The sequence below is a fragment of the Pseudomonas sp. genome (assembly GCF_049653025.1).
In the GTDB taxonomy this organism is placed as follows: Bacteria; Pseudomonadota; Gammaproteobacteria; order Pseudomonadales; family Pseudomonadaceae; genus Aquipseudomonas.
Genome location: NZ_JBASFM010000018.1, coordinates 1 through 57,128 on the forward strand (window position 1 = coordinate 1; position 57,128 = coordinate 57,128).

Annotated in this window: 50 protein-coding genes and 1 tRNA gene (1 of these 51 running past the window's edge); 27 read left to right on the forward strand and 24 right to left on the reverse strand. The window is 63.3% G+C overall.

Going from position 1 to position 57,128, the window contains the following annotated elements; translation table 11 throughout:
* Window positions 1–127, forward strand: a 127-nt coding sequence (locus WBK23_RS15230) for an OprD family outer membrane porin (protein ID WP_424482075.1), incomplete at its 5' end; no start/stop codon positions are given.
* A gap of 172 nt (window positions 128–299) precedes the next feature.
* On the opposite strand, the gene WBK23_RS15235 is transcribed toward WBK23_RS15230, so the two are convergent.
* From WBK23_RS15235 to WBK23_RS15250, 4 genes are all read right to left on the reverse strand, one after another.
* Window positions 300–1,004: a lipopolysaccharide kinase InaA family protein gene (locus WBK23_RS15235; protein WP_424484782.1), complete on the reverse strand. Its 705-nt coding sequence runs from the start codon at window positions 1,002–1,004 to the stop codon at window positions 300–302.
* 2 nt (window positions 1,005–1,006) lie between these two features.
* The gene (locus tag WBK23_RS15240; protein WP_424484783.1) at window positions 1,007–1,690 is read right to left on the reverse strand and encodes a class I SAM-dependent methyltransferase; all 684 of its coding nucleotides are present in this window, start codon (window positions 1,688–1,690) and stop codon (window positions 1,007–1,009) included.
* Between the two features lie 82 nt (window positions 1,691–1,772).
* Window positions 1,773–3,044 (reverse strand): sensor histidine kinase, encoded by a 1,272-nt coding sequence (locus tag WBK23_RS15245; RefSeq protein ID WP_424484784.1) that lies wholly within the window; start codon window positions 3,042–3,044, stop codon window positions 1,773–1,775.
* Window positions 3,034–3,717, reverse strand: a complete 684-nt coding sequence (locus WBK23_RS15250) for a response regulator transcription factor (protein ID WP_394235506.1) — start codon at window positions 3,715–3,717, stop codon at window positions 3,034–3,036. The genes WBK23_RS15245 and WBK23_RS15250 overlap by 11 nt, the downstream gene beginning before the upstream one ends.
* 107 nt (window positions 3,718–3,824) lie before the next feature.
* On the opposite strand from WBK23_RS15250, the gene WBK23_RS15255 reads away from it, so the two are divergent.
* From WBK23_RS15255 to WBK23_RS15265, 3 genes are all read left to right on the forward strand, one after another.
* Entirely contained in the window at window positions 3,825–5,783 is a 1,959-nt protein-coding gene (locus WBK23_RS15255) for an LTA synthase family protein (protein WP_424484785.1), read from the forward strand.
* Window positions 5,784–5,824: 41 nt separating this feature from the next.
* Window positions 5,825–6,583 (forward strand): phosphatase PAP2 family protein, encoded by a 759-nt coding sequence (locus tag WBK23_RS15260; RefSeq protein WP_424484786.1) that lies wholly within the window; start codon window positions 5,825–5,827, stop codon window positions 6,581–6,583.
* 77 nt (window positions 6,584–6,660) lie between these two features.
* Complete coding sequence (locus tag WBK23_RS15265) at window positions 6,661–6,990, forward strand: hypothetical protein (RefSeq protein WP_424484901.1); 330 nt, start codon at window positions 6,661–6,663, stop codon at window positions 6,988–6,990.
* A gap of 168 nt (window positions 6,991–7,158) precedes the next feature.
* On the opposite strand, the gene WBK23_RS15270 is transcribed toward WBK23_RS15265, so the two are convergent.
* Complete coding sequence (locus WBK23_RS15270; RefSeq protein ID WP_424484787.1) at window positions 7,159–8,484, reverse strand: OprD family porin; 1,326 nt, start codon at window positions 8,482–8,484, stop codon at window positions 7,159–7,161.
* A 68-nt stretch (window positions 8,485–8,552) separates the two neighbouring features.
* The gene (locus tag WBK23_RS15275) at window positions 8,553–9,725 is read right to left on the reverse strand and encodes an aromatic ring-hydroxylating oxygenase subunit alpha (RefSeq protein ID WP_424484788.1); all 1,173 of its coding nucleotides are present in this window, start codon (window positions 9,723–9,725) and stop codon (window positions 8,553–8,555) included.
* Window positions 9,726–10,202: 477 nt separating this feature from the next.
* On the opposite strand from WBK23_RS15275, the gene WBK23_RS15280 reads away from it, so the two are divergent.
* From WBK23_RS15280 to WBK23_RS15315, 8 genes are all read left to right on the forward strand, one after another.
* A complete protein-coding gene (locus tag WBK23_RS15280; protein ID WP_424484789.1) occupies window positions 10,203–11,372 on the forward strand; it encodes an acyl-CoA dehydrogenase family protein in 1,170 nt (389 codons plus the stop codon).
* A 96-nt stretch (window positions 11,373–11,468) separates the two neighbouring features.
* Window positions 11,469–12,596 (forward strand): ABC transporter ATP-binding protein, encoded by a 1,128-nt coding sequence (locus tag WBK23_RS15285; protein ID WP_424484790.1) that lies wholly within the window; start codon window positions 11,469–11,471, stop codon window positions 12,594–12,596.
* Window positions 12,593–13,510 (forward strand): ABC transporter permease subunit, encoded by a 918-nt coding sequence (locus WBK23_RS15290; protein ID WP_424484791.1) that lies wholly within the window; start codon window positions 12,593–12,595, stop codon window positions 13,508–13,510. The genes WBK23_RS15285 and WBK23_RS15290 overlap by 4 nt, the downstream gene beginning before the upstream one ends.
* A complete protein-coding gene (locus WBK23_RS15295; RefSeq protein ID WP_424484792.1) occupies window positions 13,507–14,430 on the forward strand; it encodes an ABC transporter permease subunit in 924 nt (307 codons plus the stop codon). Before WBK23_RS15290 ends, WBK23_RS15295 begins: the two co-directional genes overlap by 4 nt.
* Entirely contained in the window at window positions 14,427–15,884 is a 1,458-nt protein-coding gene (locus WBK23_RS15300; RefSeq protein WP_424484793.1) for an aminotransferase, read from the forward strand. The genes WBK23_RS15295 and WBK23_RS15300 overlap by 4 nt, the downstream gene beginning before the upstream one ends.
* On the forward strand, window positions 15,881–17,371 hold the full coding sequence (locus WBK23_RS15305) for an aldehyde dehydrogenase (RefSeq protein ID WP_424484794.1): 1,491 nt from the start codon (window positions 15,881–15,883) through the stop codon (window positions 17,369–17,371). The genes WBK23_RS15300 and WBK23_RS15305 overlap by 4 nt, the downstream gene beginning before the upstream one ends.
* A gap of 26 nt (window positions 17,372–17,397) precedes the next feature.
* A complete protein-coding gene (locus tag WBK23_RS15310) occupies window positions 17,398–19,464 on the forward strand; it encodes an acetate--CoA ligase family protein (RefSeq protein WP_424484795.1) in 2,067 nt (688 codons plus the stop codon).
* A gap of 80 nt (window positions 19,465–19,544) precedes the next feature.
* Window positions 19,545–20,429: a DMT family transporter gene (locus tag WBK23_RS15315; RefSeq protein WP_424484796.1), complete on the forward strand. Its 885-nt coding sequence runs from the start codon at window positions 19,545–19,547 to the stop codon at window positions 20,427–20,429.
* Window positions 20,430–20,433: 4 nt separating this feature from the next.
* Here the strand turns inward: WBK23_RS15315 and WBK23_RS15320 are convergent, their stop codons facing one another.
* Window positions 20,434–21,063 (reverse strand): TetR family transcriptional regulator C-terminal domain-containing protein, encoded by a 630-nt coding sequence (locus WBK23_RS15320; RefSeq protein WP_424484797.1) that lies wholly within the window; start codon window positions 21,061–21,063, stop codon window positions 20,434–20,436.
* A gap of 162 nt (window positions 21,064–21,225) precedes the next feature.
* Complete coding sequence (locus tag WBK23_RS15325) at window positions 21,226–22,320, reverse strand: extracellular solute-binding protein (protein WP_424484798.1); 1,095 nt, start codon at window positions 22,318–22,320, stop codon at window positions 21,226–21,228.
* A 596-nt stretch (window positions 22,321–22,916) separates the two neighbouring features.
* Between WBK23_RS15325 and WBK23_RS15330 the strand changes: the two genes are divergently transcribed.
* From WBK23_RS15330 to WBK23_RS15340, 3 genes are read left to right on the forward strand one after another with little or no spacing between them, the layout of a single operon-like run.
* The gene (locus WBK23_RS15330; RefSeq protein ID WP_424484799.1) at window positions 22,917–24,977 is read left to right on the forward strand and encodes an FAD-dependent oxidoreductase; all 2,061 of its coding nucleotides are present in this window, start codon (window positions 22,917–22,919) and stop codon (window positions 24,975–24,977) included.
* Window positions 24,978–24,993: 16 nt separating this feature from the next.
* On the forward strand, window positions 24,994–25,395 hold the full coding sequence (locus tag WBK23_RS15335) for a cupin domain-containing protein (protein WP_424484800.1): 402 nt from the start codon (window positions 24,994–24,996) through the stop codon (window positions 25,393–25,395).
* A 30-nt stretch (window positions 25,396–25,425) separates the two neighbouring features.
* The gene (locus tag WBK23_RS15340) at window positions 25,426–26,520 is read left to right on the forward strand and encodes a polyamine ABC transporter substrate-binding protein (protein WP_424484801.1); all 1,095 of its coding nucleotides are present in this window, start codon (window positions 25,426–25,428) and stop codon (window positions 26,518–26,520) included.
* A 149-nt stretch (window positions 26,521–26,669) separates the two neighbouring features.
* Here the strand turns inward: WBK23_RS15340 and WBK23_RS15345 are convergent, their stop codons facing one another.
* The 10 genes from WBK23_RS15345 to WBK23_RS15390 form a co-directional block, all read right to left on the reverse strand.
* A complete protein-coding gene (locus WBK23_RS15345; RefSeq protein ID WP_424484802.1) occupies window positions 26,670–27,638 on the reverse strand; it encodes a PAS domain-containing protein in 969 nt (322 codons plus the stop codon).
* A gap of 99 nt (window positions 27,639–27,737) precedes the next feature.
* Entirely contained in the window at window positions 27,738–28,709 is a 972-nt protein-coding gene (locus WBK23_RS15350; RefSeq protein ID WP_424484803.1) for a PDR/VanB family oxidoreductase, read from the reverse strand.
* A gap of 70 nt (window positions 28,710–28,779) precedes the next feature.
* Window positions 28,780–30,225: an NAD-dependent succinate-semialdehyde dehydrogenase gene (locus WBK23_RS15355; RefSeq protein WP_424484804.1), complete on the reverse strand. Its 1,446-nt coding sequence runs from the start codon at window positions 30,223–30,225 to the stop codon at window positions 28,780–28,782.
* Between the two features lies 1 nt (window position 30,226).
* Window positions 30,227–31,348, reverse strand: coding sequence for an aromatic ring-hydroxylating oxygenase subunit alpha (locus WBK23_RS15360; RefSeq protein WP_424484805.1), 1,122 nt, complete (start codon window positions 31,346–31,348; stop codon window positions 30,227–30,229).
* A 380-nt stretch (window positions 31,349–31,728) separates the two neighbouring features.
* A complete protein-coding gene (locus WBK23_RS15365) occupies window positions 31,729–33,684 on the reverse strand; it encodes a PhoX family protein (RefSeq protein WP_424484806.1) in 1,956 nt (651 codons plus the stop codon).
* Between the two features lie 79 nt (window positions 33,685–33,763).
* The gene (locus tag WBK23_RS15370; protein ID WP_424484807.1) at window positions 33,764–34,555 is read right to left on the reverse strand and encodes an energy transducer TonB; all 792 of its coding nucleotides are present in this window, start codon (window positions 34,553–34,555) and stop codon (window positions 33,764–33,766) included.
* The gene (gene tolR / locus WBK23_RS15375) at window positions 34,552–34,995 is read right to left on the reverse strand and encodes a protein TolR (protein ID WP_424484808.1); all 444 of its coding nucleotides are present in this window, start codon (window positions 34,993–34,995) and stop codon (window positions 34,552–34,554) included. The genes WBK23_RS15370 and tolR overlap by 4 nt, the downstream gene beginning before the upstream one ends.
* Window positions 34,996–35,005: 10 nt before the next feature.
* On the reverse strand, window positions 35,006–35,716 hold the full coding sequence (gene tolQ / locus WBK23_RS15380) for a protein TolQ (protein ID WP_424484809.1): 711 nt from the start codon (window positions 35,714–35,716) through the stop codon (window positions 35,006–35,008).
* A gap of 85 nt (window positions 35,717–35,801) precedes the next feature.
* Window positions 35,802–37,727, reverse strand: a complete 1,926-nt coding sequence (locus WBK23_RS15385) for a phytase (protein ID WP_424484810.1) — start codon at window positions 37,725–37,727, stop codon at window positions 35,802–35,804.
* A 77-nt stretch (window positions 37,728–37,804) separates the two neighbouring features.
* Entirely contained in the window at window positions 37,805–40,312 is a 2,508-nt protein-coding gene (locus tag WBK23_RS15390; RefSeq protein WP_424484811.1) for a TonB-dependent receptor, read from the reverse strand.
* Between the two features lie 378 nt (window positions 40,313–40,690).
* Here WBK23_RS15390 and WBK23_RS15395 point away from each other — a divergent pair, with 378 nt between their 5' ends.
* Both WBK23_RS15395 and WBK23_RS15400 read left to right on the forward strand, forming a co-directional pair.
* The gene (locus tag WBK23_RS15395) at window positions 40,691–41,608 is read left to right on the forward strand and encodes a GGDEF domain-containing protein (RefSeq protein WP_424484812.1); all 918 of its coding nucleotides are present in this window, start codon (window positions 40,691–40,693) and stop codon (window positions 41,606–41,608) included.
* A 10-nt stretch (window positions 41,609–41,618) separates the two neighbouring features.
* Window positions 41,619–42,656, forward strand: a complete 1,038-nt coding sequence (locus WBK23_RS15400; RefSeq protein WP_424484813.1) for an AraC family transcriptional regulator ligand-binding domain-containing protein — start codon at window positions 41,619–41,621, stop codon at window positions 42,654–42,656.
* 11 nt (window positions 42,657–42,667) lie between these two features.
* On the opposite strand, the gene WBK23_RS15405 is transcribed toward WBK23_RS15400, so the two are convergent.
* On the reverse strand, window positions 42,668–43,438 hold the full coding sequence (locus tag WBK23_RS15405) for a helix-turn-helix domain-containing protein (RefSeq protein ID WP_424484814.1): 771 nt from the start codon (window positions 43,436–43,438) through the stop codon (window positions 42,668–42,670).
* Window positions 43,439–43,548: 110 nt separating this feature from the next.
* Between WBK23_RS15405 and WBK23_RS15410 the strand changes: the two genes are divergently transcribed.
* The 7 genes from WBK23_RS15410 to tcyN all read left to right on the forward strand — a co-directional run bounded on the left by WBK23_RS15410 (window position 43,549) and on the right by tcyN (window position 50,442).
* Entirely contained in the window at window positions 43,549–44,664 is a 1,116-nt protein-coding gene (locus WBK23_RS15410; protein ID WP_424484815.1) for a polyamine ABC transporter substrate-binding protein, read from the forward strand.
* A gap of 198 nt (window positions 44,665–44,862) precedes the next feature.
* Window positions 44,863–45,981 (forward strand): P1 family peptidase, encoded by a 1,119-nt coding sequence (locus tag WBK23_RS15415; protein ID WP_424484816.1) that lies wholly within the window; start codon window positions 44,863–44,865, stop codon window positions 45,979–45,981.
* Window positions 45,982–46,047: 66 nt separating this feature from the next.
* Entirely contained in the window at window positions 46,048–46,863 is an 816-nt protein-coding gene (locus WBK23_RS15420; RefSeq protein WP_424484817.1) for a carbon-nitrogen hydrolase family protein, read from the forward strand.
* Window positions 46,864–47,099: 236 nt separating this feature from the next.
* Window positions 47,100–48,101 (forward strand): D-cysteine desulfhydrase, encoded by a 1,002-nt coding sequence (locus WBK23_RS15425; protein WP_424484818.1) that lies wholly within the window; start codon window positions 47,100–47,102, stop codon window positions 48,099–48,101.
* A 111-nt stretch (window positions 48,102–48,212) separates the two neighbouring features.
* Entirely contained in the window at window positions 48,213–49,013 is an 801-nt protein-coding gene (gene tcyJ, locus WBK23_RS15430; RefSeq protein WP_424484819.1) for a cystine ABC transporter substrate-binding protein, read from the forward strand.
* On the forward strand, window positions 49,010–49,681 hold the full coding sequence (gene tcyL, locus WBK23_RS15435) for a cystine ABC transporter permease (protein WP_424484820.1): 672 nt from the start codon (window positions 49,010–49,012) through the stop codon (window positions 49,679–49,681). Before tcyJ ends, tcyL begins: the two co-directional genes overlap by 4 nt.
* Complete coding sequence (tcyN, locus tag WBK23_RS15440) at window positions 49,678–50,442, forward strand: L-cystine ABC transporter ATP-binding protein TcyN (protein WP_424484821.1); 765 nt, start codon at window positions 49,678–49,680, stop codon at window positions 50,440–50,442. Before tcyL ends, tcyN begins: the two co-directional genes overlap by 4 nt.
* Window positions 50,443–51,139: 697 nt before the next feature.
* On the opposite strand, the gene WBK23_RS15445 is transcribed toward tcyN, so the two are convergent.
* From WBK23_RS15445 to dapA, 4 genes are all read right to left on the reverse strand, one after another.
* Window positions 51,140–51,229: transfer RNA gene (locus WBK23_RS15445), tRNA-Ser, on the reverse strand.
* Window positions 51,230–51,411: 182 nt separating this feature from the next.
* A complete protein-coding gene (locus tag WBK23_RS15450) occupies window positions 51,412–52,281 on the reverse strand; it encodes a phosphoribosylaminoimidazolesuccinocarboxamide synthase (RefSeq protein WP_424484822.1) in 870 nt (289 codons plus the stop codon).
* 87 nt (window positions 52,282–52,368) lie between these two features.
* Window positions 52,369–53,487 (reverse strand): outer membrane protein assembly factor BamC, encoded by a 1,119-nt coding sequence (bamC, locus tag WBK23_RS15455; protein WP_424484823.1) that lies wholly within the window; start codon window positions 53,485–53,487, stop codon window positions 52,369–52,371.
* A 17-nt stretch (window positions 53,488–53,504) separates the two neighbouring features.
* The gene (dapA, locus tag WBK23_RS15460) at window positions 53,505–54,383 is read right to left on the reverse strand and encodes a 4-hydroxy-tetrahydrodipicolinate synthase (protein WP_424484824.1); all 879 of its coding nucleotides are present in this window, start codon (window positions 54,381–54,383) and stop codon (window positions 53,505–53,507) included.
* Between the two features lie 226 nt (window positions 54,384–54,609).
* On the opposite strand from dapA, the gene WBK23_RS15465 reads away from it, so the two are divergent.
* Entirely contained in the window at window positions 54,610–55,167 is a 558-nt protein-coding gene (locus tag WBK23_RS15465) for a glycine cleavage system protein R (protein WP_424484825.1), read from the forward strand.
* Window positions 55,168–55,177: 10 nt separating this feature from the next.
* Complete coding sequence (locus WBK23_RS15470; protein WP_424484826.1) at window positions 55,178–55,651, forward strand: peroxiredoxin; 474 nt, start codon at window positions 55,178–55,180, stop codon at window positions 55,649–55,651.
* 64 nt (window positions 55,652–55,715) lie between these two features.
* Here the strand turns inward: WBK23_RS15470 and WBK23_RS15475 are convergent, their stop codons facing one another.
* Entirely contained in the window at window positions 55,716–55,958 is a 243-nt protein-coding gene (locus WBK23_RS15475; protein WP_424484902.1) for a sulfurtransferase TusA family protein, read from the reverse strand.
* 114 nt (window positions 55,959–56,072) lie between these two features.
* Between WBK23_RS15475 and WBK23_RS15480 the strand changes: the two genes are divergently transcribed.
* Window positions 56,073–57,128, forward strand: the 5' portion of a protein-coding gene (locus tag WBK23_RS15480) for a M48 family metalloprotease (RefSeq protein WP_424484827.1). Its footprint extends 378 nt past the window's final position; the window shows 1,056 of its 1,434 coding nt (coding positions 1–1,056); it begins with the start codon at window positions 56,073–56,075; its stop codon lies off the right edge, out of view.

The window sequence follows — 57,128 nt, forward strand, 5'->3', positions numbered from 1 at the left end:
CCTGCCGAGCGGCGCGTTCAAGGGCCTGGGCGTCTCCTGGCGTAACGCTGCCTTCCGCAGCAACACCACAGCGGCGGACCAGGACGAAAACCGCCTGATCCTCAGCTACAGCCTGCCACTGCTGTAACGCCTGGATGGCAACCGGCCTGAGCACAGGCCGGTTCTAACCCATGCACAGGCATACCGCGCGGCACGGCACTGGGATGCTCAGGCGGCTGCTTTTGACCCAAAGCAACCGGTGGCGACAGTCAGAAACCGGCCAAAATCCGCCCCACGATGTTCTATGGACCAGAGGCTACTTACTCCATAGATCCTGACAGCATTTTCTGGTGGACTTGGTTAACAAACAGTACATCAGCCTCTGGAATCGCTCCCCGGTGACGCATTAACTGCCGCAGGTCGTGTCTGGAGGCATCCTTGGCGCGCAATCGATGCCGACTTTTCTCTAAGTCGAGTAAGGCAATCTCTATGCCTGCTTTGCTCGCGATACCCGACTGAAGCTTCACAAAGATGTGCTTGGGGTAGCAGCAACCATGTTGAAAGCCGGCCTGGTGCATGCGTGCCAGTGTGACGGCTACCTGCCGCAGCACGCGCTGATTGAGCACCGGGGAATCACTCTCCTCGTACCATTGAGTGAGGCTCACAAAGCCGTGCAGTGACTCGGTCACCAGAAGGGACTGCCACTGCTGGTCTTGTCGGCGAGTGGCGCAGTAGACGATGTTTGGCGTCTTGATGCCCAAACGCGCGAGTGTCCGATATGCATCGCACTCACGTAGCACGGTGGGACGACCGAAAGGGTAGCGGATAGAACGATAGAGATGCCCGACTTGTCGCTTGCAATACAAAGGCAGCTGACTGGCATCGCTGCGGGTTAGTAGCTGCACACCGCTCTCCCCACCACGGCGCTGATTGACCGGTTCGACCCAAGCCCCTGCGCTGTTCCACCAGCGATCAAAATGCGTGATGTAGGGCTGTGCAGATGCACCACTGGTAAGCGCGACCATTTCTAGTCCTCCTTACGCAACACGTAAGTGCGCCACATGGCGTAGCCCGGCAGAAAATCCTGTTGGCCGATGATCTTGAACCCAGCTTGGCGGAATTCGTTTTCGATGACGTCGCGAGCGACGACAAAGCGATTCTGGTTCTGCTCGGCGCGTCCCTCGGCCGCGCGGCGTTGCTCAAGACGTTTGCGTTTCCAGGCCTTGTAGTTGCCGTCGACCCAGAGCGAGAGAATCACCGTGTCGCGACTGACACGGTGGAATTCGCGCAGGATCGCCAGGCGGTGTTCGGGTTGTTCGATGTGGTGCAGCAGGCGGATGCAGAAGATGCAGTCGACGGCATTGGCAGTCAGATCGATGGCGAACGCCGAAGTGCGGAAGGTTTCGACCTGCATCAGCACCTCCATTGGCTGTGAGGCTTCGGCGATGTCGAGCATGTCGGCAGAGTTGTCTGCTGCAAAGATCAATCGATTGGGGTTTTCAGCCAACAGCGGCCAGAAGCGCCCGGCTCCACACGGTAGATCCAGCACCAGGCCAGGATCGCCAGCCAGTTTCAGCGCATGACGGGCCATCTGCTCATCGCGCCAATGCGAGAGGCGTCGGGACAGGCCGTCCTGGTGCTTGTGCAGGTATTCGTAAGCGTGTGCGCGGTCGTACTTGCGTGAGAACTCGAGTTCAATGGGGCTAGGCATGGCGAGGCGTCCGTAGATAGGTACGCTCGCCACACTAGAGAGCCGTGCATCAAGGCTCTGTCAAAAGGATGTGAAAAATTCGTTATTTGCCGCTATTGAATGCCACGGTGAAACAGCTACCGCCATCGGCCAGGTTGTGCACCGAGATCGTCCAGCCCTGTTTGCTGCAGATCCGCTTCACCAGCGAGAGGCCCAGCCCCAAGCCTTCGCCGCGCGCTTCTGAGCCACGCACGAAGGGCTGAAAGATCTGCTCATGCTGCTCTGGCGCAATGCCCATGCCGCTGTCTTCTACGCGAAACCCATCCGTGACAAGCACCAGGCGGACAAAACCACGCTCGGTGTAATGCAGCGCATTGCGCAGCAAATTGGCCATCACCGTATTGAGCAGTACCGGGTTGTAAAGACCATGATCAGGCCCTTCCTGGCTGCGCTGGAAGTCCAGGCCCTTCTCGTGGAGCAGTGGCTCCCAGCGGCTGGTTTGTTCGGCGGCCACTTGCGCCAGGCTACTGCTGCCAACCAAGGCGCTCTCGTTGGCTTTATCCCGCGCCAGTTGCAGGAACGTCTGCACCAAGTCGCGCATTTCCTCACTGGCGCGGCCGATGCGCTCAATCTGCTCGCGCTCGCGTGGCTGTAAATTGCCTTCGGCCAACAGCTCGCACGACGTTGCAATAACCATCAGCGGGGTGCGCAATTCATGGCTGACATCACTGGTAAATAAGCGCTCGCGCTCCAGTGACTGGCGAACTTGGCCCAGGGTGCTGTCGAAGGCTGCAGCCAGTTGGCCCACTTCATCGTCGGGGTATTCGGGAGCCTGTGGTGGAGCCAGAGGATGCAACTGGTCGCGATGGCGTACCTGCTGCGCCAGGCGGCTGACCGGGGCCATGACCTTTCTGGCCATGATCAGTCCCAGTCCCCAGGCACCCACTACGGTGAGCAGAAAGCCCGCCAGCACCACATCGAACAGTGCCTGTTCGTGCGCCTCGAACTCATGCTGTTCCTGTGCCAGCAGATAGGTCTGATCATTGTTTTTGCGGCTGTAAACATAGAACGCGTTCTTACCGTCAACTACTTCGGTAAAGCCTTCTGGTAACCCGGAAAACAGTTTGGGAATCGCGTACTGCGGCTGTTCCGAGCTAAAGAACCGGGTCATGGAATCGAGCCTGGGTGGCCGACCTTGCTGGATGTCCTCCTCCAGCACTTTACTCAACTCACGGCCCAGTTCCTCGGAAACCAGGTTCTCTTCGATGAAATGCACCACCGCCACGATGCTCAACGAGAACAGACCGCTGACCAGCGTGGTCATCAGCACGAAGGCAATCAGAATGCGCCGCGCAAAGGGCTGCTTAGACACCATCGGTCTGCTCCGCCAGTCGGTAGCCGACGCCATGTAGGGTGTGCAGCAACGGGTATGCGAAGGGCTTGTCGAGTACTTGGCGTAGCTGGTGAATATGGCTGCGTAGGCTGTCGCTGTCTGGGCAGTCGTCGCCCCACAGCGCTTCCTCCAAGGCTTCACGGCGCACCACGGCCGGGCTTTTCTGCATCAGCACCGCCAGCAGCTTGAGGCCCAGCGGGTTGAGTTTGAGCGGCTGGCCTGCGCGGCTGACATGCAGGGTGTCGAGGTCATAGCTCAGGTCGGCGACTTTCAGCTGGCGTTTCCGGCTGCCCTGGCTGCGGCGCAGGATCGCTTCGATCCGCGCCACCAGTTCAGACAGCGCAAACGGCTTGATCAGGTAATCGTCGGCCCCTGCCTGCAAGCCTTGCAGGCGATCATCCAGGGCATCGCGGGCGGTGAGCATCAGGATCGGCACCTCATTACGGCCGTCTTCGCGCAGGCGCTTGCACACCTGATAGCCATCGATGCCAGGCAGCATGATGTCCAGCACGATCAGGTCGTAATGCCCAGTGCTGGCCAGATGAAGACCGGTCAGACCATCCTGCGCACAATCGACGCTGAAGCCCTTGAGCTGCAGATAGTCGAGCACGTTGGCGAGGATGTCGCGGTTATCTTCGATGACTAGGATGCGCACAGGGTTATCTCTTTCTCTGGTTTTGACACTTTTTTCACATCGCGTTGACGCGCGGCTCACAGCCCCCACAACAGACTGCGGCACGTTCATCCAACAAGGATCATACGATGCCTCAGCTCCATTACGCTCAACTTCGCTACCTGTCCATCATCGTGCTGTCATGGCTAGCGGTATTCTTCCTGACCCGCTGCTTATTGCTGGCCAGCCACCTGGCTGATGCCAACGTAAGCCTGCTGCAGCTGGCCGGCGTTTATGGCATTGGTCTGGTCTACGATCTGGGTTTTCTGCTGTACGCCATTTTGCCACTGGCGCTGTATCTGCTCGTGTGCCCGGCCAGTTTATGGCGTCGGCGCTGGCACCAACGGCTGCTCATTGGGCTGGTGGGCATCAGCCTGTTCGCGATGTTGTTTACTGCTGTGGCCGAATGGCTGTTCTGGGATGAGTTCGGCGTGCGCTTCAACTTTATCGCCGTGGATTACCTGGTCTACTCGGAAGAGGTGATCAACAACATTTTGGAGTCCTACCCGATTTACCCCCTGATTGCGCTGCTCGCGGTTATCGCCACAGGCACCAGCGTTGCACTGCATAAGTCTCTGGAGGCTGCATTTAACGCGCCTCTTTTGTCCCGAGTTCACGCGTTTACAAGCCTGGCGATACTGTTTTTTCTGACGGGCCTGAGCGGCCTGTCGATTGGTCAGGACACGCCGCGCGGCCTGGGCGGCAACACCTACCAGCGGGAGCTGGCCAGCAACGGCCCCTTTCAGTTCTTCGCCGCCTTCCGCAATAACGAACTGGACTACCAGCAGTTCTACACAACCTTGCCCGAGCAAGCGGTGGCCAGCCTGCTGCGCGATGAAGTGAGCGAGCCCAATGCCCGCTTTATTGGTAGCGACCCTCAGGACATTCGCCGGCTGATCGACAACCCAGGTCAGCCACAGCCCCTGAATGTGGTGTTGGTGACCATCGAAAGCCTGAGTGCCAAATACCTCGGCAGCTTCGGTGATACGCGAGGTTTAACCCCCAGCCTGGATGAGCTGCGCAAGAACTGCCTGAGCTTCAGTAACTTCTACGCCACCGGTACACGTACCGACCGCGGCCTGGAGGCGATTACCTTATCCATACCACCGACGCCGGGGCGCTCCATCGTCAAACGCATCGGCCGTGAGTCTGGCTATGGCAGCCTTGGCCAGCAGTTCAATGCCCTCGGCTATGACAGCGTATTCATCTACGGCGGGCGCGGTTACTTCGACAACATGAATGCCTTCTTCGGTGGTAATGGCTACCGCATCGTCGATCAGAGCAGCGTGGCCGAAAGCGACATGGTGTTTAAGAACGCCTGGGGCATGTCCGATGAAGACATCTACCAGCAAACCATCAAGGTCGCCGACGCTGACCATGCCCAAGGCAAACCCTTCTTCCTGCAACTGATGACCACCTCCAATCACCGGCCGTACACCTACCCGCAGGGGCGCATCGACATCCCGTCCGGTGAGGGTCGCGAAGGCGCAGTGAAGTACACCGACTATGCGATTGGCCAGTTCCTCCAGCAGGCCCGAGAGAAGCCCTGGTTCAACCAAACCGTATTCGTCTTCGTGGCGGATCACACAGCGGGCAGCGCCGGTCATGAAGACCTGCCCGTGGCCAACTACCACATCCCGTTGTTTATCTACGCGCCGGCGCTGATCGAGCCGCGTGAGTTCAGCGAGGTAGCCAGCCAGATCGACCTGGCGCCGACCTTGTTGGGTCTGCTGAATGTCGACTACAGCTCAACCTTCTTTGGCCGCAACGTGCTGCGCGAAGACCGCGCACCTGGGCGCGCGCTGGTTGGCAATTATCAGCACTTAGGCCTGTTCGATGGGGCCAACCTGGCCATTCTCAGTCCACGTCGCGGCATGCGCCGGCACGACGACGCACTCGGACGAAGCCATGAGTCTTCAAGCTCCGTCAGCGACAGCTTACTGCGCCGTGATATCGCCTATTACCAGGGGGCCAGCCATGCCTTCCAGAAACGTTTGATTGCCTGGCGTCCCACTGCCATGCCTGAAGAACAACTCAGCAAACGCTAACCCCGGCACTGCATAGGCATTCTCTTTACTGGAGTTCAGTCATGGCTGAAGCACCGACACCCCGCATCACCCGCTACTTTGATTTCCGTCTTGGCCTGGGGATTCCCCTGGCGCTGATGGCGCTGCTCCTCTTGCTTGATCCAAGTGGCCTGGACTTCGCACTGGAGCATCTGTTCTATAAACCTGGCTTGGGATTCATCGGGCGGCATAATTTCTGGCTGGAAGACATCCTGCATGACCGCGCCAAACAAGCGGTGATTGTTCTGGGCGTACTGGCCATCGTCGGCTTTTTGCTAAGCCTGTTCACCGTCAAATGGCGGACTTGGCGTCGTCCGCTGTGCTATTTGGTGCTCTCGTTAGCCGTATCGACCAGCATCGTTACACCGCTGAAAAAGCTCACCGCCATGCAATGTCCATGGAGCCTGAGCGAATTCGGTGGTACAGAGGTCTTCAGCTCGCTGCTCGGTGAGCGCGCAGCAACCGACAACCCTGGTCGCTGCTGGCCTGGCGGCCATGCATCGGCCGGTTTTTCACTGATCGCGTTATTTTTTGCGCTACGTGATAGACGCCCGCGAACCGCACGCATCGCGCTGGCTGTCGCCTTGGGACTGGGCACGCTGTTTTCCATAGGGCGCATGATGCAGGGCGCGCATTTCCTCTCACACAACCTGTGGACCTTGCTGTTCGACTGGCTGATCTGCACGCTTTGTTATCGCTGGTTGCTGTACCGACCAGCACCGTCCTGCGATGTCAAACAAGTGCCGCAGGCAGTGCATCGCTTGCGCGAAGATGCAGCATGAACGGTACTACAAGCATGCCGTTCGACTACTCAGCCAAGCCAGGTAAGAGCTTGTCTGCCTGGCCAGCGCTGATTGCCATGGGCCTCGTCGCAATCTTGTTAGGTGGCTGCCAAAGTACCCGCGAGCAGATGATGGCTGAGGGTTATCCAGCCCCCTTTATTGACGGCTTCGAGGAGGGTTGCAGCAGCGGCAGACAAGCTGCGGGAGCGCTCGAAAGCTTTCGCAAGGATGTGCCGCGCTATCTGCAACACCCCCAATACGCACAAGGTTGGGACGACGGCTTCCGCCAATGCAAAGAGGGCCTGGAAAGTGCCATTGAACTAGAACTGCGAGACAACGATAGACGCGACCGCGACTGGCGGGATCATGTTGATCAAGCGATGGCTAAAGCGATGCGTGGCAGCTGAAACAGGGTGCGACGTTGTATTGGAATCACTGACAGCTTTGGGTCGAAATTGGCCCGTTACGAGCGACTGCTTCTGGCCGAAAGCGAGCCTCGTGACTGGCTGCTATCGACCAAAAGCGAGCGTTAACGCCTACAAAGCTAAGGCGTACTCAGGTACGCCCAGCGCGCCTTACAGCAACTCCAGCGGGTATTCGAGGATCACTCGCACTTCGTTCAGGTCGCCCTCGCCCTGGTCGCTGTTGGCACGGTGGGTGGCCTGGCGCACGGCGATGCTGAGGTCCTTGGCTGGCCCTTCCTGGACCACGTAGTTGACCTCGATATCACGCTCCCAGTGCTTGCCGTTCGCACCTTGCAGCGGCACGAAGTCGGCGGCGTCCTCATCGAAGGCGTAGTAGGCACCACCGATCTCGGCATCGGTGCCGTCGACATCGTCGCCCGTGACGTAGCGAGTCATAAAGCTCAGGCCCGGTACCCAGCCGCTCAGGTCGAGGTCGTAGCGCAGCTGCCAGGAGCGCTCGTTGGCACCGTTGAAGTCAGAGTACTGCACCGAGTTGGCCAGGTAGATGGAGTCGCCGCCGACATAGTCGAACGGCGTGTCGCCGTTGACCCGCTGGTGCGCCAGGGTCAGGGTGTGGATGCCCAGGTTGTAGGCCAGCGCCAGGCTGTAGGTGGTGTTGTCGATCTCCCCGGCCAGGGCGTCGCCCTGCTCGTTGCTGCGGTAGAGGTTGAGGTCGAAGCCGAGGCTTTGCTCATCGCTTATCGGCAACGTGTAGTTGAGGTTGCCGTAGTACTGCCGCCAGGTGTCCTGCAGCTCGGAGGCGAACAAGCCGGCGCTGAAGTTGTCACTGAAGCTGTAGTAGCCGCCGGCGAAGTCGATCCCGCCAGCCGAGGTGTCGCCGCCGTAGCCGTAGAACTCGTCGCCGCTGTTGGTCGAGTCGCGGTTGTTGAAGGCGGTGAAGTGGCCGGCAGTTAGATCCAGGCCCTCGATCTCGCTGCTGGTCAGCAGCACGCCGGTGGCAGTTTCCGGCAGCAGGCGCAGGTGGCCGGTATCGAACACCGGGGTCTCCACCTGCATCTCACCGTACTTCAGCACGCTGCTGGACAGGCGCAGCTTGATGGCACCGCCAGCCTCGCCGTATTCGTCCTCGGCGCGGCCGTCGCTGCCCACCGGCAGCAGGCCGGTGCCGGTGCGGCCACGACCGCTGTCGAGCTTGAGCCCGAAGTAGCCAAAAGCATCCACGCCGAAGCCGACCGTGCCCTGGGTAAAGCCCGAGCTGAAGTCGGTCAGTACGCCATGGGCCCATTCCTCCTGGTAGCTCTGCTCGTCAGGGCCGCTGTCGCGAAAATCGCTGTTCATATAGACGTTGCGATTGGTCAGGGTCAGGCCTGCATCCTCGATAAAGCCTTCGGCCTCGGACTGCTGGCTGGCCTGCGCCAGCTGTGCGGCACAGGCGGCAATCGCCAGGGCCAGGGTGCTCCACTTACTTACGGGCATACGCGTTTCCTTCTTGTTGTTGTAAGACGCGAAAGCCCTCCCCGGTATTGAGGAGGGCGCTGGGTGAATCAGCCGATACGCACCAAGTGCTGCGACGGCCGCGCCTCTTCGCGGGCAATCGGCAGGCGCTGGCGAATCCAGTCGCGGAAGGCGCGCACGCCGGTCTCGCGCGGCGACAGGTAGCCGAACTGGTAGACCGAGCCTTGCAGGCCCTGCTGCACCGAGGCGGTGAGCTGGTTGTCCTCTTCCTGTACCTCGGCCCACACGCGCCCGGCGGCAACCCGCGCGGCCTGCACCTCGGGGCTGGCGTTGGGCAGCGAGAAGCTGGCGGTGCGGAAGGTCGCCTTGCCCGGGCCCTGCGGGTAGAAGATGAAATAGTCGATGCTGTCCGGCTGCAGGCCGATGTTCACGTTGGGGAAGATCGACAGGTAGCTCCAGCGCCGACCGTGGTCGCCCGGTAGGTGGTCGCCAGGGGAGCGAATACTCAGGTAGGCGAACTCGTCCGGGCCGCCGGCCGGGTATTCCTTGAGGCGATGGGTGGCGAAGCTGGTGCCAAGCTCGACATTGGCGGTGACGTCGTAGGCGCTCTCGAACATCTGGTTCAGCCCCGGGTGGCCCACGGCGACGTGGTAGCCCTCCAGGTAGTTGTCCATCATGTTCTTCCAGTCGATCGGGTGGTCTTCGACGCACAGGTCGTCGTTGCTCACCATCTCGTCGATGCGATAGGCCGCCAGCAGTTCGGCGAACGGTGCCAGGCGCTCGGCCACCGATGGCCCCTCGGCCTTCAGGCGAATCCAGACGAAGCCCAGGTAGACCTCGTGGTCGACCGGCAGCAGGCCGTGGCCGACCTGTTTGACATCCGCCTCGCTGCCACCGGGAATGCCACGGATGGCGCCGTCCTGGCCGTAGGTCCAGCCGTGGTAGGGACACACGTGCACGCGCTTGCAGGTGCCGCGCTCACCGGTGATGACCTGGTGCGCGCGGTGCCGGCAGGTGTTGTGGAAGGCGGTGATCACGCCCTCCTGGGTACGCGCCACGGCAATGCGCTCGCCGAGGAAGGTCAGGGTGATGTAGTCGCCTGGGTTGGCGATCTCGCTGACGTGGCAGGCGATGTGCCAGCTGCGCGAAAAGAGCTCCTCCTTCTCCAGCTCGAAGAAGCGCGCATCGTTGTAGATCCAGCTCGGCAGGGTGTGGTTGTCGCTGTCGTCCGCGACTGGATGGGAGGCGCTGCGCTCGTACATGGCTGTTTCCTTGTTGTTATCGACTGCATGGGGACCCGCCTGCGGGCTGCTCGATGCCGTTCGCCCGGCAAAGGCATGACAGACCGGCCTATCAATCACTGCTATATGATCGTTCAATAAAACATAAACCGATCATTCAGTAAGCGTCAAGCGCTATCGACCGAGCGGTCATTGGCAGAAAACATGCCAAGCGGCTAGCCGAAGAGGCCAGCAATCCAGAGCCGTACGCCTCAACAGCCCCGTCCACCGATACCGACAGAAAGCACCACAAGCGCCCTTCTCAACGCACCTTTCATCGCCATATGAAAAACCAAACATATTTTCAATATAGAAAAATTACTTATTTTTCATATAGATAAAACAAGAAGTCGTTAACCAAAGTCCAGCAACCACGCCATCCAGCTGTTGACCGGTCAATCTTGTTGTATTAGCGTTCAATAAAGCCTGACAACTACAACAAGACAGGAGACCCGCAATATGTCTTATGCCCTTTCCGCCGAAACCCTGGAGTGGCAACGCAAGGCCCGTGAATTCGCCGAAGTGCTGATTCCTCACGAAGAAACCGCCGAGTTCAACGACGGCCTACTGCCCAAGGAGCTGCACGCCAAGCACCGCGCCATGGGCATCGAACTGGGCTTCAGCCGCCTGGATGTGCCGCGCGAGCAGGGTGGCCTGCAGCTGCCGATGCTCGATCAGGTGATCGTCTGGGAGCAGCTCGGGCGAGTCACCAACGCGCTCAGCTGGTGCATCTCCGAGGCCCATTCGTGGATGTACGAGGCCTGCGACGCCGCGCAAATCGAGGCCTATATCAAGCCGATCTGGACCGGCGAGAAGAGCGAGTGCTACGCCATCACCGAGCGCGAGGCCGGCTCCGACACCTTTATCGCCACCACCGCCGTGCGCGATGGTGACGACTACCTGATCAATGGCGAGAAGTGGTTCGTCACCAGCGCCAACAAGGCGCAGTTTATGTTCGTCCAGGCGGTCATCCCGACTGCAGAAGGTGGCCAGGAAGACGCACTGTTCTTCGTCGATATCGACAGCCCGGGCATCGAAATCATCGACAACCCGCTGTTCGGCCATAACTTCGCCTCGCACCACCCCACCTACACCTTCAGCGACGTACGGGTGCCGGCACGCAACCGCATCGGTGCCGAGGGCGCCGGCATGGGTTACACCAAGAGCTGGTTCCGCCGCGAACGCCTGATGATCGCCGCGCGCTCCCTCGGCGCGGCCCAACGCATGCTGGAAATGGCCAGCGAGTTCGCCCAGCAGCGCGTGGTCGGCGGCCAGCCGATCAGCGAGCACCAGATGATCCAGGCCATGCTCGCCGACTGCGTTACCGATATCTGGGGCGCGCGCCTGATGACCTACGAGGCGGCCAAGATGCAGGACCGCGGCGAAGACCTGTCGGTGATCCACGCCCACTGCTCGATGGCCAAGCTGGTCGCCTCGGAGATGGTCAACCGCGTGGCCGACCGCGTGGTGCAGATATTCGGTGGCCGCGGCTATATGCGCAGCAACGCCGCCCAGCGCTTCTACCGCGAGGTGCGGGTCGACCGTATCTGGGAAGGCACCAGCGAAATCCAGCGCCTGATCATCGCCCGCAGCCTGTACAAGCGCGGCGCCGAGCGCCTGATCGGCTAAGCCCTGTCGCAACGGCAGGGTCCGTGCCCTGCCTGGCGGCCTGCGGCGTTATCGCTGCAGGCCATTCCGCCAGCCTGAATAAAGCAGAACGCCAAGATGAACAACACAACCAGCGTGCAGAAATCGCCTAGCGATATCGGCCGAGCCGACTTCCTCCAGGTGGTCGACGTGGTCAAGGATTACGAAGGCAATACCGTGGTCAAGAGCCTCAACCTGTCGGTGGCGCAGAACGAGATGTTCGCCCTGCTCGGTAGCTCCGGCTGCGGTAAATCCACCCTGCTGCGGATGATGGCCGGCCTGGAAACGCCGACCTCCGGGCGCATCATTCTCGACGGCGAGGACATCACCGACCTGCCGCCGCACCGCCGCCCGGTGAACATGATGTTCCAGTCCTACGCCCTGTTCCCGCATATGACCGTGGAAGACAACGTCGCCTATGGCCTCAAGCGCGAAGGCGTGGCCAAGGCCGAGATCCGCGACCGCGTCAGCGATGCCCTGCAGCTGGTACAGATGCAGGACTACGCCAAGCGCAAGCCGCACCAGCTGTCCGGCGGCCAGCAGCAGCGCGTGGCCCTGGCCCGCACCCTGATCAAGCGGCCCAAGTTGCTGCTGCTCGACGAACCGATGTCGGCGCTGGACAAGAAGATCCGCCAGCAGACCCAGTTCGAGCTGGGCAGCATCCTCTACAAGGTCGGCGTGACCTGCGTGATGGTCACCCACGACCAGGAAGAAGCCATGACCATGGCCGACCGCCTGGCGGTGATGGACGCCGGCCATATCGTCCAGCTCGGCTCGCCGGAAGAGGTCTACGAATTCCCCCGTTCGAGCTTCTGCGCCGGCTTTATCGGCTCCACCAACATGCTCGCCGGCGAGTTGCGCGAGGACTATCTGTCGCTCGACTGCGCGGAGATGCCGGCGGCGTTGGAGCTGTGCAGCCCGCTCAACGGCTACCCCGGCATGCCGGTCAACCTGTCGCTGCGCCCCGAGCGCATCGCCATTTCCAGCCGCCCCTTCGCCCAGACCAGCAACCACTGCGACGGCCGCCTGGAGCAGATCGCCTATATGGGCAGCTACACCCTGTTCTATGTGCGCCTGGACAGCGGCCGCCTGCTCGGCGTGCATGTCTCGCACCACGCCCTGCACGCCCTGGAGCAACGCCCGACCTACGGCGACCGCCTGTACCTGGCCTGGCAGCCGGACAGCCTGGTGATGGTCAGCCCATGAGCAGCCCAGCCCTCGCCCTCCGTCTACACAGTTGGCTTCCGTCGGGCCGGAGCCTGGTCATCGGCATTCCCTTTGCCTTTCTTATCCTGTTCTTCCTGGTGCCCTTTATCGCGGTGCTGAAGATCAGCCTGGCCGATCAGCAGTTCTCGATTCCGCCCTACAGCGACCTGAGTTCGGTGGAAGACTACGCGCTGAATATCCGGCTCAACTTCGAGCACTACCGGACCATCTTCACCGATAACCTGTACCTAACCTCCTACCTGAGCTCGCTCAAGGTGGCGGCGATCAACACCCTGATCTGCCTGCTGATCGGCTACCCCACGGCCTACCTGATCGCCCGCGCCGACCCACGGCATCGCAATGTGCTGCTAATGGCGATCATCCTGCCGCTGTGGACCAGCTATCTGATCCGCGTGTATGCCTGGATCGGCCTGCTCAAGGACCAGGGGCTGATCAACCAGCTGCTGTTGTGGCTCGGCCTGATCGACTCGCCGCTGCGGCTGTACCGCAACGACATCGGCCTGCATATCGGCCTGGCCTATTCCTACCTGCCCTACCTGATCCTGCCGCTCTACGCGCACCTGGTGAAGATGGACACACGCCTGCTGGAGGCCGCCCATGACCTGGGTGCCAAGGCCTGGCAGAGCTTCCTGACCATCACCCTGCCGCTGTCGATGCGCGGCATAGTCGCCGGCTCCTTGCTGGTGTTTATCCCCACCGTCGGCGAATACGTGATCCCGGAAATCCTCGGCAGCTCCGACTCGATGATGATCGGCCGGGTGATGTGGGACGACTTCTTCAACAACACCGACTGGCCGGTGGCCGCCGCCGCCACCTGCGTCATGGTGCTGCTCCTGCTGCTGCCCATGGCCTGGTTCCAGACCATCCAGAACAAGGAGTTGCAACGCCCATGAAACGTCCCGGCAAGCTTCTCGGTAAGACCTTCCTCGGTCTGGTGCTGCTGTTCCTCTACGTGCCGTTGCTCAGCGTGATCTTCTACTCGTTTAACGAATCGAAGATGGTCACCCTGTGGACCGGCTTCTCGCTCAAGTGGTACGGCGAGCTGTTCCGCGACCAGGAACTGCTCGACGCCGCCTGGCTGAGCTTCAAGCTGGCGGTGGCCACCGCATTCGCCGCGGTGTTCGTCGGCACCTGGATCGGCTTTGTGCTGGCGCGCTATCGCCGCTTCAAGGGCTCGACCCTATTCACCGCGATGGTCAGCGCGCCGATGGTGCTGCCCGAGGTGATCGCCGGGCTGTCCATGCTGCTGCTGTTCCTCAGCATGCAGCAGCTGATCGGCTGGCCCAGCGGGCGCGGCATGCTGACCATCTGGATCGGCCACATCATGGTCTGCCTGTCCTATGTCGCCATCACCATTCAGTCGCGCCTGGTGAGCATGGACCAATCGCTGGCGGAGGCCGCACAGAACCTCGGTGCCACGCCGCTGCGGGTGTTCTTCGACATCACCCTGCCGCAGATCTCCCAGGCGCTGCTGGCCAGTTGGTTGCTGGCCTTCACCATCTCGCTGGACGACGTGATCATGTCGGCCTTCCTCTCCGGCCCGGGTGCCACCCCGCTGCCGCTGGTGGTGCTGTCGCGCGTACGGTTGGGGCTGAACCCCGAGATCAACGCCCTCGGCACCCTGTTTATCACCGTGGTAACCGTGCTGGTGCTGGTCAACAACCACTACATGCTCAAGCGCGAACGCCGCCGTGAAGAGGAAATCCGTCAGGCCCTGCGCGGCGACGCCCCCACTGCTAGCCAAACGGTCGTGCGCCCTAGCGCCAGTCCGGCGCTCAGCGCTGCCGCGCCAGTGCGCAAGGAGCCGGCATGAGCACCTATGCAAACAGCCTGGACAACGGCCTCGACAGCATCGAGCAGCTGCGCCATGCCGATAACCACAGCTGGTTCCACCCCTGGGAATACCTGGCCGCTGCCGGCCAGGCCAACCGCACCCAGGTGCAGCGCGCTGACGGCATCTATGTCTACGACGAACTGGGCCAGCGCCTGATCGACGGTCCCGGTGGCATGTGGTGCATGCAGGTTGGCTACGGCCGCCAGGAGATGGCCGAGGCCATCGCCGCGCAGGCCCTGCAGTTGCCCTATATGAACCCCTTCTCGCTGACCAGCGCGACGCCGGTGCGCCTGGCCGCCAAGCTCGCCGAGCTGGCACCGGGCGATCTCAACCATGTGTTCTTCACCACCGGCGGCTCCACCGCGGTGGATACCGCGCTGCGCTTCGTGCACTTCTACAACAACCTCAAGGGCCGCCCGCAGAAGAAGCACATCATCTCGCGCGAGCTGGCCTACCACGGCAGCACCTACCTGTGCGCCAGCGTCACCGGCAAGGACCGCGAGCACAACTGGTTCGATATCAAGAGCCCGTTCAGTCACTTCCTGCCAGCGGTGAATCCGTCCAAGCGTCCCGCCGGGATGAGCGTCGAGGCCTTCTGCGATGCGCGGGTGGCGGACCTGGAGAACAAGATCCGCGAACTCGGCGCGGACAACGTCGCGGCCTTTATCGCCGAGCCGGTGCAGGCTTCGGGCGGCGTCATCGTGCCGCCGGACGGCTACCTCAAGCGCTGCTGGGAAATCTGCCGCCAGCACGACGTGCTGTTTATCGCCGACGAAGTGGTCACCGGCTTCGGCCGCCTCGGCCACTGGTTCGCCTCCGAAGCGGTGTTCGGCGTCCAGCCGGACATGATCACCTGCGCCAAGGGTCTGACTTCCGGCTACCTGCCGCTGGGCGCGCTGCTGATGTCCGACCGGCTGTTCCAGGAGGTCTCCGGAGACAACGCCAAGGGGGCCAGCTTCGGCCACGGTTTCACCTATTCCGGCCATCCAGTGTGCTGCGCCGCGGCGCTAAAGAGCATCGAGATCATCGAGCGGGAAAACCTGCTGGAACACGTGCGTGAGGTCAGCCCCTACTTCCTCGAACGCCTGCACGCCCTGCGCGAGATCCCGCTGGTGGCCGACACCCGCGGCCTGGGCCTGGTCGGCGTGGTCGAGTGCACGGTGCGGCAGATGGTCGAATCCGGCGTGCCCGAGGCCGAGCTGTACGCCTTCGAGACCGAACTGGGCCTGCGCATCGACCAGCATTGCCACGAGCTCGGCCTGATGGTGCGACCGCTGACCAACCAGTGCGTGTTCTCCCCGCCGCTGATCATCGACCACGCACAGATTGGCCAGATGTTCGACATCCTTCACGAAGCCATCCTGCGCACCCAGCGCGACCTCGAGCGCGAGCTGGGCCTGACGCTGCGCTGCCCACAGGAAATGCCAGCATGACCGATACCCGCGACACCTGGGCCGCCCGCGCGGCGGCTCTGAGCATCGAAGGCCGCGCCTTTATCGCCGGCGACTATTGCCAGGCCACAGACGACGCCCAATTCGCCTGCCACAGCCCCCTGGATAACCGTCTGCTGCAGCAGGTGAGCCGCTGCTCGGCCGAGGATGTCGAGCGCGCCGTCGGCAGCGCGCGGCGCAGTTTCAACGACGGTGCCTGGGCCCACGCCACCCCGCGCGAGCGCAAGGCCGTGTTGCTGCGCTGGGCCGCGCTGATCGAGGCGCACAACGACGAACTGGCGTTGCTGGAAACCCTGGATGCCGGCAAGCCGATCGGCGACACCAGCAGCGGCGATATCCCCGCCGTGGTCTATTGCCTGCAATGGTTCGCCGAAGCCATCGACAAGCTGCCCGACGAGCTGATTCCCAGCGAGCGCGACTTCCTCGGCATGGTCACCCGCGAGCCGATCGGCGTGGTCGCCGCCATCGTGCCGTGGAACTACCCGCTGCTGATGGCCGCCTGGAAGTTCGCCCCGGCCCTGGCCGCCGGCAACAGCCTGATCCTCAAGCCGTCGGAGAAATCGCCGCTGACGGCCATCCGCGTCGCCGAGCTGGGCCGCCAGGCCGGTTTGCCGGCCGGGGTGTTCCAAGTGCTGCCGGGCTTCGGCGAGGTCGGCCAGGCGCTGGCCGCGCACCCGGACGTCGACTGCCTGGCCTTCACCGGCTCTGGCGCTACCGGCCGGCGCATTCTGCACGCTGCCGCCGACTCCAACCTGAAGCGGGTATGGCTGGAGCTGGGCGGCAAGTCGCCGAATATCGTCCTCGCCGACTGCCCGGACCTGCCGCGCGCGGCCAAGGCCGCGGCCGCCGCCATCTACAGCAATATGGGCGAGGTCTGCAGCGCCGGCTCGCGCCTGTTGGTGCAGCGCAGCATCCAGGGCGAACTGAGTGAGCTGGTACGCGCCGAGCTGGCCGAGTACCAGCCCGGCGACCCGCTGGACCCGGCGACGCGCATGGGCGCAATCATCGACCAGGGCCAGCTGCAACGGATGCTGGAGTACGTCGACAGCGGCCGCCATGAGGCCGAGCTGCTCGGCGGCGGTCAGCAGGTGCGCACCGACAGTGGCGGCCACTACCTGCAGCCGACCCTGTTTGCCTGCGCCGACCAGCGCCCGCGCATCGCCCGTGAGGAAATCTTCGGCCCGGTGCTGTCGCTGATCCCCTTCGACGAACCAGAGGACGCCGTGGCCCTGGCCAACGCCAGCGAGTTCGGCCTGGCCGCCGCCGTGTGGAGCGCCGACTTCGCCCAGGCCCACGCGCTGTCGCGCCAGCTGCGCGCCGGCACCGTGTGGATCAACTGCTACGACGAACTCAGCGACATGAACTTCCCCTTCGGCGGCTACAAGCAGTCCGGCAATGGCCGCGACAACTCGCTGCACGCGCTGGAGAAGTACAGCGAGCTGAAAACCACCATCGCCCGCCTGCGCTGAGCACGCCCTGATTCCGGAGTACCCCGATGTCCCGACATACCGCTAACCTGAACCGCCTGCTGCACCCCAAGAGCATCGCCGTGGCCGGCGGCAGCGTGGCCGCCGAAGTGATTCGCCAGTGCCGCAAGATCGGCTTCCAGGGCGAGATCTGGCCGATCAACCCACGCCGCGAGGAGATCGAGGGCCTGCCCTGCTACGCCGACGTGGCCTCCCTGCCCGGCGTGCCGGACGCCGCCTTTCTCGCCGTGCCGCGTGAAGAAAGCATCCCGCTGGTGGCCGGCCTGGCCGCGCGCGGTGCCGGCGGCGTGGTGTGCTACGCCTCCGGCTTCGCCGAAGTGGGTGGCGACGGCATCGAGCTGCAGCGCCAGTTGCTGGAGGCGGCCGGCGACCTGGCCCTGGTCGGCCCCAACTGCTACGGCCTGCTCAACTACCTCGATGGCTGCGCCCTGTGGCCCGACCACCAGGGCGGCCAGCGCGTCGAACGCGGCGTGGCGATCATCACCCAGAGCGGCAACCTGGCGCTCAACCTGTCGCTGCAGCAGCACCACCTGCCGGTTGCCTACATCATGGCCCTGGGCAACAAGGCGGTGACCGACTTCGAGCACCTGATCGACGCCCTGCTGGAAGACCCGCGCGTCACCGCCATCGGCTTGCATATCGAAGGCCTGTCGGACGTCGCCGCCTTCTCCCGTGCCGCACACAAGGCGCTGCAGCGCGGCATTCCAGTGATCGCCCTGAAGGCCGGGGCTTCGGACATCGGCGCGGCGCTCACCGCCAGCCACACCAGCTCGCTGGCCGGCCCCGACGCGCTGTATGACGCGCTGTTCAAACGCCTGGGCATCGCCCGGGTGGAGGATCTGGCCGACTTTCTCGAGACCCTCAAGCTGCTGCATGTGTGCGGTGCCCTGCCGGGCCGCCGGGTCGGCGCGCTGGCCTGCTCGGGCGGCGACGCCTCCTTGCTGGCCGACCTGGGCCAGAGCGCCGGGATCATCTATCCGACACTAAATCCCGCCAGCCGCGACGCCCTCGGCAATGTGCTCGGGCCGCTGGTGCCACTGCACAACCCGCTGGACTACCAGACCTATATCTGGGGCAACGTGCCGGCACTGACCGACTGCTTCACCGCCATGGCCACCGCCGACACTGACCTCAGCCTGCTGGTGATGGACTTCCCCGACAGCCAGCAGGACAGCATCGAAGGCTGGGACGAGTCGGTCACCGGCTTTATCCAGGCCCACCAGCGAGTCCGCAAGCCGGCGATCTTCGTCAGCGGCATGGCCGAGTTGATGAACGGTCCCGCCGCACGCCGCCTGCTAGCCGCCGGCATCGCGCCGATGCAAGGCATGCGCGAGGCGCTGCGGGCCATCGCTGCAGCCGCCCGCATCGGTGAGCGGCGCGCCCAGCTGATGACGGTGGAGCCGCTCAACCCGCCGACCGCGCTGCGGGCTGGCGAGGCCGGCATGCTCGATGAATACACGGCCAAGCGCCAACTGGCCGCCTACGGTCTGGCGATCCCCACCGGGCACCTGGTGAGCCGCCTGGAGGAAGCGCTGCAGGCCGCCGAGCTGATCGGCTACCCAGTGGTGCTCAAGGCGGTGTCCAGCACCCTGGCGCACAAGACCGAGCTGGGCGCGGTAAAACTCAACCTGCGCGACGCCCAACAACTGGCTGGCGCATTCAGCGAGCTGGCGGCCAGCTTCGAGCAGTTCCTGGTGGAGAAGATGGCGGCTGGCGTGGTTGCCGAGCTGCTGGTCGGCGTCACTCGTGACCCGCAGTTCGGCCTGGCCCTGACCCTGGGTGCCGGCGGCATCCTGGTCGAGCTGCTGGCGGACGCGCGCACCCTGCTGCTGCCGACCTCGCGCAAGGAGATCGAACAGGCGCTGCGCGGCCTGCGCAGCTTCGCCCTGCTCGACGGCTATCGCGGCCGACCCAAGGCCGATATCGCGGCGCTGGTCGACGCGGTGGAAGCCATCGCCCGCTACGCCGAGGCCAACGCCGAGCACCTGCTGGAACTGGACGTCAACCCGCTGCTGGCTTTGGAGCATGGCGCAGTGGCGGTGGATGCACTGGTGCGCCTGGTTCAGGAGCCCTAACAGACTCGTCACCCTGCCCTCTTGCGCCTTGAAGAGGGCTGGGCCTGCAGCTGCATCTCCCCCAACCACGCAGGTCCGCCATGCACGCCATCTCCCCAGAACAACGCCAGGGCATCCTGCTCCTGCTGCTGGCCTATTTTGTCTATGCCGGCGGCGATGCGGCGGCCAAGTGGCTGGTGGCGAGCATCAGCGTGTGGCAGATACTGGCCATGCGCAGTCTGTTCGGCCTGGCCTGTGGCCTGAGCTTGGGACGCCGCTCGACCCTCACCCGCCTGGGCGATGCCGGGGTGCAATGGCGGCTGCTGCCGATGAACCTGTGCAACCTGGCCGGCTGGGCCTGCTTCTACACCGCCGCCATTGGCCTCGACCTGACCCAGTTGTACAGCCTGTATTACCTGACCCCGCTGCTCAGCACCCTGCTGGCCGGGCCCATGCTCGGTGAGCGCGCCGCGCCGCTGGCCTGGTTCGCCTGCGCCCTGGGCTTTGTCGGGGTATTGATCGCCGGGCCGCCGCTGGCCAGCCTGCCGGCCTTGCAGGCGCTGGTTCCCGGACTGCTGACGCCGATTTTCTGGGCGCTCACCGCGGTGCTGTACCGACGCAACGTGGCCAGCCACAGCGATGCCGAGCTGATGGCCAGCAACAACCTGCTGATGCTGCTGGTCTGCGCCTTGTTGCTGCCCTGGGTGTGGCAACCGCTACAGGCTGTGGATTGGCTGCTGTTGCTACTGCTCGGGGTACTCGGCGCGGCGGCCAACCTACTGTACATCATGGCCATCCGCCGTCTGCCACTGGCGCTGGCCAGCCCGATCTCGTTTTCCTCGCTGCTGTGGTCGCTGCTGCTCGGCTATCTGATCTGGGATACCTGGCCGAGCTGGAATTTGTGGCTGGGCGCGGGACTGGTGCTGACGGCCGCCGCGCTGTCACTGCTAAGCAGCAACCAACAGCCAGGGGTGACAGAGCCGTAATCGGCTAGGTATAGAGCCTCTCGACGTAGTCAGAGCAGGCCTGGGCGGCCTCGTCGGCGGTGAAGGCCGTTGGGTCTAGGTACCACTGGGTCCACAGGCCGTCGATCATCGACAGCAGGCCGATGGCGGCCAGGCGTGGATTGAGGCTCAGCCCGCGCTTGGCGGAGATCGCCTCAAAGATCTTCTGATAGGCGGCGATGTCCTCGCCCAGCAACTCGCGGTGCAGGCGCTTAAGGGTCGGCGACTTGGCGATGACGCTGACGAAACCGACCCAGATGCCGATGTAGTCGTGCTTGAACAAAGCCGGGCCGAAGGAGGAACGGATGATCGAGCGCAGCTGCTCCTCGGGGTCACGGTCGGCGCTGAGCAGCATGTGCCGGGTCTGGAAACTCCACTCCTCGCACAGTTCCTTGTAGGCCTGGCGAATCAGCTCGTCCTTGCTCTGGAAGTGGTGGTTGATCAGCCCACGCGACACCTGGGCCTCGTCGCAGATCTTCTCGATGGTGCTGCCGGCATAGCCGTATTTGGCGATCGAGCGCATGGCCGCCTGGATCAGCGACTTGCGCCGCACTTCAACGGTTTCGCGCACACGCGGTTCGCTGCTGCGCTTTGGCTTGGGACGGGGCGATTCCATGCTAGTCATAAGTTTCAATTCGCTGCTGAGCCTGGGCCGTGGCCGCCAGGCATTTCCATTCGGGGCACAGTGAGCTGGCGACCCGTTCTGCAGGCCGCCAGCCGGGGCACATGATAGCGCGTTAGCAGCGCCGCGCTCGACCAGCGCGGCTGACTACCGGCCTCAGCTATCGGACTTAAAGCGCAGCCAGTACTTGTTCATGATTTTCTGCACCTTGGGCGCGATGGGCAGGAAGGTGAAGGCGTTGGCGATGTCCTCGTCCTTGGGGAACACCGTGTTGCTGGCTTGCAGCTCGGCTGCCACCAGCGGTTTGGCGATCAGCACGGCGGTGGTGTAGGTGATGTGGTTGGTGGTGCTGGCGGCCATTTCCTTGCTCAGCAGGTGATTGATCCACTTGTAGGCGTTGTCCTTGTTCGGCGCGTCCTTGGGGATGCCCATCAGGGTGAACCACACGCCGGTCGCCCCCTTGGGTGTGAGGTAGACGATCTCATCCGGCAGCTTGGCCTCGGCCATGCGCTGCTGGATCACCGTGGCATCACCGGACCAGCCGGCCGCGATGCAGATGTCGCCACTGACCACGTCGTTGAGGTAGGAGGTGCTGAACTGGGTGATGTACGGGCGCACCTTCTGCAGCTCGGCGTAGGCGGCCAGGTAATCGCTCGGGTCCGTGCTGTTCGGGTCACGGCCCATATGGGCGAGAACGATGGGGAACACGTCGCTGGCCGAATCCATCAGCGAGATGCCGCACTTGCTTAGCTTCTGCGCGATGACGGGGTCGAGGATCAGGTCCCAGCTGTCGATCTTGGCATCCGCACCAAGCACTTCGCGGACCTTGGTCATGTTCACGATCAGGCCGTCGGTGCCCCATACATAGGGCACGCCGTACTGGTTCTGCGGGTCCTGCTGGGCCAGCTTCTCCATCAGCCCAGGATCGAGGTTGGTGCGATTGGGGATCTTCGACCAGTCGAGTTTCTCGTAGACCCCGGCCTCGATCTGCTTGGCCATAAAGGTCGACGATGGATAGACCACGTCATAACCGGTGTTACCGCCCAGCAGCTTGGCCTGCAGGCTGTCGTCGCTGTCCAGTACGTCGTACTTGACCTTGACCCCGTTGCTGCTCTCGAAGCTATCCAGAGCCTCCGGCGCAACGTAACCGGACCAGTTGACGATATTCAGTTCACTGGAAGCCAGCGCCGTAGCGGCGCAGGTCGACAGCAGCGCGCCGGCGAGCCAGTGGTTGAGTCGGCGATTGTTCATTGTTGTTGTCCTCGCACATACATCTGGTGAGCCACGGTGCCCGGCGACGGAACCGCCAGCACACCTCGACACCCCCTGCTCCCGGCCACTCAGCCATGGCAGGTTGGGCTTGCACCAACCCTACAACTAAATAAACGTTCAATCAATTATCTCAATAAAGTTTATTAGCCGCACAAACAGCCTATAGAGTCCGTATTCCAAGGGTAGCAAGACCTTATCGACTGGCCTGCAGAAGCTGCAGCGCTCAGGAAAACACGCAAAAACACAGAATATCGCCGCACCAGGATCGAGCGAATGCGACGACCAAGAGGCGACAAACGGGCCTTATGCGCAGCTCCACTTTTGCCAAGCAGCTGGCGTACAGGCCATTAACAGCAGAGCCATGCGCTATTTATCTAGATCCGCAGGGCTCCATCATTTAAGCCGGCAGGTTGCATTTTCAGCATTGCAAAATCTACTGAACAAATGTTCAATACAAAAAGAGCAGTTCAGCGCCGCTAAAAAGCGCTCGTAGCCTGGCAATTGCGCAACAAGCACACGGCCCCATAACAACAAGCTGCCTGCCCGCAGGCGCACCGCAGCCGAGGAACCCGCACATGTCTACTGATCCGCGCTATTCCATCCTGTTCGAGCCGGTCAAGATCGGCCCGGTGACCGCGCCCAACCGCTTCTTCCAGGTGCCGCATTGCAATGGCATGGGCCATCTGCGGCCGAACATGCTGGCCGCCATGCGCGGGATCAAGGCCGAAGGCGGCTGGGGCTCGATCTGCACCGAGGTCACCGACATCCACCCGACCTCGGATCAGAGCCCCTACGCCGAAGGCAAGCTGTGGGACGACGGCGATATTCCCGCCGTACAAGCCATGACCAAGGCCGTGCATGCCCATGGTGCGCTGGCCGGCATCGAACTGGCGCACCTGGGCCTGGCCTTCGGTAACCAGGATTCGCGCATGGCACCGCTGGCACCGTCGCACCGCTCCATCGTGCTGGACGAACCGATCCAGGCCCGCGCCATGTCGCTCACTGACATCCGCGACCTGCGCAAGTGGCACCGCGACGCCGCCCTGCGCGCCAAGCGCGCCGACTTCGACATCGTCTATGTGTATGCCGCGCACAACCTGTCGATCCTCCAGCAGTTCCTCCTGCCGCGGTACAACCAGCGCACCGACCAGTACGGCGGCTCGCTGACCAACCGCGTGCGCCTGCTGCGCGAGGTGCTGGAAGACACCAAGGAGGCGGTCGGCGACCGCTGCGCCGTGGCCCTGCGCTTCGCCGTGGATGAGCTGATGGGCGCGGACGGCCTGCGCTGCGAGGAAGAGGGTCGCGAAATCGTCGAGATGCTGGCGGAGATTCCCGACCTGTGGGACGTCAATATCAGCTCCTGGGAGAACGACTCGGGCACCTCGCGTTTCACCCAGGAAGGCTTCCAGGAGCCCTATATCAACTTCGTCAAACGGGTTACCAGCAAGCCGGTGGTCGGCGTCGGCCGCTACACCTCACCGGACACCATGGTGCGTCTGATCAAGTCCGGGGTGATGGACCTGATCGGCGCGGCGCGGCCGTCGATCGCCGACCCCTTCCTGCCGAACAAGATCCGCGAAGACCGCCTCGACGATATTCGCGAGTGCATCGGCTGCAATATCTGCGTATCAGCCGACTACAACATCGTGCCGCTGCGCTGCACGCAGAACCCGACCATGGGCGAGGAATGGCGCCGCGGCTGGCACCCGGAACGGATGAATCCCAAGCGCTCAGACGACTCGGTGCTGGTGGTCGGTGCCGGTCCGGCCGGGCTGGAAGCGGCGCGCGCCCTCGGCGAACGCGGCTACAGCGTGGCCCTGGCCGAGGCTGGCGACACTCTCGGTGGCCGGGTGATGCTCGAAGGTGCCCTGCCCGGCCTGGCCGAATGGCGACGGGTGGCCGACTACCGCATCCTGCAATTGCAGAAATCCACCAAGGTCGACATCTACCGCGACAGCCGCCTGGGTGCCGAAGACGTGCTCGGTTTCGGCTTCGCCCATGTGCTGCTGGCCACCGGTTCGACCTGGCGTAACGACGGCGTCGGCCGCACCCATCACCGCGCCATCGAAGGCCTGCAGCATCGCCCCGTGTACACCCCGGACGACCTGATGGCCGGCCGACTGCCCAGCGGCGAGGTGCTGATCTTCGACGACGAGACCTTCTATATGGGCGGCGTACTCGCCGAGCTGCTGGTGAAGAAAGGCTGCAAGGTAAGCCTGGTGACGCCCTTTGCGGTGGTCTCGCCCTGGGCGCAGAACACCATGGAACAGGGCCGCATTCAGGCGCGACTGATGGAATTAGGCGTAACCCTACTGACCAACCAGCGCCTGCATGCGCTGGACGGCGAAGGCGCGCTGCTGGCCTGCGGCTACACCGACCGCATCAGCCGCCTGGCCACCGACGCCGTGGTGCTGGTGACTGAGCGCAGCCCCAACGAGCAGCTGCTGCTCGACCTGCAGGCCAACTCGGCGACGCTGCACGACGCCGGAATCAAGACCCTGCGCGCCATCGGCGACTGCCATGCGCCGGGGATCATCGCCAGCGCCGTGTACCACGGTCACCAGGCCGCCCGCGAACTGGAAGAGTCGGAGGAAGCCATCGCCTTCCGCCGTGAACGCATCATCGTCCACAGCTGATCAACAGGAGCCACCCGTGAACCCAAGCATCGACTGCATCATCGATTTTGCCACCAGCCAGGCGCTACCCATGGAAGAGACCATCGACCACCCAGACCTGTTCTCCCCACCCTACCAGGCCAAGACCTGGACCCACTACAGCGACCCCAGTGGGGTATTCGCGGCTGGGGTCTGGGAGGCAGAATCCTGTATCGAGAAGTTCGTCGCCGAGCACGAAGAGTTCTGCCACATTATTCAGGGCAGCGTGCGCCTCACCGATGAACAGGGCTATGCCAAGACCTTCGGCCCGGGCAGCCAGTTCACCATCGCCGCCGGTTTTCGCGGCCTCTGGGAAAACCTCGGCCTGGTGCGCAAGGCCTATGTGATCTGGACTCCGCCAAAACCCGCCGAACAGCCGGCCAGCCTGCTACAACCATAAGAACCAGCCCAGCAAGATCGAGAGCCACCCATGAGCAGAGCAACCCTTTTGGCCCTGGCCTGTTCCACCGCCCTGGCAACCAGCACCTGGGCCGGATCGGAGCCGGCGGTGGTGAATATCTACAACTGGGCCAACTACATCGAACCGCAGGTGCTCAAGGACTTCCAGCGCGACACCGGCATCCGTCCGGTGTACGACGTCTACGACTCTAACGAGACCCTGGAGGGCAAGCTGCTGCCGGGCAACAGCGGCTACGATCTGGTGGTACCGTCCAACCACTTCCTCAGCCACCAGATCCAGGCCGGGGTGTTCCGCAAGCTGGACAAGGCACGCATCCCCAACCTTGCGCAGCTCGACACCCAACTGATGGAGCAACTGCAACGCAATGACCCCGGCAACCAGTACGGCGTGCCTTATCTATGGGCCTCCACCGGCATCGTCTACAACATCGACAAGGTGCGCACCGCCCTCGGCGAGGAGATCCTCGACTCCTGGGCCCTGCTGTTCGAACCGCGCTATATGGAGAAGCTGGCCAGCTGCGGCGTGGCCATGCTCGACTCGCCGGACGAAGTGCTCAACTCGGTGCTGCTGTACCTGGGTATCGACCCCAACGCCGCCAGCGCTGACGACTACCGCAAGGCCGAGGCGCAGCTGCTGAAGGTGCGCCCCTACATCACCTACTTCAACTCGGTGAAACACACCGCCGACCTGGCCAATGGCGAGATCTGCATCGCCCTGGCCTATGCCGGCGACGCCGGCCAGGCCAGCGAAGCGGCCAAGACCGCCGACAAGCACCTGCGCATCGGTTACCTGATTCCCAAGGAAGGCGGCAAGATCGCCTTCGACATGCTGGCCATCCCAGCCGATGCCAAGCATCCCGAAAACGCCGAGACCTTTATCAACTACCTGCTGCAGCCCAAGGTCATGGCGCGGATCACCGACTACGTGCGCTACCCGAATGCCGTGCCGGCCTCCCGCCAGCATATGACCCCAGAGGTGGCCAACGACCCCATCCTCTACCCGGGCGACGAGGCCATGCGCCACCTGGTGGTGCTGCAACCACAGTCCGCCGAGCTGCTACGCCTGCAGACGCGCAGCTGGAACCGGATCAAAAGCGGGCAATAAAAGCCTTAGAGCCTGTTTTCAGATCTCGCGAGCTAGAGAAAAACAAGGCGAAAACGGCTGAGGAAGCGGAGTTTACGAGTTGTAAATGAGCATTCCGAAGCCGTTTTCAACGCAGTTTTTCCGACGCGTAGCAGATCCGAGACAGGTTCTTAACTGCGCAGCAGGGTGCCGAAAACCTGGCGACCATCCTCGGCGACCTTGCCGGCCAGCTGTAGCGGGGTGCCGTCGAGTAGCTGGCAGCTGAGGCGGAACAGCCCGGCGGGTGCCTGCAGCACGGCTTGCTGCACGGCCGCACGATGCTGCTCCTGCAGGCCCGCCAGCAAGGTATCGAGATCATTCAGGCGGGCGTTACCGCGCTTGCCCAGCAGCTTGCGGGTGATACCGTCGCATTCCAGCTCGCCGCCATCGCGCAGATAACGCCAGGTGCCGGCGCCCAGCGCTTCGAGCAGCTCGCGGCTGGCGCGCTGGCCTTCTTCGGCCTGGCGCCGCGCCGTGTTGTCCATGCTGATGCCGAGCATCTTCACCACCCGCCCGGCCGAGTCGCGGATCGGCGTGGCCCGCGAGGCGATCCAGCGCAGCTCGCCGCTGGGAGTGCGCAGGCGGAAATCGCTGTCGAACGGCTGACCATCCGCGAAGGCCTGCGCATAAATGCGCTGCAGGGCCTCGGCGTCCGCCGCCTCGATCAGCGGCCAGAACTCCTCGTTGCGTTTCAGCGCCCAGCCATAGACCTGCTCGACATTGCTCGAATAGCTCACCTCGTCGGTGAGCAGGTTCCATTCCCAGGTGACGATGCGCGCGTTCTCCAGCGCCAGCTTCATCCGCGCTTCGCTTTCCATGATCTCGGCGGTGTACTTGCGCCGCACATCGGTCATCGGCAACGCCTGCGGTGCAGCCACCTGGGCGTCCTGCTGGGTCTGTTCGCCATAGCGCAGCCAGATCCAGTTGACCCGCAACAGGTCGGCCAGACGACGCAGATTGGCTTCGTCGATCTCGCCACCGCGGGTCCATTTGTGCACCGCGGTGCGCGAAATACCCAGCACGCTGGCCACCGCCTGCAGGCTCAGGCGGTTGTATTCGAGCAGTTCCTTGAGGCGGAAGGCAAAGCTGTTGGCATCCATTAATCGACCTTGCTCAGCACAGATGAAAAACCGGCCCATGACGGGCCGGGGGGCGATTATACACAGCGCCCGGCTTCGCTCAGGGCTACCAGCACCCGTTCACAGGTCCAATACCAACCGCGCGCCGCGCGCCCGCGACACACAGATCATCAGGGTCTGCTGGGCGGCCTTCTCCTCGGCGCTGAGGTACTGGTCGCAGTGCTCCACTTCGCCGTCGAGAATGTGCGTCTCGCAGGTGCCACACACGCCCTCGCGGCACAGGCACTCGACCTGGGCGGCATTGGTTTTCTCAATCGCCTGCAGGATGCTGATGCCCTCCTCCACCTGCAGCTCGCGGCCGGAGCGGGCCAGCACCAGGGTAAAGGCAGCACCGGCCGCCGGTGCCGTGGCGAACTGCTCCCAGTGCACGCGGCTGTCGGCCACGCCCTGCTGTTTGGCCTGGGCGATCACCGCGTCGATCAGCGGTTTCGGCCCACAGACATACAGGTGCGCATCGTCCGCCAGGCCGCCGATCAACTGCTGCAGGTCGAGCTTGCGGCCCAGGCTGTCGATATAGAAACGCACATGCTCGGCGTGCGGTCCCTCGCTCAGCTCGTCCTGGAAGGCACCGTGCTCCGGGCTGCGGAAGGCATAGTGCAGCTCGTAGCGGCCACCCTGGGCGCGCAGCTCATGCAGTTGGGCGAGGAACGGGGTGATGCCGATACCACCGGCGATCAGCACATGCCGGCCCGCCGCCGGGTCGAGGGCAAACAGGTTGTTCGGCGTGGAGATGCTCAGCTCGCTGCCCACCGCGACCTGCTGGTGCATAAAGGCCGAGCCGCCCTTGGACTGCTCCTCCAGGCGCACGCCGATCTGGTAGCTGCGGGTGTCGGCCGGGTCGCTGAGCAGCGAGTAGGCGTTGCTGAACTGCTGCCCGCCAGCCCCCTGCATCTGCACGATGATATGGCTGCCGCCGGTAAAGTCCGGCAGCGCCTGACCATCCGCGCGCACCAGACTGAAGCGCTTGATCAGCGGCGTCAGTTGCTCGACCGCGCTCACCCGCACCTTGATCATTTCGTATTTGCTGGCCATGGCTTACCTCCGCTGTGGCACTGGGCGACGCCGATACAGGCAGCGTCGCATTGAACCCGAGTCCTGGCGCTTACACGGCCAGGCACAGGTATTTCATTTCCAAGTAGTCATCGATGCCGTACCTGGAGCCTTCGCGGCCCAGACCGGATTGTTTCAGCCCGCCAAACGGCGCGGCTTCGCTGGAGATCGCGCCGGTGTTGATGCCGACCATGCCGAACTCCAGGGCCTCGGCCATGCGCCACACACGGGCGATATCGCGGCTGTAGAAATAGGCGGCCAGGCCATAGGGCGTGGCGTTGGCCAGTTCCAGCACCTCGGCTTCGCTGCTGAAACGCTGCAACGCCGCCAGCGGCCCGAAGATTTCCTCATCGAGCAGTTGCATGCCCGGGCGCACATCGCCCAGTACCGTAGGCTCGAGAAAGCAACCGCCCAACTCATGCACGCTGCCGCCCGCCAACAGGGTCGCGCCCTGCTCCAAGGCGTCGGCGATCAGGCCGCGCACCTTGGCCAGCGCGTTGGCGCTGATCAGCGGGCCGATCTGACTGCCGGCCATGCAGCCATGGCCGACGCGCAACTCACGCACCCGGGCGACGAAGCGCTCGGCGAAGGCCGCATACAGCGACTCATGGATATAGAAGCGGTTGACGCACACGCAGGTCTGCCCGGCGTTGCGGAACTTGGCGGCGATCGCGCCCTCCACCGCGGCGTCCAGATCGGCATCGGCAAACACGATAAAGGGCGCGTTGCCGCCCAGTTCCAGAGAGACCTTCTTGATCATCGGCGCGCACTGCGCCATCAGCAAACGGCCGACCGGGGTCGAGCCGGTGAAGCTGAGCTTGCGCACCAGTGGGTGACCGGTGAGCTGCGCACCAATGGCCTGGGCATCGCCGGTGACCACGCTGAACACCCCAGGCGGCACCCCGGCGCGCTCGGCCAGGGCGGCCAGGGCCAGGGCGGAGAACGGCGTCTCGTTGGCCGGCTTGAGCACCATGCAGCAGCCGGCGGCCAGGGCCGGGGCGACCTTGCGGGTGATCATCGCCGCCGGGAAATTCCACGGGGTGATCGCCGCGCATACGCCGATGCCCTGCTTGAGCACCAGCAGGCGCTTGTCCGCCGGCCCCGGAATCAGGTCGCCATAGACGCGCTTGGCCTCCTCGGCGAACCACTCGACATAGGACGCGGCATAGGCGATCTCGCCGCGCGCCTCGGCCAGCGGCTTACCCTGCTCCAGGGTCATCAGCAGCGCCAGGTCTTCCTCATGCGCCAGCAGCAGGTCGTGCCAGCGGCGCAGGATGCGTGCGCGCTCGCCAGCGGCCAGCGCCTGCCAGGTCGGCAGCGCCGCCTGCGCCGCGAGGATCGCCCGCTCGGCCTCGACCGCGCCCATCAACGGTACCGTGCCGAGCAGCTCGCCACTGGCCGGGTTGTGCACCGCCAGGGTCGCGCCGCTGTCGGCCGCGCACCAGGTGCCGCCGATATAGGCCTGCTGGCGTAACAATTGGGAGTCATGCAACTGCATATCAGCGATCCAGGTGGGTGACGGCGATCAGGTTGTGGAAGTGCGCAATGCCGTGCTCGCTGATGCCGCTGCGCTGGCGGTCGGTCATGATCCGCCCCTGGCCGCGATAGCCGCGGGACTTCAGGCCCTTCTGCACGCTCTCCACCAAGCGCAGGTCTTCCGGGCGGAACACGTCGCGGTACCACTCGATCAGCGCCTGCTGATCAGGGGTGATGTCCTGGTTGAGGAAGTAGATGTCGTAGTGCTGGCGGGTGGTTTCCGCATCGATCGGGAACTCGTAGATCGCGGTCATGAAATTGCCGCCGGGCGGCGCGTTGAACATGGTGCAGGGCCAGGCCCAGAAGCCGCTGAAGGAAGCGTCCTTGATCGACTCGTCGAACTTGAAGGACTTCTCCGAAGGCTTGGCCAGGCCGTATTGCAGGGTCCAGTTGCCATGCAGGCTGTGGCTGTACTGGCCCACGTCCACCGAGTCGGCAAAGCCCGGGTGCGCCGGCGCGCAGTGGTAGCACTCCATGTAGTTGTCGACGATGGACTTCCAGTTGGCCGGGGTGTCGGTGGCGAAGCGCGCCGCCAGGTGCAGCTCGTCCACCACCGGACAGGCCTGGCGCAGGCGCTCATCCAGGCCCGGCAGCTGCTCGGCGACCGGGCCGGCGTCCGGGTTCATGTTGATAAAGACGAAGCCGGCGTATTCCTCGACCTTCAGCTGTACCAGGCTGGAGCTGTCCTTGTTGAACTCGGCCACGTTCTCGCAATTGCGCGCATGGGCCAGCTCGCCATCCAGCTTGAAGGTCCAGGCGTGGTATGGGCAAGTGATGACGTTCTTGGCCTTGCCGCTGCCCTGCAGCAATTGGTGACCACGGTGCGGGCAGACGTTGTAGAAGGCGCGCAGCACGCCATCGCGGCCACGCACGACGATGATGCTCTCGCCTATCACCTCGCGGGTGATATAGGCATTGCTCTCGGCGACTTCGCTGCGATGGGCCAGGCAGATCCAGCTGTTGGCGAAGATCTTCTCCTTCTCGAAATCGAACACCCGCGGGTCGCTGTAATAGCTGGCCGGCAGGGTGTAAGCCACTTCGGGATTGGCGCAGAAATCAGGGCCCAGCTTGGCAAACTCGTTCATCACACACTCCTCGGCACAGGGGGTTGGCAATCGCAATAACCGACGGGAGCTTGTTTACCTTTAGTTAACAACCAGGCCATGCGCCTATCTGGCGCTGAGCAGCTGACGACTTCTGCACCCGCCCCCACCAGGGAACACGGGGAAGAAAATTTGTTAACTTAAGGTTAACAGCAACCTTTAGTTAACATTCTGCTCCAATTGAATAACCTGCGCAATACCGTTTGCTGCAGAACAGCACTGCAAACAAAACGCCCCGACGCTGTTGCCAGCGTCGGGGCGTTTCTTTCGTGAATAGTCTGATGTCTCGACAGCCCAACCGCACTGGGCGGGATTAGCCGCGCTGCAGGGGGTGGGGCCGCTCGGCTTCAATCATGAGCCATTCAACTGCCAATCACCCCGCCGTCGTTCTTGGTGATCAGCACTGTGGTTGAGCGTGGTCGCGTCTTGCCATCGCTGGCCGGGAAGCTGATGCCAGGGTGTTGCACGTTTGCCCACATCGCCTTGCCGTCCGGGCTCCAGGCCAGCCCGGTGATTTCGCAGCCGCGCGGGCCGACCAGAAAGCGCCGCACCTCGCGCGTGCTGGGGTCGGCGCACAGCAACTGGTTGCAGCCCATGGCCTGCATCGGCGCTTCGAGGTCGTCGTAGTCGGTCTGAATCCACAACCGGCCCTGGTGATCGAAGGCCAGGCCGTCGGGCGAGGAGAAGATGTCGCCATTGATAGTGCCGGTAAGATTGGCCGCGACCGCCTGGCCATCCGGGCTTTTGGCCCCTTTGTGTTCGCCCGCCAGCAGGAACAACTCCCAGGTGAATGCAGTGGCCGTGGGCTCGCCGCCCTGTTCGTTGAAACGCAGAATCTGCCCGTGCAGATTCTGCGGGCGCGGATTGGCCTTGTCGGTCGGCTGCTTGTCGCCACGGCCGTCATTGTTGGTTAGGGCGACGTAAACCTCACGGGTTTGCGGATGCACGGCGGCCCATTCAGGGCGGTCCATTGGCGTGGCACCTAGCTGGTCGGCGGCGGCGCGGGCATTGAGCAACACCTCGCTCTGGCTGGCAAAGCCGTTCTCGGCGCTCAGGCCGCTCTGCCCGTACACCAGCGCCAGCCACTGGCCGCTGCCATCGGCGTCGAAGCGCGCGACATACAGCGTGCCTTCGTCCAGCAGGTCGCGGTTGGCGCGGGGGTTGGCCGCATCGAACCGTCCACTCGGGACGAACTTGTAGACGTACTCGCCCTTGGCGTCGTCGCCGGAATAGAAGGCCATGCGCCCGTCGCTGCCCAGGCTCAGCGCCGCGCATTCACGACCAAAACGGCCAAAGGCGGTGCGCTTGATCGGCTGCGCCTGCGGGTCAAAGGGGTCGATCTCCACCACCCAGCCGAAGCGGTGCGGCTCATGCACATGGCCACCGTGCAACTGGTCAGCATAAGGCGTGGCGTCGAAGCGCGGGTCGGCGCTTTCCCAGGCGTAGTTCTTGCTGGTGCCATCCTTCGCCAGGCCGTAGCGTTTGTGCGAAACGCGCGTGGCGTAGTCGGCCGGATCACGGTTGATAAAGTAGTTGTGCCAGTTTTCCTCGCAGGTGAGGAAGGTGCCCCAGGGCGTGATCCCGGTGGCGCAATTATTGAGGGTGCCGAACACCTGTAGGCCGCTAGGGTCACTGACGGTCTTCATCAGCTCATGACCCGCCAAGGGACCTGCGATGCGCATGGCGGTGAGCATGCTGATGCGGCGGTTGTAGGGCGAATCCATGACCCGCTGCCATTGACCGTCCTCGCCTTGCTTGACTTCGATCACCGATACGCCGTGCGCCGCCTGCTCCTTGCGCACCTCGTCCAGGGGCCGTGGCTTGGACTGGTCGATGATGCCGGACGGATGCAGCGGCGGGTTGACGTACTCGTGGTTCATCACCAGCAGGCCGCGGTCGCTTTCACCCTCGAAGGGGAAAAACTCCATGCCATCGTGGTTATCCCCGGCCTGTTTGAGCTGGGCCTGCCAATCGTCGCTGGCGTCCGGGTTCCACTGCGGCGCGCCAACCTCCACCGGGTCGCCCCAGGAGAAGAACGGCACGGCGCTGTAGCCCTCGGCGACCAGCACGCGGTCGAACTGCGGGTCGACCTGCAGCGCTACGCCGTTGAAATTCAGCAAGGGGCTGGCCGTGGCGCGACTGCAGGCACCGATTCCGCCGCCGAAGAAGCCCAGCGCGGCCAGGCTCAGGCCACCCTTGAGCAGGTTGCGCCGCCCCGGGTTGAGCAGACTGGCCAGCGGCGCGTTGGCGCTGGGGTTGATGACGATATCGTCGTGGGCTTCGAGGCTGGCGTGAAACTGCTGGTGATCCTGATTCATCACGGGGTCTCGTAAAAAGTGGGCGCGGCCTGGCCGAGGCCGCGCCCTAGAGCAGCGGCTGACGAGGCAGGCGCGGGGGTTATTCGATGCGGTAGCTAAAGGTGTTTTTCACGTTGGCCACGGCCACGGCCTGGCCGTCGACCACCCTCGGCTGATAGCGAAAGCTTTTCGCGGCGTTAAGCGAGGGGCGGATAAACAGCGGGTGGCAGTCGCCGACCACCTGCGGGTCTTCGACCCGGCCCTGGGCATTGACCCGGTAGCTCACCGTGCACTCGCCCTGAATGCCCTTGTCCAGCGCCCGCTGCGGGTAATCCGGAGCCTGCTTGGCAATCGGCAGGTATTGGCGGCTGGCGGCAGCCAGGGCTTCGGCCTGACGTGCGTGCTCGGCAGCAGCGCTGGTCGCTTGCTGGCGTTGCTGCGCGGCCAGTTGCTCGGCCGCCTGACGCTGCTGTTCCAGCTGTTTCAGTTGCTGCTCGGCCAGGCGGGTTTGTTCAAGGCGCGCCTGCTCGGCCCGCTGACGCTGTTGCTGCTCGACCCGTTTGTGCGCCAGGGCCGCCTGCTCGATCTTGCGCTGCTCACGGCGCGGATCGACCTGCGGCTCTGGCGCTGCCATGACCTCGGGCGCGGGCGCTGCGACAGGCTGTGGCACCTCAACAACGGGTGCTGGCGCAGGCACGCTGAGCAATTGCATGCTGATGGTCCTGACGCTCGGCGCAGGCGGCGTGTCCACCGCCCAATTGGCCAGCAGCAGCGCGCCCAGCAACAGGTGCAGGGCCGCCGCCAGCAGCGCTGCGCCGGCATTGCGCAGGTACGCCAGCGGCAGGTGGGGCCAGGCGAACGAAGTGGAACGCTGCATCAGCACGGCACTCACTGCGGCGTCTCGGTGATCAGGCCGAGGTTGCTCACCCCGCCCTGCTGCAACGCGGCGATGCCGGCCAGCACGGTGGCGTAGTCAGCGGCCTGGTCGGCGCGGATATACACCTGGGTGTCGCCACGCTCGGCGATGATCTGCGTCACCTTGGCGGTCATTTCCTCCAGGCCCACGAGGCTATCGCCCTGGCGTTCGCTGTTCAGCTCACTGCCCAGGTTCCAGTAGTAACGACCATCGGCCTGCACCGAGAGGGTGAGAATCTGCTGCTGGGTGTTGGTCGGCAATGCCTCGCTGGCGACCTTGGGCAGTTCGACCTTTACGCCCTGGGTGAGCATCGGTGCGGTGACCATAAAGATCACCAGCAGCACCAGCATCACATCGATATAGGGCACCACATTCATCTCGGCCTTGGGGCCGTGCTTGCTGATCGGTTTGCGCATGCTGGGCTCCTCAGGCAACCGCGCTGACGTGGCTGCTGGCGGCGTGCAGCTTGCGATGCAGACGCGCTTGCAGCTCGTTGCCAAAGCCGTAGTAGCGCGACGTCAGGGTGGCGACGCGGGCGCTGAAGCGGTTGTAGGCGATCACCGCGGGGATCGCCGCGAACAGGCCGATGGCCGTGGCGATCAGCGCTTCGGCGATGCCTGGGGCGACGGTGGACAGAGTTGCCTGCTGCACCTGGGACAGGCCGATAAAGGAATTCATGATCCCCCACACGGTGCCGAACAGGCCGATATAGGGGCTGACCGAACCGACCGTGGCGAGAAACGGCAAGCCCTTCTCCAGGTGCTCTTCCTGCTCGCTGATGGCCACCAGCAAGGAGCGCTCGACGCCATCGATCACCAGCTCGCCGGCAATCCCCGGCTCGCGCTTGAGCTGGATAAATTCGTGGTAACCGGCCTGGAAGATGCGCTGCAGGCCGGCGTCGGTATCCAGCCCGTCGCTGCCTTCGCGGTACAGCTGGGCCAGGTCATTGCCGCTGCGAAAACGCTGCTGGAAGTCCTTCAGCAGACGCTCGCTGCGGCGCAATACGGCGCTGCGCTGGAGAATCAGGTACCAGCTGAGCAAGGACGCCAGCAGCAGGCTGAGCATCACGGCCTGGACCAGCAGGCTGGCGTCGCTGACCAGACTCCACACGGTCATCTGTTCGAGGGTGTTGTGCATCGTTGACTCCTTGCGTAGCGCGCCCGAGGGAATCCCTCGGGCGCTATTCGATTACGTTTGTGTTGCGCACTGATGACAGCTGCCGTTATTCCAGACTCAGGGCTTTGGCCACTGCGGCCCAGGGCACGTATTTGTAGTTCTGCCTGGCTTCCGGCATGCGCTTGCGGCCGTCCTGTACCACCAGCAGGCCCTGACTCCAGGGGCCGCCGAGGTTGGCCGAGGTCACATCCAGGCCGTCGGTTTCCGAGGCACCATCGATGCCCAGTGCGGCGTTCAGGCCGATGCGGAAGGCACCGCGCACGGCATACGGCACCTGACCGTCGAGCACCACGTAGCTGTCGTTGCCCTGGCTGGAGACCACCAGGTAATTGGCCTTGGCACCGCGGTAGAACACCACGCCCTCGATGTCGGCACGCACCGTCTCACCGGCGCTGATCACCTGTTCAAGGCGGGTCGGCGCATCGGCGCGAGCGTCCAGGGCCCACACCGCCGTGACCTCTTCACCCACATACAGGCGCTCGCCCTGATCATCGGCCACGCAGCCTTCCGGTTGGCTGGCGACCTTGAACTGGCGCACCTGCTCGGCCTTGATCCGGCCATCGGCGGCGCTCAGGCGGTATTGCAGGAAGGTGCCGTCCTTGTCGTTGGGGATGGCGTAGAACGCGCCCTGACGGTCCTTGAACATGCACAGGCCGTAGATTTCCTTGAGCGGCGTTGGCACCTGGCCGAGGTCGCGTACCTCGCCGCTGCTGCGCTCGATGGCGAACAGCTGCAGGCTGTTGTGATCACGGTTACTGGCCACCGCCAGGTCGACCTGCACGCCGTCCAGATCAAACCCAGGACGCAGGTCGACGTTGTTCAGGCGGCCGACGCGCAGGTTCTGCAGCTGCTTGCCGGCCAGGTCGTAAACCAGCAGGCCGCCTTGCTTGTCGGTAGCCAATACGCGGCTGTTACTCGGTTGCTGCGGATTGACCCAGATCGCCGGATCATCGGCGGCATCGCCCAGGCTCGGCACCGGCTCGCTTTGCACCAACGGTTGCAGGATCGGCAGCGGCGCGTCCAGTTTCGGCGCTGCTGGCAACCAGGCCAGTGCGCCCTGCTGCAGGCCGTCGTCATCACGCACCAGCAGCTGCACGCCAGCGCCCGTGGTGCGCACGCTGAGGCCTTCTGGCTCGTTCAATTGACCGAGTGCCAGCGCCGGCTCGGCGCGCCAGGTACGGCCCGTGCGTTGGTAGCGATGCAGGCTGTTGCTCACCGGGTCCAGCGCCAGCACGCCGCCGGGTACCACAGCCATGCCGGCCACGGCCTTGGCGATATCGCCAAACGGCTGCACCAGGCCCACCGGATAACGCAGCAGGTCGGCTTCGGCGTGTGCCTCATAGGCCCACAGGCCGACGCCCTCCTCGTTGACGTAAAGCAGCTCGGCCTCATCGTCGACCTGGCAATACTCGCTGGCCGGCGGCAGGCTCAGGCTGCGCACGCGCTGCGGTTGCGCCAGGGGAATCTCCTGATTAGCGACCAGCCATTGCTCGCCGAGGCCTTCCTCACCAACCAGAAACACAAAGCTGTTGGCCGCGGCATCACGGTACAGGCACACCCCGTCGACCTTGAACGCCGGCTGCGGCACATACTGTGGCGTGCCCCAACGACCATTGGCCAGGTTGACCAGCATGGCCTGCTGGCGATCGACATCCAGCGCCGCGACCAGCAGGCCGCCTTTGCCGACGCGGTGATCGATGCTGGCAAAAGTGCCAGGCAACTGGGTGCGCGTAGCACCCTGTGCATCGAGCAGGAACAGACCCTGCTTCTTGCTGCTCAGCAGGCGCTCGGCACCTGGCCAGAAGCTGTCGCTGGCCAGCCATTGTGCGGCCTCGACCTGCACACCCGCGGCAGACGGCGCAGCGCTTAAGGTCAAGGGGCTGGCGTGCGGCTTGGCGTCCTGGCTCTGGCAGGCACCCAGGGCGATCACGCTGGCCAGCAGCAGGGATATACGGCTAAACGAAAACGGCATGATTCAGATAATCCTTGGGGCCCGCATCCGCCACCGCGCGCGTGAAAGCGCAGCGTCACGACGGATGGAGCCATCGATCAGAAGTGGGTAAAGGTCAGGCCGAGCTTGTAGGTCGGGCCGTATTCCTCGTACTGGGCGTTGTAGTCGCTGCGCCCGGTGTAGACGTAGTAGGACTCGTCCGTCAGGTTCTGCGCCTGGAAGGTCAGCTGCAGCGCCGGGGTGAGGAAGTAGCCGGCGCTGAAGTCGACGAACAGCTGCTCATCGGCATACAGATCGTGGGCCTTGTCATCGATCGCAGCGACTTCCGCCAGATAATCCGACTTGTAGTTGGCCGATACGCGCAGGCTCAGCTTGTCGTCTTCCCAACCAAACATCAGGTTGCCGACCGTGTCGGACTGGTTCGGCAGGTCGATATCACGGCTCAGGCCCTGGCCTTCGATGCTCGCATCGGAGCGGCTGAAGGTGGCGTTGGCGCCCATCAGCAAACCGTTCCAGGGGGCCGGCAGCCAGTCGAATTTCTGCGAGTAGGCCAGCTCCAGGCCATACAGCTCGGCGCTGTCGCCATTGGCGAAGGTGTTGGCCTCGGAGAACGCCAGCCAATCGCCGGTGCCGGCCAGGTCGGTGTTGTAAACGAAGCTGTCGATGTCCTTGTAGAACACGAAGGCCGATACCACCCCGGCACGCCCCATGTAGTGCTCGATGCCGAAGTCGAGGTTCATCGCTTCCAGCGGATCGAGGTCGGGCTTGCCGAAACTGGCCTCATCGCCGTCGATAACAAACCCCGGTGCCAACTGGCCGAAGGTCGGCCGCACCACGGTGTTGGTCCAGGCGGCGCGCAGCTGGGTGCTGTCATTCAGCTGGTAGCGCGCATGCAGGCCCGGCAGCCAGTGCTCGTAGCTATTGTCGCTCTGGGTCGCCTCATACTCGCCGTCGCGGATGCCGGTGCCCTTGGCGTCGAACTCGGTGCCCTCGTAGCGCACGCCGGCGATAAAGCGCCAGTCGTCGATGTCGAGGCTGTTCATCAGGTACGCCGCGTTGATGTCTTCGCTCATATCGAAGTCATTCACCCGCGACTCTTCTTCGTTGTAGAAGTCGGCCTGGTTCAGCCCGCCGAGCAGACGCTCGATGGCCTTGTCGCTGATGCCGGGGCCGAAGCGGCCGAGGCTGTAATCCACCGTGCCCTTGCTGAACTGGCTGAGGTTGAGCTGCTCATCGCTGAAGCCAAAGGTGTCGAGGTCCTCGTAGGTCCAGGCTTCCAGGTCGTTGTCCTTGTCGCGGCGGCTGACTTTGCCGCCGAACTTGACCTGCGACGCGTAACCGCTGAGGTCGTAGTCGCGGGCCAGGTCGAGCTTGATGTTCTTCTCGGTGTCGCTGGTGTCCTGCTTTTCCCAATCGACGCTGTCGAGGGTGAAGTTGTTCGGGTCGTAGAACGCCGAATCGATGCTCAGGCGCGGCTTCTTGCTGTCGCCAAAGCCAGCATCGGTGAAGTCGTCGTTGCCCTCGAAGGTGGCACCGGCGATGCCTTCCGGGCTGTCTTCGCTGGACTGGCTGTAACCGGCTTGGGCACCGACGGTCCACAGGCCGAGCATGCGCTCGCCGCCGAGCACATAGGACTGCACTTCCTGGGTTTCCTCGCGGCTTTTCAGCTCGCGGTAGCCCTCGGCATCGCCGCTCTCGCCGGCTTGCTGGGCATCGGCGAACTCGACGCCGGCGGCATTGCGCGTTTCGGTGTCCTTGTAGCGGCTGTAGAGGGTGCGCAGGTAATAGCTGGAGAGATCGTCCGGTTTGTAATCGAAGTTCAGGCCCAGGCCGCTGCGCTCGCGGGTAATGTCGTAGTCGCGCTGTTCCATGCTCTCCAGCTTCGCGCCATCCTCGAAGTCCCAGGCCCCGCCGGTTTCGACGTTGTCCGAGCCAAAATCGCGCTCCTGCCAACTCATGGCCGCCGCCACGCCGAAGTTATCGATGCCGTCGCCGAGGCTGAAACGGTCGCTGAACGCGCCGGAGAATTTCGGGCTGCTCTGGTCGGTGTTGTCGTCGTAGCTGCCTTCGGCCGTGCCGCTGTAGAACAGGCCGTCGTGGTCGAAGGCCGACAGGCTTTCCACCTCCACGGTGCCGCCGAGGGAGTTGGCGTCCATGTCCGGGGTCAGCGATTTGACCACCGTCAGCGCCTGCACCAGTTCCGAGGGCAATACATCCAGGGCCACCGCGCGGCGGTCGCTTTCCGGTGACGGTACCAGGGTGCCGTTGATGGTCACGCTGTTCAGGTCCGGGCCGATGCCACGCACGCTGACGAAGCGCCCCTCGCCCTGGTCGCGCTCCACCGACAGGCCCGGAATACGCTGCAGCGCTTCGGCAGCGTTGTCGTCCGGCAGCTGGCCGATGCCATCGGCATGCACCACGCTTTCCACGCTGTCGGAGTTGCGCTGCTCTTTCAACGCTTTGTCGATGCTGACGGCCTGGCCGACTACCTCGACATATTCGGTGGCCGGCTCAGCCGCCATCAGCTGGCTGCTGGCGGCAATCGCCAGGGCCAGAACGCTGATCGGCAAACCCGAATTGCGAGCGAAACTACTGCGTACCTTCATCATCGACCCTCCCCCGAAAAACCCAAATTGATCGCTGCCAGGCTGCAATGGCCGGGCTACTGGGGAGCGAACGCTAGGCAGGAGTGATGACGCTTCTGTGACAGCACTCGCGGCGAGGTGGCTAAACACGCAGGTTTCAGCGGGCTACGGGAGGCAATTGAGCTGAAATGACCGCCAAGGTGCCGCCGAGCAACGCAGCCGTGCATTTATAGCGCGGCAGAAATGCGCCCATGCGCATCGGCAGAAATCGTCTGAGCGTGGTAAAGCGCACTAAATCGGCGAAGAGCCCTGAGCCAAATTGACCTCCCCCACTGCAACCAAAGCGTCATCTGCATCTGTTGTGCTGGCGGCCATTACCCTCTGCGGAGCCTATTGGCCATGCCGCCACTGCTGAAATTGCACGTCTGGAAACTCACCGGTCTATTGCTGCTGGCCAACCTGGGGCTGCTCACGCATCTGTTCGCCGGCAGCGTGAAAACCTGGGCCGAACTGAACTGGACTGATGTCTTCGGTGAAGGGGGTTCGGCACTGCTGGTACTGGCGTGGATTGCCTTGCTGCTGAAAAGCCGCCCCGCCGGCCGCGTGACCAACCTGCTGTTCTTCGGCCTGGCCTGCCTGTTTTTCTCGCTGTGGATGGATGCGGTGGACGAATTTATCCGCCTGCCGGACAGCATCGGCTGGGATGAGTGGCTGGAGTCCGGGCCCATGCCCACCGGCTTTATCCTGATGACCCTGGGCATCTACCACTGGCACCGCGAACAGCTGGCGATCAGCGCGCAGATGGAAAAGCGCGAACGGCTGTTCCGCGAGCACCGCCTGTTCGACAAGGTCACCCCGCTGGGCGGTGCCGACTACCTGCGCTTGCAGTTGCAGCAGGCCTTGCAGGAAGCGCACAGCGAGCAGCAAGCGCTGTCGCTGGTGATCCTCGACCTGGACGACTTCAGCGCGATCAATCGCCATTACGGCCACGCCGAAGGTGACCGGGTGCTGCAGGTGCTGACCCAGGCGCTGCTGCTCAACCTGCGCCGTCAGGACCTACTCTGCCGCCTGGCCGGCGACCGTTTCGTCGCGCTGCTGCCGCACACTGGCGAACGCCAGGCGCGGCAGTTGGCGCACGAGCTGCAGAGCGCCGTGCAACACCTGGCCTACAAGACCAGCCAGCACGGCGAACGCCTGCAGTTACAGGCCAGCGTGGCGGTGGTAATGGCGCTGCAGGACAGCCCGGAAAGCCTGCTGCAACGCCTCAACCATGCCCTTGCGCGGGCCAAACAACCGCCGCAGATCAAGCGCGCCTGAGGCGATGACCATGACCGTGAAAACGCCCTGGTACGAATGCGACAGCCGCTTTATTGCCGCCCATTACCAGCCTGCGGCCTTGATCGACCTGGGCATCAGCCGAGAGATCGACACCCATCGCCTGCTGCGCGGCACCGGCTTGTTCTATGACGACATCCTGGCCGGCCAGGTGCGCATCAGCCCGCAGCAGTTCCTGGAGCTGATCGATAACGCGCAACGCCTGCTGGGGGCCGACGACACCAGCTTTCTCTTCGGCCAACGCTTGCTGCCTGGCCACTACGGCGCGGCCAGCCAGGCGCTGCAGCAGGCCGGCAACCTGCAACAGGCGCTGGAACTGCTGATCGAGATGCGCGCGCTGTTCAGCCCGCTGCTGGCCCCCCGCTTGCTGCTCGACGAGCAGCATGCCTACCTCTACTGGGTCGACAGCAGCGGTGCCGGGCCGCACTGGCGTTTTCTGGTCGAGGCCTGCATGACGGCGGTGGTGGCGATGGCCCGCTGGCTGTCCGGGCAACCGCTGCCGTGGCGCTTCCACTTCGCCCACCCGCAGCCGCGCTATGTCGAACAGTACTGGGTGCACCTGGGCGAAGACCTGCACTTCGACAGCCAGCTGGACATGCTGCGCCTGCCCCGCGAATTTATGACCGCCGCCTGGCCCAACGCCGCACACACCGCCGGTGCGGTAGCGCGCCAGGAAGCCGCGCGGCAGCTGCTCGGCCTGGGTTTCCAGGCCAGCCTGCTGGATCGTTTGTACGCCTGGTTACAAGCCAACGTGCGCCAGTCCCCCAGCCTGGAACAGGCCGCGCAGGCCTTCGAAATGAGCCCAGCGACCTTCAAACGCAAACTGCAGAAACACGGTACGCACTACCAGGAGCAGCATGACCGGGTGCGCAAGCATGTGGCGCTCTACCTGTACCGCATCAAGGCGTACAGCAATGAGGAAATCGCCGAGTTCCTGAGCTTCCACGACGCAACCAACTTCCGCCGTTCATTCAAGCGTTGGACCGGGTTATCACCGAGCGCGCTGCGCCAGTTATTCGAAGCGCGCTAAGCCACAGCCGTTTAACGCGGCTGCAGCAACAGGGCAAACAGCTCGGCGTGGCTGCTGACGTTCAGCTTGTTGTAGAGGTTGCGCCGATGCACCTTCACCGTTTCCGGGGAAATGCCCAGGCGCTGGGCGATGGTCTTGCTGGAGAAGCCCTGCAGAATCAGCCGCGCGGTTTCGGTTTCCCGTTCTGTCAGACGTGCATCCAGGCTGTCCAGCAACGCCAGCAAATCCCCCGCTGCGGGGGCGACCTTGCCCTCCGGCGGCAGCAGCTCTGCATGCCGGCGCATGGCCGCCAACACCCAATCGCGCACGCACAGCAAACGGCCCTGCTCTTCTGCACTGAAGGCCGTGTCGCGCCCCAGTGACAACCCCAGCACCACGCCGTCGAGGGTGCAAAAGAACTGCAATTCACCCATGCCGATCACCGGGCGGAAGTAGCTCAAGTAGTACTCGCTATGCTGAAACTGATCCGGCGCGACTGATTCGAGGCTGTGCAGGCCATCGGCGATACCGCTGCAGGCGGCCTGGTAGAAGGGATCGAGCAGGTACATGCCGGCGCAGTAATCGGCCAGCCCCTCACGCTCATCACCGCCGGCGCGGAACTCAAAGTCAGCCAGCAATGTCGGCACCCGCCCGGTCTGCATCAGGGTCACCAGGGCATTGTCCAGCGGCACCAGCAGGCGCAGGGCGTCCACCAGGCTGCGCCAGAAACCGTCCTGACCAACGGCGGCGAACATCCGCGCCAGGCTCTGGTGCATAGGCAACTCTTTCAGCAAGGCGTCCACTGACTACCCCTTTCGCGTAACCCTTGATGGGAATTGGTCTGGCCCCGGCGCGGCACTAGCCTGAGACCTTCTGAAATAACCGGCCTGCAGCAGGCCAGGAGTGCCGCATCATGCGTCGTCAGCACGCGTATCTCAACCTTGGAATCGGCCTTGGCATTGGCCTCTGTCTGTCGGCGTCGATGGCAACCGCAGCAGCGGCTGCGCCGACCGTGCATGTGTACAACTGGTACGACTATATCGGCCCCACCACCCTGGCCGACTTCAAGCGCGACCTGGGCATCACGCCGATTTACGACACCTTTGACAGCGCCGAAGCGCTGGAGAGCAAGCTGCTCACCGGCGGCACAGGTTACGACGTGGTGGTGGCGAGTAACTTCAGCCTGCCCAACCTGATCAAGGCCGGCGTGCTCGAACCGCTGGACCCAGCCAAGCTGCCCAACCTCAAGCATCTTGACCCCGAGTTGCAGGCCAAGCTGGCCAGCAATGATCCCGGCAACCGCTATGCCGTGCCCTATATGTGGGGTACCAACGGCATCGGCTACAACGTCGACAAGGTTCGCGCGGTTCTCGGCGAAAACGCCCCGGTGGACTCCTGGGACCTGCTGTTCAAGGAAGCCAACCTGGCCAAGCTCAGCCAGTGCGGCGTCGCCCTGCTCGACTCGCCGGCCGAGATTCTGCCGATTGTGCTGAATTACCTGGGCCTGCCGCCCAACAGCACGGACCCGGCGCACTACCAGCAAGCCGAGGCGCTGCTGCTCAAGCTGCGCCCGCATATCGCCTATTTCAACTCGTCGAAGTTCATCACCGACCTGTCCAACGGCGATATCTGTGTCGCTGTCGGTTGGGCCGGCGGCATGCTCGACGCCAAGGCCAGCGCTGAGGAAACCAACAACGGCGTGCGCATCGAATACAGCCTGCCCAAGGAAGGCGCGCCGGTGTGGTTCGACACCCTGGTGCTGCTCAAGGACGCGCCGCATCCCGAACAGGGCTGGGCCTTTATCGACTACCTGCTGCGCCCGGAAGTGGTCGCGCCGATTACCGACTACCTGCGCTACCCCAACGGCAACCGCAGCGCCACGGCCCTGCTCAAGCCGGTAACCCGCAATAACCCAGCGGTTTATCCACCGGCAGATGCCATGGCCAGATTGTTCAGCCTGGAACCCCTGCCGATGAAGGCCGAACGCATCCGTACCCGGGTTTGGAGCAAGGTCAAGAGCGGCCAATAAGAAGCTGTCTACGATCTGCTGCGCGTCGGCCATACCGCGTCAAAACCGGCCTCTGGATGCTCATTTACAGCTCGTAAACTCCGCTCCCTCGGCCAGTTTTTCCTCGTCTGGCTCTAGCTCGCGAGATCGTAAACAGCTTCTTGACCTACTCACAGCCCCATGAATTTTCCTGATAACACCCTGACAATGAGAAAGACCATGAAACAACGTGCTCGCGATCTGCATATCCAATTCGGCCAACTGCAGCCTGGCCCACTCAATGCCATCACCGATGTACCCGGCGTGCGCGTCGGCCACTGCGACATACGTGGGCGCAGCGCTGCGGGCCGCGATATCAACACCGGGGTCACGGTGATCGAACCGCGCGCCGGTTCCACCACCGAGCAGCCGTGCTTTGCCGGCGTGCATATCCTCAACGGCAATGGCGACGCCACGGGCCTGGAATGGATTCGCGAAGCCGGCCTGCTGACCAGCCCGATTGCCTTTACCAATACTCACAGCATCGGCGTGGTGCGCGACGCGCTGATCGCCCTGGACCGGCAGAAGCAGCCCGCTGATGGGCGCTTGTACTGGAATATGCCGGTGGTGCTGGAAACCTTCGACGGCCTACTGAATGACATCAACGGCTTCCATGTGCGCCCCGAGCATGTCGCCGAGGCGCTGGAATGCGCCAAGAGCGGCCCGGTGGCCGAAGGCGCGGTAGGCGGCGGCAGCGGCATGATCTGCCACGAGTACAAGGGCGGCATCGGCACCGCATCGCGGTGCCTAAGCGCGGCACAAGGCGGCTGGACCGTAGGCGCCATCGTGCAGGCCAACCACGGCACCCGCCGCGAACTGCGCGTGGATGGCTACCCGGTCGGCCGTTATATGGAAAAAGCCACGTCGCCGTTCCTGCGCGCCGACCTGCCGCATCCCGGCATGGGTTCGATCGTGGTTTGCCTGGCCACCGACGCACCGCTGCTGCCGCACCAGTGCACACGCCTGGCCCAGCGCGCCAGCATCGGCATCGCCCGCACCGGTGGCGGTAACGAAGATTGCAGCGGCGATATCTTTATCGCCTTCTCCACCGGCAACCAGCAGATTGAGGCCACCGCCTACGAGCGCAAAGGTGCGTTCACCTGCGACGGCCTGCGCATGGTCAACAATGACCATATCGGCGACCTGTTTCTCGCCGCCTCGGAGGCCGTGGAGGAAGCCATTATCAATGCGCTGCTGGCGGCCAATACGATGGAAGGCAATGGTCATAAGGTGCAGGGACTGGATAGCGAAACCCTGCTCGAAGCCCTGAGTAAAGCCGGCTGGCCGGGCGCGCAATAAACCACCGCGTTAACACTGATGGCGGGCTGCGAGATGGGCAGCCCGCCGCACGCCTAAGGAGCGCTTGTGAAGATCGAACTGATGCAACTGGCCGGTCGCGATGGCGACACCGCCTACAACCTGGAGCGTACGCTGCAGGCCATCGCCAGCTGCGCGGACGATGCTGACCTACTGGTGTTTCCGGAAACCCAGCTGACCGGCTTCGTCAACGCCACGCAACTCGCCGCAGTTGCCGAACCGCTCAATGGCCCCAGCCTGCAAGCGGTGCAACGCGCCGCCCGCGAGCGCAACGTCGCCGTGGTGCTGGGCCTGGCCGAGAACGACAACGGCACCTTCTACAACACCTCGGTGCTGGTGACGCCGGACGGCATCGCACTGAGCTACCGCAAGACCCACCTGTGGCCCGATGAGCGCGGGCTGTTTGTGCCGGGTGATCGCTTTACCACGGTGCTGTGGCGCGGTGTGCGCGTCGGCCTGCTGATCTGCTACGACATCGAGCTGCCGGAGACAGCACGCGCACTGGGCCAGCTGGGTGCCGAGCTGATCCTGGTCACCAACGGCAATATGGACCCCTACGGCCCTGTGCACCGCACCGCGATCATGGCCCGCGCCCAGGAAAACCAGGCGTTTGCCGTGATGGTCAACCGCGCGGGAACTGGCGATAACGACCTGGTATTCGCCGGCGGCAGCGCCGTGGTCGACCCGTTTGGGCGGGTGCTGTACGAAGCCGACCGCGACGAATGTCGGCAGCTGGTCAGCCTGGATCTCGATCAGCTGCAAGCCGCCCGCCGTGATTACCACTACCTCAGCGACCGCCGCCTGCAGCTGACGGGCGAGCAGATCGAACACGCCGACGGCCGCCGCGAACTGCTGATTCCCTGAGCCATTCCGAGTGCCGAGACAATGCCCCTGTTGCGCTGGCCATTCGCCTGCGGCACCCACCCCAAATGCAGCCGCCGCTGCGGTCGGCAGGACACGACGTGGCGATCTGCACTAAGCCCGTCAACCAGCACTAAAGGAGACGCGCTTACTCTTCACTTGCGCCTACAGTGTGTAATTGCAGGTCGCGTTCTCAACGGATGCGCCCCCCGATCAGCACATTGCCCAAGAGCCTCGCCATGCTTGCCGACCACCTTGCCCGCCTCCCGCGCCTGGAACTGGTGCCCACTGCCACACCGCTGGAGAAGCTCGAGCGCCTGTCGCATCACCTCGGCCGGGAGGTGTTCGTCAAACGCGACGACATCACGCCCTTCGCCCTTGGGGGCAACAAGGTGCGCAAGCTCGAATACCTGGCGGCCGACGCCTTGGCCCAGGGCGCGGACACCCTGATTACCGCCGGTGCCATTCAGTCCAACCATGTACGCCAGACGGCGGCGATAGCGGCGCGCCTCGGCCTGGGTTGCCTGGCGCTGCTGGAAAACCCCATCGACAGCCATGACCGCAACTACCTGAGCAATGGCAACCGCCTGCTGCTCGACCTGTTTGCCGCCGAGGTGGAACTGGTGGCGAATCTAGACAACGCCGACCAGTTGCTGGCAGAGGCTGCCGAACGCCTGCGCGCGGCAGGCAAACGTCCTTACGTGGTACCGATTGGCGGCTCGAATGCCTTGGGTGCCCTGGGTTATGTGCGCGCCGGGCTGGAGCTGGCGCAGCAAATCAAACACAGCGGCCAGCCGTTCGCCGCCGTGGTGCTGGCATCGGGCAGCGCCGGCACCCACAGCGGCCTGGCGCTGGCCTTGGAGTACGCCTTGCCCGGCACGCGGGTGGTGGGCGTCACCGTGTCGCGTCCGGATGCCACCCAGCGGCCCAAGGTCGAGGGCTTGCTGCAGCGCACGGCCGAGCTGCTCGACATAGCCGTACCGGCGACGCTGCGTATCGAATTGTGGGATCAATACTTTGCCCCGCGTTATGGCGAAGCCAATGCCGCGACGCTGGCGGCGATTGCCTTACTGGCGCGCCATGAAGGCTTGCTGCTTGACCCGGTCTACACCGGCAAGGCCTTCGCCGGCCTGCTGGATGGCCTCGCCAAGCAGGCGTTCGCCGGCAACGGACCGCTACTGTTCCTGCACACCGGTGGCTCTCCGGCGCTTTTCGCCTACCATTCAGCGACGGCAATCTAGATGCTTTGCATATCCACAAAAGATCTATGCAAATAATTTATTAGTATTTTATTGCATATAAAAACGTCTCTAGAGTGGGGCCACTTCCCACTGCACTGCGAGGATTACCTGATGCACATCACTCAATTGCGTCGCCACTTCACTGCCGTCGGCCTGAGTCTGGCACTGGCCGCTGGCTGGGTCGGGCAGAGCCTCGCCGCCGATGACCTGCTGCAACAGATCCAGCAGCGTGGCGCGATCAAGGTCGGCCTCGAAGGCACTTACCCACCGTTCAATTTCCAGGATGAGAACGGCAAACTCAGCGGTTTCGAAGTGGAATTCGCCGAAGCCCTGGCCAAAGAGCTGGGGGTCAAGGCCGAGTTCCAGCCGACCAAGTGGGACGGAATTCTCGCCGCCCTGGAGTCCAGCCGCCTGGACGTGGTGATCAACCAGGTGACCATCTCCGAAGAGCGCAAGAAGAAGTACGACTTCTCCACGCCCTACACCGTCTCCGGCATTCAGGTGCTGACCCGCAAGGGCCAGGAAAGCCAGTTCAACAAACCGGCGGACCTGAGCGGCAAGAAGGTTGGCGTGGTGCTCGGCACCAACTACGAACAATGGCTGAAAGACAACGTGCCTGGGGCCGATATCCGCACTTACGACGATGACGCCACACGCAACCAGGACATCCGCGTCGGTCGTCTCGATGCGATCCTCGGCGACCGCCTCGCGGCGTTCGAGCTGATCGCCAAAACCGGCGACAGCCTGGCGGTGGCCGGCGCGCCATTCGCCCCGCAGGCAGCCGGCATCGCCCTGCGCAAAGGCGACCCGCAATTGCTTGCGGCCCTCGACAAGGCCATCGCCAAACTGCGTGCTGACGGCACCCTGCAGGCGATTTCGCAAAAGTGGTTCAAGGCTGACGTGACCCAATGATCGAAGCAAGCCTGCAGCTTGCGCTGGACTCCGCGCCCTTTCTGCTCAAGGGCGCGCTCTATACGGTGGTACTGAGCCTCGGCGGGATGTTCTTCGGCCTCCTGCTGGGCTTTGTCCTCGCCCTCACCCAGCTGTACGCCGTCGCCCCGCTGCGCTGGCTGGTGCGCCTCTATATATCGTTCTTTCGCGGCACCCCACTGCTGGTGCAGCTGTTTATGATCTATTACGGCCTGCCGCAACTGGGTATCCAATTGGATCCACTACCGGCCGCCTTGATCGGCTTTGCGCTGAACATGGCCGCCTATGTCTCGGAGATCCTGCGCGCAGCCATCGCCTCGATCGACCGTGGCCAGTGGGAAGCCTCCGCCAGCATCGGCATGAACCGCGCGCAGACGCTGTACCGCACCATCCTGCCGCAGGCAGCACGCACCGCCCTGCCGCCACTGGGCAACAGCTTTATCTCGCTGGTCAAGGACACCGCGCTGGCCGCTACCATCCAGGTGCCCGAGCTGTTCCGCCAGGCGCAGCTGATTACCGCGCGCACCTTCGAAATCTTCACCATGTACCTCGCCGCCGCGCTGATCTACTGGGTACTGGCCAGCGTCCTGGCGCACCTGCAAGGTCGCCTGGAAGCGCGGGTCAACCGACATGAACAGGATCCAGCATGATCAGCGTGCGCAACCTGACAAAATCGTTCAACGGCCAGGCGGTGCTCAAGGGCATCGACCTGAGCATTGCGCCCGGTGAGGTGGTGGCGATCATCGGCCCCAGCGGCTCGGGCAAGACCACCCTGCTGCGTTGCCTGAACCTGCTGGAAACGCCCAGCGGCGGTAGCATTCGCGTCGGCAGCATCGAGATCGACGCCGACCGCCCGCTCAAACAGCAGCAGGCATTGGTGCGCAAGCTGCGCCAGCATGTCGGCTTCGTCTTCCAGAGTTTCAACCTGTTCCCGCACCGCACCGCGCTGGAGAACGTCATCGAAGGCCCAGTGGTGGTGAAGAAGGAGGCGCGCGCCGCGGCCATTGCCCGTGGCCGCGCGCTGTTGGCCAAGGTGGGCCTGGCCGGTAAGGAGGATGCCTACCCGAAGCGCCTCTCCGGCGGCCAGCAACAACGAGTAGCCATCGCCCGCGCCCTGGCCATGGAGCCGGATGTGATCCTCTTCGATGAGCCGACCTCGGCCCTCGACCCTGAACTGGTCGGCGAAGTACTCGCCACCATCCGTGGCCTGGCCGAAGAACAGCGCACCCTGGTCATCGTCACCCATGAAATGAGCTTCGCCCGCGACGTGGCCAACCGCGCGATCTTTATCGACCAGGGCGTGATCGTCGAACAGGACGACGCCAAACAACTGTTCAGCGCCCCCCGCGAGCCACGTACCCGGCAGTTCCTCAGCAAATTTCTCGGCGAAGGCATGCTCGACGCGGATTAACCCGTGCCATGCACTTGGCGAGAGATAAGCACGGGCGGCGATAAAGTCAGTGCTTTGGCCTGGCTGGCGAAACATTAACGCCAGCCAGCATTACCCGCCCAGAATTGCCTACTCTGGGCGGCACCTCAGCCGCCTTGGCCCCGATACCGAAACGGCTCATGCCGAGCTTTCAGTAGCAGCGCACAGCCTAAATGGAATCCGGTTTCTCTCGCAGGCGAATCACCGCGCCAGTGCACGCTATGCAGGCCAATATGTAGCAGACAAAGATCAACGTAGCGGTGATCAGCCCATAGATAAACAAAGCTCTCGACTCAACCTTATTCGCTAAATTTTGCTCTCTCATTTCGTCCATAAGCTGCACACGGGCCTGCGCAACCTGTTCGTTTGCTTCACAGCGCACCTCCTTGTAGATGCGCTCAACTTCGTCTGAAAAACGTTGGCCTAAAACAGTTGCTGCCAGATCCTCACGTGCAACCTTGCTGGCAGCCTTTTCTAACTCACTGGTAAAAAGACAACCATCCCGTAAAGACAGGCTGTGATCAGCAGTTTTCGCCAGCTGGGTTTGAATAGCTCCAGGATCATCCCTTTCCCCTAACAGTGTTGAGTGGCTTCGACACTTTTTCGACAGTGACCGAATGCCAGAAACGAAAAAACCCCTGACTTCGCTAGGAAAATCAGGGGTTTAGGTACTGCAATATGGCGGGGAAATAGGGATTCGAACCCTAGGTGCTATCGCTAACACAACGGATTTCGAATCCGTCCCGTTCGGCCACTCCGGCATCTCCCCGTGGCGGCGCGCATCATAACAGCTGAATTGCGTTTGGCGAACCCCAGTTGGCAAATTTTTCACATGCTTTCAGGTGCTTGCGATCAAAGGCGGTGCGCTCTGGCTAAACGCCAACCTCTAGAACGAAGCCGTTGCACATAAAAAAGGAGCACCGAAGCGCCCCTTTTCCATGCCAACAGGCTTTAGACAGTCAAGCGGGTCAATGCTTCGCGGTATTTGTCTGCGGTCTTCTGGGCCACGTCAGCGGGGACGGCCGGTGCAGGAGGCTCTTTATTCCAGCCGGTGGACTCCAGCCAGTCACGCACGAACTGCTTGTCGAAGCTCGGTGGGTTGCTGCCTTCGGCGTAGCTGTCAGCTGGCCAGAAGCGGCTGGAGTCGGGGGTCAGCGCCTCATCCATCAGGGTCAGGGTGCCGTCTTCATCGAGGCCGAATTCGAACTTGGTGTCGGCGATGATGATGCCGCGAGTCGCTGCGTATTCCACTGCGGCGCTGTACAGGGCGATAGCGGTGTCACGCACCTTGGCCGCCAATTCCGCACCGATGACCGCCTCGCACTGGGCGAAGGAGATATTTTCGTCGTGGTCGCCAACGGCGGCTTTGGTCGACGGGGTGAAGATCGGCTGTGGCAGCTTGGCCGCTTCCTTCAGCCCAGCAGGCAGTTGAATGCCGCAGACGGTGCCGCTCTTCTGGTATTCCTTCCAGCCAGAACCGACGATATAGCCGCGCACGATGGCTTCCACCGCAACCGGCTTGAGGCGCTTGGCGACGACCGCACGGCCTTCGACCAGCGGCAGCTCGGCGGCCGGCACCACATCTTCGACCTTGTCACCCGTGAAGTGGTTGGGCACCAGGTCCTTGAGCTTGTCGAACCAGAAGTTGGAGATGGCGGTGAGAATCTTGCCCTTGTCCGGAATCGGCTCGTTGAGGATCACGTCGAAGGCCGAGAGGCGATCGGTGGCGACCATCAGCATGCGCTTTTCATCGATCTCGTAGAGGTCGCGGACTTTGCCCGAGTAGATTTTCTTCAGGCTGAGGGTGGTGGCTGTGCTCATGTCGGAATTTCCGCCTTTGGTAAACAAAACAGGCGAAACCCACCGGGTTTCGCCTATTGGTATTACAGGTGCAGCAGTTGCCTGCTGTCAGCCAAGGTTTTCCTGGATCAGGTCCAGCACCTTGCGCGCCACATCGGCCGGGGCAATGGTGTTGAGGTCTTTTTCCACGGTGACCTGCACGCTTTCACCCACGGTAGTCAGGCGTACCTGATAACGCTCGGCGCGGGCGTCGATCTCTTCCTTGCTCGGCTCGCTGCCGAACACCTTGCCGAAGAAGCCGGGCTTGTCTTCAGGCTTCTTCGCTGTCTCGGCCAGGTTGATGTAGTACACGCCCAGGCTGCGGTTGATGTCGTCGATGCGCACGTCAGCCATTTCCAGCGAGCGGCCAACACCGGACCAGGCGCGGTCGAAATCGGCACCCAGGCTCAGCACCGGATTGCCGTTGCCGTCTTCCGACAAGCTGACGCGGTTAGGTGCATCGTAATCACGCGCGGCCAGCAGGGACACCGAGCCGCCCTGCTCGGCGCTGCGTGCCAGGGTCACGAGCATTTCGTCGAGCAGCGCGGCATCCAGGCTGGCATTGCTGCTGCGATTGGTGAAGGCAACATCGGCGGTGCTACCGGCTGGACGCTCGGCACTGACCACGAAGATTTCGCTGGTATTGCGTTGCACGCCTGGCTCGATGCGCACTCGCACGCGGGTTTCGGCATCTGGACTCACACCGGAGACGCGGCTGCTCAGGCGACGCGCCATGGATTCGGACAGGGCATCGAAGCGCTGCCAGGCAGTGCTGAACTCACCGGTCTGCGGACGCTCTTCGGCAATCTGAAAACCATTGTCGGCGAAGAACTGACGCGCCACCGGCCAGACTTCGGCCGGTACACGCTGCGCCACAACCCAGCGCGATTCGCCGCTCTTCTGCAGGCTGAACTCGCTGGCATCAGCGGTTACCGCCAGGGCCTGCGGACGCGGCACGATAAATTCGCCGCTATCTGTGGTGGTCGCGACCTGCTGCGGCACCGGCAGCAGCGGGTCGATGCGCTTGGCGTCAACATTGGGCGGCATCTGCATTGGAGCAGTCTGACGGGCTTCAAGGTAATCGCTGCCGCGGTCACGGAAATAGCCGTCTTCACCATAGATCCAGCCGCAGCCGCTGGTTTGGGTGATGATCAGGGCAAGGGCAGAGAGTCCGGCGAGTCGCTTCATGCGCAAAATTTCCTCAATTAAACCAATACGCCGGACTGGCGCAGGGCCTGACGCAGCGGGTCATGACAACGTGGGCTGAGCCAGGTCAATGGCAGACGGATACCGTCCGGCATCAAGCCCATTTCATGCAGAGCCCATTTCACCGGGATCGGGTTGGATTCGATAAACAGCGCCTTGTGCAGCGGCATCAGGCGGTCATTGATCGCGCGGGCGATGGCCGCATCACCGCGCATGGCAGCGGCGCAGAGGTCGCTCATGGCGCGTGGGGCGACGTTGGCGGTTACCGAGATATTGCCCTTGCCGCCCATCAGCATCAGCTCGACGGCGGTGGCGTCATCACCGGAATAGACCAGGAAATCCTTGCTCACGCGGTCCAGCACTTCCTGGCCGCGCTGCAGGTCGCCAGTGGCTTCCTTGATGCCGATGATGTTGTCGATCTTGGCCAGGCGCTCGACGGTCTCAGGCAGCATGTCGCAGACCGTACGGCCCGGCACGTTGTAGAGAATCTGCGGGATGGCCACCGACTCGGCGATGTGGCGGAAGTGCAGGTACAGGCCTTCCTGAGTCGGCTTGTTGTAGTAAGGCGTAACCAGCAGGCAGGCATCGGCTCCGACGTCTTTGGCGGCGCGGGTCAGCTCAACCGACTCACGGGTGGAGTTGCCACCGGTGCCGGCGATCACCGGGATACGCCCGGCGACCTGATCGACCACGCGGCGGATCACTTCAACATGCTCACCCACGTCAAGCGTGGCGGACTCACCTGTGGTGCCGACCGCGACGATGGCGTTGGTGCCCTCTTGCAGGTGGAAATCCACCAGTTTGCTCAGGCCGTCCCAATCAAGACCACCTTGTGCATCCATGGGCGTAACCAGTGCCACCATACTGCCCGCAATCATGCAACCGCTCCTGCCGGAAAAAGAGAGCCGTAATGGTACTGGGGCCACCTGCCTTGCACAAGCGAAGTACCTCAGCTACGCGTATACAATCTTTATTACCCAAACGCGGCGCATTCCTCACCGACCATCCCCGCGAGCATTCCCCTTGGCGGCGCTTTTCGCTACCCTTCTGCATCTATTCGGCGCTGCTTGTACAAGCCGACCGCTTATCGTTTAGGAAGGCTGCATGTCCACCCCCCTAGTTCGCGAACAATTCCTGCTTATCAGCGCCCTTGGCCCCAACGCCATGGAGCTGACCAACGTGCTCTGCCGCACCAGTCACGAAAACCGTTGCGCCGTGGTCAGCACGCGCCTGAGCCGACACGGCGAATACAGCGCCCTGGTGCTGCAGATTTCCGGCAGCTGGGACGCCCTGGCGCGCCTGGAATCGAGCCTGCCGGCGCTGGCCAAGAAGCACAGTTTCTCGGTCAACGTGATCCGCAGCGCCGCCTCGGAAAACCGCCCGCAAGCACTGCCGTATGTGGCGTATGTCAGCTCGGCGTATCGCCCGGACATCCTCAATGAGCTGTGCCAGTTCTTTATCGACCATCATGTCGAGCTGGAAAACCTCACTTGCGACACCTACCAGGCTCCGCAGACCGGCGGCACCATGCTCAATGCCACCCTGACCGTGACCCTGCCGGCCGGCACCCAGATCAGCTGGCTGCGCGATCAGTTCCTCGACTTCGCCGATGCCCTGAACCTGGATGCGCTGATTGAACCCTGGCGCCCACAAACCCCATAAGGAGCGGTTTATGGCCGTAGCACTCGACACCCCGGTTGCCGATTTCCAGGCCGCGGCCACCAGTGGCCAGACCATCCAGCTGTCCGCACTCAAGGGTCAGCAAGTGGTGATCTACTTCTACCCGAAGGACAGCACCCCAGGCTGCACCACCGAGGGTCAGGGCTTTCGCGACCAATACCCGGCGTTCCAGGCGGCCAATACCCTGGTGTTCGGCGTGTCGCGTGACAGCCTGAAATCCCATGAGAACTTCAAGTGCAAGCAGGAATTCCCCTTCGAGTTGATTTCCGACAAGGACGAAGCCATCTGCCAACTGTTCGACGTGATCAAGCTGAAGAAGCTCTACGGCAAGGAATACCTGGGCGTCGACCGCAGCACCTTCCTCATCGACAAACACGGCGTGCTGCGCCAGGAGTGGCGCGGCGTGAAAGTGCCAGGGCATGTAGACGCGGTATTGGCGGCAGCCCAGGCACTGCATAAAGCCTGAATCCCACGCATAAAAAAGCCGGCCATTGGGCCGGCTTTTTTATGCGTGCAGCCCTGACAAACACTCAGGCCTTGCGCAGCCAGTAACGGTAAACACCGTTATCCAGCTCTTCACGCAACAGGCTATGCCCCGCCAAGCTGGCGAATGCGCGGAAGTCGCGTTGCGAACCGGCATCGGTCGCCTCCACCTTGAGTACCGCACCGCTGGCCAGACGATTGAGTTCGAGTTTGGCCTTGAGCAACGGCAGCGGACAATTCAGGCCGCAGGCGTCCAGTTGCGCATCAAAGTCTTCGGCACGCCATTGCATCTCAGTCACGCTCCACCCCAGAAAGGCCGCAAGGATACCCAAGGCCGCACAACCCTGGCCAGCACAGCCGCCTGGCAGCTACAGTAGCGCCTTTGTTCGACATGAGCTTTGTGCATGAGCCTTCTGCGCCCTACCCTGTTGACGCTCGCCTGCCTACTGGCAGGCCCCGGCATGGCCAGTGACCTGCCCTCACTCGGCGATGCCAGCTCGGCACTCGTCTCGCCCCAGCAAGAACACCAGATGGGCCGCGCCTGGCTAAGCCTGGTGCGCGGCCAGGTCAGCCAACTGTCCGACCCGCAGCTCAAGGACTTTATCGAAACCAGCGTGTACCGCCTGAGCGAAACCAGCCAGCTGCAGGACCGTCGCCTGGAGTTCGTGGTACTCGACAGCCCGCAGATCAACGCCTTCGCCGCCCCTGGCGGGATTGTCGGGGTCAATGGCGGACTCTTCCTGTATGCGCAGACCGAAGCCGAATACGCCTCGGTCATGGCCCACGAACTGGCGCACTTGTCGCAGCGCCACTTCGCCCGCGGCCTGGAAGCCCAGCAGCGCATGCAGATCCCGGTGATGGCTGGCATGCTCGCCGGCATCATCGCTGCAGCCGCCGGTGCCGGCGACCTGGGCATCGCCGCCATCGCCTCGACTCAGGCGGCGGCGATGCAGGAACAGCGGCGCTTTTCCCGGCAGAACGAGCAGGAAGCCGACCGTATTGGCCTGGTCAACCTGGAAAAAGCCGGCTTCGATCCGCGCGCTATGCCGAGCATGTTCGAACGCCTGATGCGCCAGTACCGCTACGACCGCATGCCGCCGGAATTCCTTCTGACCCACCCGGTTTCCGAGTCGCGGATTGCCGACACCCGCAACCGCGCCGAGCAATACACCGCCAAGGGCACCATGGACAGCGTGCGCTATCAGTTGATGCGTGCCCGCGTGCAGTTGAACTATGAAGAAACCCCGGGCCTGGCCGCCAAGCGCTTTCGCAACATGCTCGATGAAAACCCGCAGATGGAAGCAGCGCGCTACGGCCTGGCCATTGCGCAGATCAAGAGCGGCCAGCAGAAGCAGGCTCGCGAAACCCTGCAACCGCTGCTCGACGGCGCACCGAACGATGTGAGCTACAACCTGGCGCAGATCGAACTGGATATGGCCAGCACACGCCTGGACGACGCC

Excerpts from the sequence above, each read along its gene's own strand:
- WBK23_RS15305 (WP_424484794.1), top strand. The coding sequence starts at position 15,881 with ATGACCGATACCCGCGACACCTGGGCCGCCCGCGCGGCGGCTCTGAGC.
- tcyN (WP_424484821.1), top strand. The coding sequence starts at position 49,678 with ATGATCAGCGTGCGCAACCTGACAAAATCGTTCAACGGCCAGGCGGTG.
- WBK23_RS15285 (WP_424484790.1), top strand. The coding sequence starts at position 11,469 with ATGAACAACACAACCAGCGTGCAGAAATCGCCTAGCGATATCGGCCGA.
- WBK23_RS15355 (WP_424484804.1), bottom strand. The coding sequence starts at position 30,225 with ATGCAGTTGCATGACTCCCAATTGTTACGCCAGCAGGCCTATATCGGC.
- tcyL (WP_424484820.1), top strand. The coding sequence starts at position 49,010 with ATGATCGAAGCAAGCCTGCAGCTTGCGCTGGACTCCGCGCCCTTTCTG.
- bamC (WP_424484823.1), bottom strand. The coding sequence starts at position 53,487 with ATGAAGCGACTCGCCGGACTCTCTGCCCTTGCCCTGATCATCACCCAA.
- WBK23_RS15325 (WP_424484798.1), bottom strand. The coding sequence starts at position 22,320 with ATGAACAATCGCCGACTCAACCACTGGCTCGCCGGCGCGCTGCTGTCG.
- WBK23_RS15390 (WP_424484811.1), bottom strand. The coding sequence starts at position 40,312 with ATGAAGGTACGCAGTAGTTTCGCTCGCAATTCGGGTTTGCCGATCAGC.
- WBK23_RS15385 (WP_424484810.1), bottom strand. The coding sequence starts at position 37,727 with ATGCCGTTTTCGTTTAGCCGTATATCCCTGCTGCTGGCCAGCGTGATC.
- WBK23_RS15255 (WP_424484785.1), top strand. The coding sequence starts at position 3,825 with ATGCCTCAGCTCCATTACGCTCAACTTCGCTACCTGTCCATCATCGTG.
- WBK23_RS15340 (WP_424484801.1), top strand. The coding sequence starts at position 25,426 with ATGAGCAGAGCAACCCTTTTGGCCCTGGCCTGTTCCACCGCCCTGGCA.
- WBK23_RS15270 (WP_424484787.1), bottom strand. The coding sequence starts at position 8,484 with ATGCCCGTAAGTAAGTGGAGCACCCTGGCCCTGGCGATTGCCGCCTGT.
- WBK23_RS15410 (WP_424484815.1), top strand. The coding sequence starts at position 43,549 with ATGCGTCGTCAGCACGCGTATCTCAACCTTGGAATCGGCCTTGGCATT.
- WBK23_RS15300 (WP_424484793.1), top strand. The coding sequence starts at position 14,427 with ATGAGCACCTATGCAAACAGCCTGGACAACGGCCTCGACAGCATCGAG.
- WBK23_RS15425 (WP_424484818.1), top strand. The coding sequence starts at position 47,100 with ATGCTTGCCGACCACCTTGCCCGCCTCCCGCGCCTGGAACTGGTGCCC.
- WBK23_RS15260 (WP_424484786.1), top strand. The coding sequence starts at position 5,825 with ATGGCTGAAGCACCGACACCCCGCATCACCCGCTACTTTGATTTCCGT.
- WBK23_RS15320 (WP_424484797.1), bottom strand. The coding sequence starts at position 21,063 with ATGGAATCGCCCCGTCCCAAGCCAAAGCGCAGCAGCGAACCGCGTGTG.
- WBK23_RS15245 (WP_424484784.1), bottom strand. The coding sequence starts at position 3,044 with ATGGTGTCTAAGCAGCCCTTTGCGCGGCGCATTCTGATTGCCTTCGTG.
- WBK23_RS15465 (WP_424484825.1), top strand. The coding sequence starts at position 54,610 with ATGTCCACCCCCCTAGTTCGCGAACAATTCCTGCTTATCAGCGCCCTT.
- WBK23_RS15365 (WP_424484806.1), bottom strand. The coding sequence starts at position 33,684 with ATGAATCAGGATCACCAGCAGTTTCACGCCAGCCTCGAAGCCCACGAC.
- WBK23_RS15400 (WP_424484813.1), top strand. The coding sequence starts at position 41,619 with ATGACCGTGAAAACGCCCTGGTACGAATGCGACAGCCGCTTTATTGCC.
- WBK23_RS15280 (WP_424484789.1), top strand. The coding sequence starts at position 10,203 with ATGTCTTATGCCCTTTCCGCCGAAACCCTGGAGTGGCAACGCAAGGCC.
- WBK23_RS15275 (WP_424484788.1), bottom strand. The coding sequence starts at position 9,725 with ATGTACGAGCGCAGCGCCTCCCATCCAGTCGCGGACGACAGCGACAAC.
- tolR (WP_424484808.1), bottom strand. The coding sequence starts at position 34,995 with ATGCGCAAACCGATCAGCAAGCACGGCCCCAAGGCCGAGATGAATGTG.
- tcyJ (WP_424484819.1), top strand. The coding sequence starts at position 48,213 with ATGCACATCACTCAATTGCGTCGCCACTTCACTGCCGTCGGCCTGAGT.
- WBK23_RS15310 (WP_424484795.1), top strand. The coding sequence starts at position 17,398 with ATGTCCCGACATACCGCTAACCTGAACCGCCTGCTGCACCCCAAGAGC.
- WBK23_RS15395 (WP_424484812.1), top strand. The coding sequence starts at position 40,691 with ATGCCGCCACTGCTGAAATTGCACGTCTGGAAACTCACCGGTCTATTG.
- WBK23_RS15475 (WP_424484902.1), bottom strand. The coding sequence starts at position 55,958 with ATGCAATGGCGTGCCGAAGACTTTGATGCGCAACTGGACGCCTGCGGC.
- WBK23_RS15330 (WP_424484799.1), top strand. The coding sequence starts at position 22,917 with ATGTCTACTGATCCGCGCTATTCCATCCTGTTCGAGCCGGTCAAGATC.
- WBK23_RS15240 (WP_424484783.1), bottom strand. The coding sequence starts at position 1,690 with ATGCCTAGCCCCATTGAACTCGAGTTCTCACGCAAGTACGACCGCGCA.
- WBK23_RS15290 (WP_424484791.1), top strand. The coding sequence starts at position 12,593 with ATGAGCAGCCCAGCCCTCGCCCTCCGTCTACACAGTTGGCTTCCGTCG.
- WBK23_RS15265 (WP_424484901.1), top strand. The coding sequence starts at position 6,661 with ATGGGCCTCGTCGCAATCTTGTTAGGTGGCTGCCAAAGTACCCGCGAG.
- dapA (WP_424484824.1), bottom strand. The coding sequence starts at position 54,383 with ATGATTGCGGGCAGTATGGTGGCACTGGTTACGCCCATGGATGCACAA.
- WBK23_RS15450 (WP_424484822.1), bottom strand. The coding sequence starts at position 52,281 with ATGAGCACAGCCACCACCCTCAGCCTGAAGAAAATCTACTCGGGCAAA.
- tolQ (WP_424484809.1), bottom strand. The coding sequence starts at position 35,716 with ATGCACAACACCCTCGAACAGATGACCGTGTGGAGTCTGGTCAGCGAC.
- WBK23_RS15345 (WP_424484802.1), bottom strand. The coding sequence starts at position 27,638 with ATGGATGCCAACAGCTTTGCCTTCCGCCTCAAGGAACTGCTCGAATAC.
- WBK23_RS15360 (WP_424484805.1), bottom strand. The coding sequence starts at position 31,348 with ATGAACGAGTTTGCCAAGCTGGGCCCTGATTTCTGCGCCAATCCCGAA.
- WBK23_RS15315 (WP_424484796.1), top strand. The coding sequence starts at position 19,545 with ATGCACGCCATCTCCCCAGAACAACGCCAGGGCATCCTGCTCCTGCTG.
- WBK23_RS15470 (WP_424484826.1), top strand. The coding sequence starts at position 55,178 with ATGGCCGTAGCACTCGACACCCCGGTTGCCGATTTCCAGGCCGCGGCC.
- WBK23_RS15350 (WP_424484803.1), bottom strand. The coding sequence starts at position 28,709 with ATGGCCAGCAAATACGAAATGATCAAGGTGCGGGTGAGCGCGGTCGAG.
- WBK23_RS15295 (WP_424484792.1), top strand. The coding sequence starts at position 13,507 with ATGAAACGTCCCGGCAAGCTTCTCGGTAAGACCTTCCTCGGTCTGGTG.
- WBK23_RS15415 (WP_424484816.1), top strand. The coding sequence starts at position 44,863 with ATGAAACAACGTGCTCGCGATCTGCATATCCAATTCGGCCAACTGCAG.
- WBK23_RS15235 (WP_424484782.1), bottom strand. The coding sequence starts at position 1,004 with ATGGTCGCGCTTACCAGTGGTGCATCTGCACAGCCCTACATCACGCAT.